Annotated in this window: 47 protein-coding genes and 1 pseudogene (1 of these 48 running past the window's edge); 36 read left to right on the top strand and 12 right to left on the bottom strand. The window is 52.1% G+C overall.

The features are described from left to right. From BM114_RS07255 to mnmA, 17 genes are all read left to right on the top strand, one after another. Positions 1–120, top strand: the end of a protein-coding gene (locus BM114_RS07255; RefSeq protein WP_092111927.1) for an RNA polymerase sigma factor. It extends 426 nt beyond the left edge of the window; only the last 120 of its 546 coding nucleotides appear in the window; its start codon lies off the left edge, out of view; its stop codon occupies positions 118–120. A gap of 30 nt (positions 121–150) precedes the next feature. Beyond that, entirely contained in the window at positions 151–1,074 is a 924-nt protein-coding gene (locus BM114_RS07250) for a FecR family protein (RefSeq protein ID WP_092111925.1), read from the top strand. 67 nt (positions 1,075–1,141) lie between these two features. Continuing rightward, entirely contained in the window at positions 1,142–2,689 is a 1,548-nt protein-coding gene (locus BM114_RS07245; protein WP_143089276.1) for a DUF4832 domain-containing protein, read from the top strand. A 26-nt stretch (positions 2,690–2,715) separates the two neighbouring features. After that, on the top strand, positions 2,716–6,102 hold the full coding sequence (locus BM114_RS07240) for a SusC/RagA family TonB-linked outer membrane protein (protein ID WP_092111918.1): 3,387 nt from the start codon (positions 2,716–2,718) through the stop codon (positions 6,100–6,102). 12 nt (positions 6,103–6,114) lie between these two features. Further along, positions 6,115–7,836, top strand: a complete 1,722-nt coding sequence (locus tag BM114_RS07235) for a RagB/SusD family nutrient uptake outer membrane protein (RefSeq protein WP_092111916.1) — start codon at positions 6,115–6,117, stop codon at positions 7,834–7,836. Positions 7,837–7,853: 17 nt separating this feature from the next. After that, a complete protein-coding gene (locus BM114_RS07230) occupies positions 7,854–9,476 on the top strand; it encodes a SusE domain-containing protein (protein WP_255406458.1) in 1,623 nt (540 codons plus the stop codon). A 12-nt stretch (positions 9,477–9,488) separates the two neighbouring features. Further along, a complete protein-coding gene (locus BM114_RS07225) occupies positions 9,489–11,093 on the top strand; it encodes a DUF4832 domain-containing protein (RefSeq protein ID WP_255406457.1) in 1,605 nt (534 codons plus the stop codon). Positions 11,094–11,259: 166 nt separating this feature from the next. After that, positions 11,260–13,119 carry an FAD-dependent oxidoreductase gene (locus BM114_RS07220; RefSeq protein ID WP_092111914.1) on the top strand — a complete coding sequence of 620 codons (1,860 nt, stop codon included), beginning with the start codon at positions 11,260–11,262 and terminating at the stop codon, positions 13,117–13,119. Between the two features lie 18 nt (positions 13,120–13,137). Beyond that, the gene (locus tag BM114_RS07215; protein ID WP_092111911.1) at positions 13,138–15,198 is read left to right on the top strand and encodes an alpha-galactosidase; all 2,061 of its coding nucleotides are present in this window, start codon (positions 13,138–13,140) and stop codon (positions 15,196–15,198) included. Then, the gene (locus BM114_RS07210) at positions 15,198–16,982 is read left to right on the top strand and encodes a glycoside hydrolase family 2 protein (RefSeq protein ID WP_092111909.1); all 1,785 of its coding nucleotides are present in this window, start codon (positions 15,198–15,200) and stop codon (positions 16,980–16,982) included. Before BM114_RS07215 ends, BM114_RS07210 begins: the two co-directional genes overlap by 1 nt. Before the next feature lie 29 nt (positions 16,983–17,011). Then, on the top strand, positions 17,012–19,987 hold the full coding sequence (locus BM114_RS07205; protein WP_092111907.1) for a DUF4886 domain-containing protein: 2,976 nt from the start codon (positions 17,012–17,014) through the stop codon (positions 19,985–19,987). Positions 19,988–20,006: 19 nt separating this feature from the next. Further along, entirely contained in the window at positions 20,007–22,457 is a 2,451-nt protein-coding gene (locus tag BM114_RS07200) for a beta-glucosidase (protein ID WP_092111905.1), read from the top strand. Positions 22,458–22,823: 366 nt separating this feature from the next. Next, positions 22,824–23,435, top strand: a complete 612-nt coding sequence (gene nrfH / locus BM114_RS07195) for a cytochrome c nitrite reductase small subunit (RefSeq protein ID WP_092111902.1) — start codon at positions 22,824–22,826, stop codon at positions 23,433–23,435. A gap of 75 nt (positions 23,436–23,510) precedes the next feature. Beyond that, complete coding sequence (locus BM114_RS07190) at positions 23,511–25,007, top strand: ammonia-forming cytochrome c nitrite reductase subunit c552 (protein WP_092111900.1); 1,497 nt, start codon at positions 23,511–23,513, stop codon at positions 25,005–25,007. A 124-nt stretch (positions 25,008–25,131) separates the two neighbouring features. Then, the gene (locus BM114_RS07185; protein ID WP_092112062.1) at positions 25,132–26,343 is read left to right on the top strand and encodes a cytochrome c biogenesis ResB family protein; all 1,212 of its coding nucleotides are present in this window, start codon (positions 25,132–25,134) and stop codon (positions 26,341–26,343) included. A 19-nt stretch (positions 26,344–26,362) separates the two neighbouring features. Beyond that, on the top strand, positions 26,363–27,148 hold the full coding sequence (ccsA, locus tag BM114_RS07180) for a cytochrome c biogenesis protein CcsA (RefSeq protein WP_092111898.1): 786 nt from the start codon (positions 26,363–26,365) through the stop codon (positions 27,146–27,148). A gap of 222 nt (positions 27,149–27,370) precedes the next feature. Next, positions 27,371–28,447 (top strand): tRNA 2-thiouridine(34) synthase MnmA, encoded by a 1,077-nt coding sequence (gene mnmA, locus BM114_RS07175; RefSeq protein ID WP_092111896.1) that lies wholly within the window; start codon positions 27,371–27,373, stop codon positions 28,445–28,447. 33 nt (positions 28,448–28,480) lie between these two features. Here the strand turns inward: mnmA and BM114_RS07170 are convergent, their stop codons facing one another. From BM114_RS07170 to lysS, 6 genes are all read right to left on the bottom strand, one after another. After that, entirely contained in the window at positions 28,481–29,029 is a 549-nt protein-coding gene (locus tag BM114_RS07170) for a hypothetical protein (RefSeq protein WP_092111894.1), read from the bottom strand. A 99-nt stretch (positions 29,030–29,128) separates the two neighbouring features. Then, complete coding sequence (locus tag BM114_RS07165) at positions 29,129–30,010, bottom strand: GYF domain-containing protein (RefSeq protein ID WP_092111892.1); 882 nt, start codon at positions 30,008–30,010, stop codon at positions 29,129–29,131. Between the two features lie 10 nt (positions 30,011–30,020). Next, complete coding sequence (locus BM114_RS07160; RefSeq protein ID WP_092112060.1) at positions 30,021–30,743, bottom strand: HAD family hydrolase; 723 nt, start codon at positions 30,741–30,743, stop codon at positions 30,021–30,023. Then, positions 30,743–32,104, bottom strand: a complete 1,362-nt coding sequence (locus BM114_RS07155) for a glucose-6-phosphate isomerase (RefSeq protein ID WP_092111890.1) — start codon at positions 32,102–32,104, stop codon at positions 30,743–30,745. Before BM114_RS07155 ends, BM114_RS07160 begins: the two co-directional genes overlap by 1 nt. A 28-nt stretch (positions 32,105–32,132) precedes the next feature. Further along, positions 32,133–33,128, bottom strand: coding sequence for an NAD(P)H-dependent glycerol-3-phosphate dehydrogenase (locus BM114_RS07150; RefSeq protein ID WP_092111888.1), 996 nt, complete (start codon positions 33,126–33,128; stop codon positions 32,133–32,135). Next, entirely contained in the window at positions 33,129–34,862 is a 1,734-nt protein-coding gene (gene lysS / locus BM114_RS07145) for a lysine--tRNA ligase (protein ID WP_092111886.1), read from the bottom strand. It lies immediately after the preceding gene. A gap of 635 nt (positions 34,863–35,497) precedes the next feature. Here lysS and BM114_RS07135 point away from each other — a divergent pair. The 7 genes from BM114_RS07135 to BM114_RS07105 are packed head-to-tail and all read left to right on the top strand — an operon-like array spanning position 35,498 to position 42,436. Further along, entirely contained in the window at positions 35,498–36,436 is a 939-nt protein-coding gene (locus BM114_RS07135; RefSeq protein WP_092111882.1) for a DMT family transporter, read from the top strand. A 38-nt stretch (positions 36,437–36,474) separates the two neighbouring features. Continuing rightward, on the top strand, positions 36,475–36,891 hold the full coding sequence (locus tag BM114_RS07130; RefSeq protein WP_092111880.1) for a PaaI family thioesterase: 417 nt from the start codon (positions 36,475–36,477) through the stop codon (positions 36,889–36,891). Then, positions 36,888–37,925 carry an isochorismate synthase gene (locus BM114_RS07125; RefSeq protein WP_092111878.1) on the top strand — a complete coding sequence of 346 codons (1,038 nt, stop codon included), beginning with the start codon at positions 36,888–36,890 and terminating at the stop codon, positions 37,923–37,925. Before BM114_RS07130 ends, BM114_RS07125 begins: the two co-directional genes overlap by 4 nt. Positions 37,926–37,934: 9 nt before the next feature. Further along, a complete protein-coding gene (gene menD / locus BM114_RS07120; RefSeq protein ID WP_092111876.1) occupies positions 37,935–39,584 on the top strand; it encodes a 2-succinyl-5-enolpyruvyl-6-hydroxy-3-cyclohexene-1-carboxylic-acid synthase in 1,650 nt (549 codons plus the stop codon). Then, the gene (menB, locus tag BM114_RS07115) at positions 39,581–40,405 is read left to right on the top strand and encodes a 1,4-dihydroxy-2-naphthoyl-CoA synthase (RefSeq protein WP_092111874.1); all 825 of its coding nucleotides are present in this window, start codon (positions 39,581–39,583) and stop codon (positions 40,403–40,405) included. The genes menD and menB overlap by 4 nt, the downstream gene beginning before the upstream one ends. A gap of 1 nt (position 40,406) precedes the next feature. Further along, the gene (menC, locus tag BM114_RS07110; protein WP_092111872.1) at positions 40,407–41,441 is read left to right on the top strand and encodes an o-succinylbenzoate synthase; all 1,035 of its coding nucleotides are present in this window, start codon (positions 40,407–40,409) and stop codon (positions 41,439–41,441) included. An 11-nt stretch (positions 41,442–41,452) separates the two neighbouring features. Beyond that, positions 41,453–42,436, top strand: coding sequence for an AMP-binding protein (locus BM114_RS07105; protein ID WP_092111870.1), 984 nt, complete (start codon positions 41,453–41,455; stop codon positions 42,434–42,436). Here the strand turns inward: BM114_RS07105 and aroB are convergent. Next, on the bottom strand, positions 42,413–43,465 hold the full coding sequence (gene aroB / locus BM114_RS07100) for a 3-dehydroquinate synthase (protein WP_092112058.1): 1,053 nt from the start codon (positions 43,463–43,465) through the stop codon (positions 42,413–42,415). The two genes, BM114_RS07105 and aroB, sit on opposite strands and share 24 nt — an antisense overlap. A 267-nt stretch (positions 43,466–43,732) precedes the next feature. Between aroB and BM114_RS07095 the strand changes: the two genes are divergently transcribed. Continuing rightward, positions 43,733–46,702: a TonB-dependent receptor gene (locus tag BM114_RS07095; protein WP_092111868.1), complete on the top strand. Its 2,970-nt coding sequence runs from the start codon at positions 43,733–43,735 to the stop codon at positions 46,700–46,702. 176 nt (positions 46,703–46,878) lie between these two features. On the opposite strand, the gene BM114_RS07090 is transcribed toward BM114_RS07095, so the two are convergent. The 4 genes from BM114_RS07090 to BM114_RS07075 are packed head-to-tail and all read right to left on the bottom strand — an operon-like array spanning position 46,879 to position 49,127. Further along, positions 46,879–47,472, bottom strand: coding sequence for a phosphoribosylglycinamide formyltransferase (locus tag BM114_RS07090; protein WP_092111866.1), 594 nt, complete (start codon positions 47,470–47,472; stop codon positions 46,879–46,881). Then, the gene (locus tag BM114_RS07085; RefSeq protein ID WP_369808408.1) at positions 47,459–47,935 is read right to left on the bottom strand and encodes an RNA-binding S4 domain-containing protein; all 477 of its coding nucleotides are present in this window, start codon (positions 47,933–47,935) and stop codon (positions 47,459–47,461) included. The genes BM114_RS07090 and BM114_RS07085 overlap by 14 nt, the downstream gene beginning before the upstream one ends. Next, a complete protein-coding gene (gene pth, locus BM114_RS07080) occupies positions 47,932–48,504 on the bottom strand; it encodes an aminoacyl-tRNA hydrolase (RefSeq protein WP_092111864.1) in 573 nt (190 codons plus the stop codon). Before pth ends, BM114_RS07085 begins: the two co-directional genes overlap by 4 nt. Positions 48,505–48,506: 2 nt before the next feature. Further along, on the bottom strand, positions 48,507–49,127 hold the full coding sequence (locus tag BM114_RS07075; RefSeq protein WP_092111862.1) for a 50S ribosomal protein L25/general stress protein Ctc: 621 nt from the start codon (positions 49,125–49,127) through the stop codon (positions 48,507–48,509). A 201-nt stretch (positions 49,128–49,328) separates the two neighbouring features. Between BM114_RS07075 and nusB the strand changes: the two genes are divergently transcribed. From nusB to BM114_RS07045, 7 genes are all read left to right on the top strand, one after another. Beyond that, entirely contained in the window at positions 49,329–50,282 is a 954-nt protein-coding gene (gene nusB / locus BM114_RS07070; protein ID WP_092111860.1) for a transcription antitermination factor NusB, read from the top strand. 35 nt (positions 50,283–50,317) lie between these two features. Continuing rightward, a complete protein-coding gene (gene yajC, locus BM114_RS07065) occupies positions 50,318–50,635 on the top strand; it encodes a preprotein translocase subunit YajC (RefSeq protein ID WP_092111858.1) in 318 nt (105 codons plus the stop codon). Then, the gene (locus BM114_RS07060; protein WP_092111856.1) at positions 50,636–51,616 is read left to right on the top strand and encodes a CdaR family protein; all 981 of its coding nucleotides are present in this window, start codon (positions 50,636–50,638) and stop codon (positions 51,614–51,616) included. It begins immediately after the preceding gene. 6 nt (positions 51,617–51,622) lie between these two features. Further along, a complete protein-coding gene (gene coaE, locus BM114_RS14360; RefSeq protein WP_177207072.1) occupies positions 51,623–52,198 on the top strand; it encodes a dephospho-CoA kinase in 576 nt (191 codons plus the stop codon). Between the two features lie 2 nt (positions 52,199–52,200). Beyond that, positions 52,201–52,653, top strand: coding sequence for a DUF5606 family protein (locus tag BM114_RS14355; protein ID WP_177207071.1), 453 nt, complete (start codon positions 52,201–52,203; stop codon positions 52,651–52,653). Between the two features lie 149 nt (positions 52,654–52,802). Beyond that, entirely contained in the window at positions 52,803–53,207 is a 405-nt protein-coding gene (locus BM114_RS07050) for an Hsp20/alpha crystallin family protein (protein WP_092111854.1), read from the top strand. Between the two features lie 112 nt (positions 53,208–53,319). Beyond that, a complete protein-coding gene (locus tag BM114_RS07045) occupies positions 53,320–54,252 on the top strand; it encodes a calcium/sodium antiporter (RefSeq protein ID WP_092111853.1) in 933 nt (310 codons plus the stop codon). 43 nt (positions 54,253–54,295) lie between these two features. Here the strand turns inward: BM114_RS07045 and BM114_RS07040 are convergent, their stop codons facing one another. Beyond that, on the bottom strand, positions 54,296–55,327 hold the full coding sequence (locus BM114_RS07040; RefSeq protein WP_092111851.1) for a hypothetical protein: 1,032 nt from the start codon (positions 55,325–55,327) through the stop codon (positions 54,296–54,298). 116 nt (positions 55,328–55,443) lie between these two features. Here BM114_RS07040 and BM114_RS07035 point away from each other — a divergent pair, with 116 nt between their 5' ends. The 4 genes and pseudogenes from BM114_RS07035 to BM114_RS07020 all read left to right on the top strand — a co-directional run. Further along, positions 55,444–56,013 carry a flavin reductase family protein gene (locus BM114_RS07035; protein ID WP_092111848.1) on the top strand — a complete coding sequence of 190 codons (570 nt, stop codon included), beginning with the start codon at positions 55,444–55,446 and terminating at the stop codon, positions 56,011–56,013. Positions 56,014–56,060: 47 nt separating this feature from the next. Next, positions 56,061–56,768 carry a DUF6630 family protein gene (locus tag BM114_RS07030; protein WP_092112053.1) on the top strand — a complete coding sequence of 236 codons (708 nt, stop codon included), beginning with the start codon at positions 56,061–56,063 and terminating at the stop codon, positions 56,766–56,768. Positions 56,769–57,044: 276 nt separating this feature from the next. Then, positions 57,045–57,332, top strand: coding sequence for a hypothetical protein (locus BM114_RS07025; RefSeq protein ID WP_092111846.1), 288 nt, complete (start codon positions 57,045–57,047; stop codon positions 57,330–57,332). Between the two features lie 84 nt (positions 57,333–57,416). Continuing rightward, positions 57,417–57,671 (top strand): annotated as a pseudogene (locus BM114_RS07020) (IS982 family transposase); the annotation flags it as partial.

The following is a 57,671-nucleotide window of genomic DNA, read 5'->3' as shown; positions in this document are numbered from 1 at the left end:
ATTGAACAGATGCCTTATTCTGAGATATGCGATATGTTGAAAATCTCTCTTGCAACCGTCAATTATCATATTGGCTATGCAATGAATGCCTTGAGAGCAAAACTTCGTAAGGAAGCCTGACTTTTTTTTAATGTTTAAAAGACGGACATTATGATGAACGAAAATATAACCAATCATATTTATGACAAAACCCTGGAAGACCGGATAATAAAGGACTTCGTAATAAAGAGTATGCCAATGGAAATAGAAATCGGTTCTATAAAGAAAAAAACATATATTAAGATATATAATGAGAAGAAGAGGCTGAAATATCGGCGCATGGTATTGGCGGTATTGGGAGCAGCGGCCTCCCTCCTGCTGCTGGTTACAGTAACCATGCACCTCGTCAAATCCAGCGATGATACTGCCAGCCAGACGGCTTCATACACACTTGACAAGAAAATACAGCAGGTCTCCCTGCATGTCCCTATTGGCGACAAAATGACCATCATGCTTAGTGACGGCACAAAACTCATAGCCAATTCCAACTCCATCGTAAAGTATCCCAAGGTATTCTCCGGGAAGACGCGTGATGTATTCGCGAAAGGAGAGGTCTATTTTGAGGTTGCTCACGACAAAGCCCATCCCTTTATCGTGCATTCCGAGGGCTTTAATCTCAGGGTGCTCGGCACAAGATTCGCCCTCTGCAATTATAATGAAAAGAAATCAAATGTCGTACTTGTACAGGGCTCTGTAGAAATAACCACTAAAAACCGGGACAAGGTGAGAATGCGTCCGAACCAGCTTGCCGACATTATCGACGGCAATATCAGCGGACTTTCCGGAATCGATGTCAGCGAATATATCAGCTGGCTTGACGGTGTCATGGAACTCCATGGCGATAATCTGCAGATGGTGGTTGAGCGGTTAAACAATTACTATGGGACAGACATTAAGGTAAAGGGTAGTTGTCATTCCAAACTATATGGCAAACTGGTCTATCAGAAGAGTGTGGACGATGTCGTGGGAGTCATTAACCAGATTACAGGAACACATACCCATATCAGTAATGGCACCGTCCAGATTTCCGAGTAGAAGTGTATCCGGCAAAGAAATATAACACTATATAAAATCTAACAACCTAAACAAATCAATAACTCTCATGAACAAAGGGGCTTTGCGTTTCATGATCAAGGACTATCATGGTGTCGTTAGTACGAATAAGCACTTCACCATACTATTCTGTCTATTGATGGTATCCAATTTTCTATTTGCCAAAAACATAACTGTAAGTTTCACTCCAGACACCACACGGGTGTTGAGAAATCCGTTGAATGGCTGGGTAATGTACTTGGGAAGAACATGGAACTCTAACTTCTGGGAGGAACAAGGGTATGACAATATGCCGGCCGGCTCTTCTTCTTTCCGTGTTTCTGACTTTGCCAGTACTTGTTATGTGCGTACAAGTTGGAGCTCGATGGAGCCAGAGGAAGGCAAATATTTCTGGAGAGACAAGAGCTCTAGGCTATACAAGCTTTTTCAGAGTGTACGCGCAAGGAAGATGAGGCTTGCATTCCGTATTGTAGTGGATAGCAGGGATCAGGGACAGAACACTCCTTTGTTTGTGAAGGAAGCCGGTGCGAAGGGTTTTCAGGACCCAAACAACAGCAGACTATGGTCGCCTTATCCTGACGACCCAGTCTTCCAGCAGAAATATGCGAATTTCATCCGTGCTCTGGCAGAAGAATATAACGATCCTGATGTCGTCGATTTCATTGATGCCTATGGATTAGGCAAATGGGGTGAAGCACATGGTGTGAAATATCAGGATTATCATCACAAGAAAGCAGTTTTTGACTGGATAACGGATTTGTATTCACAGACCTTTACCCGGATACCACTCATCATCAACTATCATCGCTTGGTAGGAGATACTATTAGCTGGGCTGATCCGCATTCGGAAAGTGCGACGCTATTGGAAAAGGCTATCGACAAGGGATATAGCCTCCGACACGACGCCTTTGGGATGACCGGATACTATCAACAGTGGGAACAGGACTTTGCTAAGAAATGGAACTTCCGCCGTCCTGTGATTATGGAAGGCGGCTGGATTACCGGTGGTCATCATCGTTATTGGATAGATCCATCTGGCGCATATCGACAAGGGTATTCAGTAGATGTACGCCGCGGAGAATACCAAGAGGCTCGGAACGCACATGTTAACATGATGGACTTTAGGATCGGTGACGAAACCCATTCCTGGTTCGCATCAGCTTTCGACTTGGTAAAGTCATTCGTTAAGGAGGGCGGCTATCGCCTTTACCCGTCCAAGGTCATTGTGCCGGATAAGGCCAAGAAGAATCAGCTACTGACATTGAGCAGCGTATGGAATAATCTCGGCTGGGGATATTGTCCTACCAACATTCCCCAGTGGAATCAGAAGTATAAAGTGGCCTATGCCCTGGCTAAAGGGCAAACTATCTGCAAAGTGTTTGTCGATGGCAAGAGCAATCTTTCAGAATGGTTGAAAGGAAAGCCCACAAAGTGTTCCATGACCGTAATGTTACCAAATCTTGCCCCCGGCGAATACCAATGGCTGACGGCATTGGTAGATACCACAAAAGGCAATACGCCGGGACTTGAGGTAGCTGTGCCCATTGAGAGAATATCAAAGGGATGGGTGAAAGTTTCCATATTGAAAATCAGATAACGAATCTAACAATATAAACTAACTTTATGAGAAAAAAAACAATCTTTACCTACGACAGTAAGAGCATGGCAGCGTTATGTCTGCTGGGACTTCTTTCAGTTTCATCGCCTGCTGCTGCCTCAGAAATCACCTTAAACCTTAGAGGAGGCATTTATGTCTTAAATGCTGATCAGACAACTATCAAAGAGGTGCTTGATTACATTGAATCAAAAAGTAAGTATGTCTTTGTGTACGACCAGAATGTGAAAAGGCGTCTTGGCGAAAAGCTCTCTCTATCTTTGAAAGGAAAGGGCGTCGACGACCTGTTGTCAGAGTTGTGCAGCAAGGCAAGGCTCCATTATGCCATTTCCGGCAGACAAGTAACCATAAAAAACTTGGAGCCCCAACAGGAAGGTGGGGCCAAAACCACAAAAAAGGTGTCCGGGACGATTATGGACACCAATGGCGAGCCCCTGATTGGGGCTACCGTCAAGATAAAGGACAGCAACTCCGGCGTTATAACAGACATCGATGGCCATTATTCCATCGAAGTTCCAGAAGGTTCTATGCTTGAAATCAGCTATGTCGGCATGAATCCACAGCAAATAAAGGTTGGCAATCGTAACAACTATGATGTGGAGATGGTTGAAGACAGCAACACTCTGGATGAACTTGTCGTCATTGGTTACGGCTCCGTAAAAAAGAAAGACCTCACGGGTGCAGTAGCAGCCGTAAAGGGGGATGAACTCGTCAATAAACGTACGACTCAACTTTCCAGTGCCTTGCAGGGCTCGCTCTCTGGTGTCATGGTACGCAGAAACAGCTCCGCTCCAGGTTCTGGCGCGAGCAGCATTCATGTTAGAGGCGTAACCACAATCGGAGACTCTTCTCCTCTGGTTATCGTCGACGGGGTTGAAGGCTCGCTCGACTATGTCAATCCAAATGATGTGGAGAGTGTTTCCGTCCTCAAGGATGCCGCTGCTGCGAGCATCTATGGCTCAAAGGCTGCAGCGGGTGTCATCCTTGTTACCACAAAGCGTGGAAATGAAACCGGGAAGATAGACCTTAAATATAACGCCGAGTTCGGATGGGAAATCCCGACCCGACAGCCAAGCATGGTGGGGGTAACCCGTTATTTGGAAATGAACAATGAACTCCAGTATAACGACAATCCCTCCGGCGGCTTCTTCCAGGTATATACTGCGGATCAGACAAAAAACTGGATGAGATATCACGAGACGGATCCAAACAACTATCCGGTGTCTGACTGGAAAGGGCTGATTCTCAAGAGTTCCGCACCGCGCATGACCCATACTTTGAGTGTAAGCGGGGGTAACAAGGTGGTAAGGTCTGTTGCCACGCTGTCGTATGACGATGTAGATGGTCTATATGACGGTAGAAAGTTCCAACGGTATATGTTACGATCCAACAATGATTTCAAGATAAGCGACAAGCTCTCAGCGACAATTGACATCAATATCCGTTATGCGAAAAGTATGAATCAAATCTATGATCCCTTCAGCGATATGCGTAAGATGCCGGCTATCTATCCTGCTCTCTGGTCAGATGGAAGATTAGCCTCTGGCAAGAGCGGTGCCAATCCTTATGGTCTGCTCACCAAAGGCGGTTCTTCCGTGAATCATAGTACCCAAATCGGCGGCAAAGGCTCCTTGGTCTATAAGCCGTTCAAGGGATTCAGTCTCTCGGCCATCATCTCCCCATTTGTCAACTACTCAAAAGGAAAATCCTTTAAAATGGCCTGCGGTTACTATCTGCAGGATGATCCTGAGACCTTTGGAGGATATTTCGACGGGGGCTCTATGTATGCTACCAATAAACTCAGCGAGACCCGAAACGACGGTTGGCATGTAACATCCCAGCTACTTGCCAATTATATGCGTGACTTTGGCCAGAATAGCCTCACGCTGATGGCCGGCTTTGAGAATTATTATTCTAAGTCTGAGAATCTCTCTGCCGCACGCGACCAGTATGAACTAACGAACTACCCTTACCTGAATATCGGGCCGGAAGACTATAAGGACAATAGTGGATCTGGGAGTGAATATACTTCCAACTCCTTCTTCGGCCGCGTGCTTTATTCCTATGCAAATCGTTATCTCTTCCAGGCTAATGTCCGTCATGACGGCTCTTCCCGGTTTGCCAAAAAATATCGTTGGGGCACTTTCCCATCATTCTCTGCAGGATGGGTGATATCCGAGGAGCCCTTTATGAAGGGCATCAGTCCCAGGGCTCTTTCCTATCTGAAGTTTCGCGCCTCTTGGGGAAAGTTGGGCAATGAGCGTATTGGCAGTAACTACTTCCCATATATCGCGTTGATGTCATTTGGCAGTTCCTATTTTTATATGGCGGATGGCAGCGTTACCTCTGGAAAGACAGCCCGCCCTGCAGTCTTGGCTGTCGAGGATATTACATGGGAAACGACCACATCTACAGATCTGGGACTGGATGTCAATTTCTTCAGGAACCGGTTGCACCTTACCTTTGACTATTACTGGAAGAAGACTTCTGACATGCTGCTTGCCATCCAGATACCCTACTCCATGGGATATAATGACCCGAGTACCAATGCGGGCAAGATGTCTACCCATGGCTATGACATCGACTTGGGATGGCAGGATCATATAGGCGATTTCAGTTACAGTATCAGTGCCAATTTCTCTGACTTCCTCTCTAAGATTGACTACCTTAATAATTCGGATATTATCAGTGGAGGTAAGATTAAACGAGCCGGCGTACTCTTCAATGAATACTACGGATACATCTGTGACGGTATTTACCAAACTCAAGAAGAGGTTAATTTTTCTGCCCGCACCAGCACCAGTGTTACCGTAGGAGACTTGAAGTATCGTGATGTCACCGGGCCGGACGGCGTTCCTGACGGAAAGATTTCACCGGAATACGACCGTGTCCCATTAGGCAACTCCTTGCCAAGATACCAGTTCGGCGGTCAAGTGAATGCCTCTTGGAAAGGAATAGACCTGAGCATGGCATTCCAAGGCGTCGCAAAACAAAATTCTTATCTTGATGCAGCGATGGTCCAGCCGTTAAGAGACAACTATGGCAATATACCTTCCATCATAGAAGATAACTATTGGAGTCCGTTTAATACAGCAAAACAAAACGAGGATGTATTCTATCCTCGCCTCTCCAGCGTCTCCAAGAGCAATAACTATGCGACTTCAACCCATTGGATCTTCAATGGAGGCTACTTCCGCATGAAGAATATAACATTAGGCTATACATTACCTTCTATCTGGATTCACAAGATTGGGTTGAACAAACTACGCACTTACATAAGTGTCTCCGATCTATTCTGTATCAGCGATTATCCTAAAGGATGGGACCCCGAGATGGGCACAAGTTCTTATCCCATTACGACATCCCTTGTATTTGGTATTCAAATAAACTTTTAATTAAGACATGCAATGAAAACGAAGATATTATTAGCAGGCCTATGCGTTGCACTTGTTTCGTGTGAAGACATGAATCTGATTCCGAAATCAGAAGGAAATACGGAGTCTTGGTACACCACGGAAACAGAATTGAACCTTGCCAGCAATGAGTTTTATATTCTCGGTTATTGGCAGGAGCCTTTATCCTCCGCAGAGCAATGGTCAGACAACACCACTTACCGACTAGTCAACAGAAATCCGGGTAGTAACGGATCTGTACTCGACGGCACATTAAATGGCCAGCAATATGAAGTCTATGCTCTCTGGCAACAGAGCTACAAGCTTATTGCCAGAGCCAACACCATGTTAGAGAACATTCATAAGGCCGAGGGAAATGTACCTGAAGAAATACTCAACCGCTATGCGGGTGAAGCCTATTTCGCCCGTGCTTGTAAATATGCCGACCTCACCTTCTTCTATGGTGATGTGCCTTATATGGAGAAAACGGAAACCATAACAGAAGCGGAACGCCAGGGCAGACGGCCTGTAGCAGAAGTCAAGGAGCTCACCTATCAGGATTTCGACAAGGCAATTGCATCCTTACCCGTATCTTACGGGCAGTCAAATCAGATTCATGCTACTAAGGGTGTAGCTCTTGCCATGAAAGCAAGATATGCTCTCTACATGCATGATTATGATCAGGCAGAAGAGGCAGCTAAGCAATGCATTGATATTGGGATTTACAGTCTCTATCCTGACTTTTCTGAATTATTCCTGCAGAAGACCAAAAATGTTTCAGAGAAAATCTTCGTCCTTCCTCGTTCCATCGAGAATAGTGTCGTACTGGATTCCTGGATCGTAAAGAACGGGTTGCCGAGAAATGCCGGTGGATATGGCTCCTACAACCCTTCGTGGGATTTGCTGGCATCTTATTTGTGCACCGACGGGCTGCCTATCGATGAGTCTCCCCTCTTTGATCCCCATGACCCATTCAAAAACCGTGATCCACGCTGTGCAAAAACGATTGTTGCCTTTGGCTCCGAGCATTGTGGATATGAGTTCAATCCAAGTCCCGCCGCAAGGAGCATTATGAATTATACTACTGGCAAGATACAGGCCAATCAGGATACAAGAATTGTCAACCAGTATACTTCCTATAACGGCCTACTATGGAAGAAAGGCATAGACGCCTCCTGGCTGGATAACGGCATGCAGGTAGAACAGGACTATACCATTATACGGTATGCTGATGTCTTGCTCATTTATGCAGAAGCATTGATAGAACAAAACAAGAATCTCGCCGCTGCTGCTGACGCCATCAATGAGGTGAGAGCCCGCGCGTATGGAGTCGACAAATCGCAAACCGACTCTTATCCTGCAGTCAGCGCACAAAGTCAGGAGCAGATGCGCAAGGCTGTACGCATTGAGCGACGCATGGAATTCGCAATGGAGAATCAGCGGCTCCAGGACCTCATGAGATGGAAGCTTGCGGAGAAAGCTTTAAATGGCTATAACTATATCATGTTGATGGATCCACAGAAGGAGCTTACCGATGTTGTGAATAAGGGAAACTGGTTCTGGGGAATGACTCCCCAAATAGACGAGGACGGGCTGGCTGATTTCTCTGCTCTTTTTAACGCAAGCTTGTGTACAACAGGGGCTAAGCGGCAATTTCCGTCTCGCGAGATGCTGTGGCCGGTACCTACTCATGACATGGAACTCTGTCCTAATTTGACAAATAATCCAGGTTATTAATTCAAAACCTTACAGTAATGAAAAGTAGAATAAAAGTGAATTATTTCAAGATGCTGTCATTGGTTTTTTTGCCTCTGATGGCGGCCGGATGTAGTGATACGATAGATAATTTCTTCTCACATAATAACTCCGAAATTCAAATATCCGAATCCGGAGACTATGTGAAACTTGATGAGAATGCGCCGGACGAGACCGCATTAACTTTGGACTGGAATGTAGCCCATGATTATGGCAATGAGTATATTACCACCTATAAATATGAGATACAAGTGGATGGGAGCTCAGCCAATGTCATCTCTGAATATGAGGACGACGGCAGATTCCATAGAGAGTATACCCATGCAGAGTTGCAGGATTTATTGGTAAATCATTTTGGTCTCACTACAAGTACAGTTGGTAGTGTCATCTTTACTGTTACGGCTTCATTCCAGGGTCCAACCCTTAAAGTTCCGGATATAGCCACAAAGACCATAAAAATAAAGACCTATGGCCCGAAACAATTCAGGGCAGATCATCTATACATGGCTGGATCTGCCGTTCCAGGCAATAAGATAGAACTCCAACGCAGCGATGCAGATTCATTAGTCTACACTTATACCGGAAGACTTCTTGCGGGTCAGATTAATTTCCCGCTCATTAATTATGATGAGAATAATGCAATAGGTCCTTCATTGGCTGATACTCCTACAACACTTAATGATATGCCGGCTATTGTTACTGAAGAGTCCGTGGCCAATTACTGGACTTTGTCAGAAGAGGATACTTACCGCGTTACGGTGAATCTTAGGAATCATACTGTCAAGATACTGGCAGCAGGTGCCCTGGTAGAGGTAAATCAGATGTATCTTGCTGGTTCTGCGGTAGGAAGCGACCAGATACAGATTAACCAGACACTTGAAAACAGTAATCTCTATGCATGGAAAGGTTCCCTAAACAAAGGCGAGCTGTATCTCCCGCTTACTTTCAATGGAGAACAGCAAATGTCCATAGTTCCTTATTCCGCTTCGAATCACGACATTAATGACGGGCAGAGCCTGACTTTCACACAAGTCCCGACAGCGAACACTTCTACTCGTTATTGGTCCATCCCAGAAGCGGGAGTATATAGAATTGTTGTAAATACAGAGGATAAGTCTATACGCATTTATTCTGCTGCCACGGACATGAAGTCTACGGAAGTTCGATGGAATAATACCACACTACAGATTAACCCTTATACCACAAAAGTCGATACACTTTGGATGTATGGTACTTTTAACGGGTTTGACCATGATACAGGTCTCTTCGTCGGTTACCAAAAGAAGTATACTCTGAAACAGAGCCTGGCCGATCCAAATGTATTTGTTTACTCAGGTGAAGTATTGCCTCGCTCCAGTCAGAAGGATGAGCGTGGTAATACCGTTCAGGCATCCATTAAGTTTACCGTAGATTGCCATAATAATAATGTATATGCTTATGGTTCTACGGCCGATGCCAAGAGAAATGACCATAATGGTTATATTACGGTTACGGACAACACTCCTCAAAAACTTGTTGCGGGACAGGGAGATAATCGATATGCTTATTTCATCATTCCAGAGGGATGCAATCATGTCGTGGTGGATATCAAGAACTTAACAGTAATTTTTGATAAGAAGTAAAAAACTATGAGTATGAAAAAAACATTCAAAAACAAGCATCTGCGTATCGCAGAACAGCTAATGATATTCATGCTATTCATCGGAGCTTCATGCTCCGATGACAAAGATATAGTAAAGACTGACTATAGTTGGGATATAGCGGGCAATGAGATTGTCAATATTAAGCCCGAACGCTATAAATTGCAAAGAAATCCTATGCAAGGATGGGTTATCTATGCAGGTCTTGGCGATGGGATGATGGATAATTTCTGGAATCTATACGATAATTTCGAGTCTTCTGATGGTAGGATCAAGGTCTCTGATTATGGAACTACTTTATACATAAGAGGTGCTTGGAGCGACTTCAACCCAGAGGAAGGCGTATATGTTTGGCAGGACAATTGTAATACGAAACCAGCCCAACGCTTCAGGATGCTCGTCGAGGGTGCAAAGAAGCGTGATCTTAAGCTTGCGTTTACTTTCGTAGTCGATAGTCGCGACAAACATTATAATTTCACCCCTCAGTATGTTCAGGATGCCGGAGCCAAAGGATATGTTACGACGACCGGTAGTGTACAGGTATGGTCGCCTTATCCTGACGATCCGATCTTCCAACAGAAATATGAAAAATTTCTTGCTGACTTTGCTTCTGTTTACAATGATCCTTCCATTACTCAGTTTGTTAGCGGTTTTGGCCTTGGGAAATGGGGAGAGACTCATAGCTTGATATATTCTACTGGAGACGAGACACCGCGACAGAGTGTTTTTGACTGGATATCTGATCTGATGCAGAGGTTATTTACCAAAGTTCCTATTGTTATCAACTATCACCGCTGTATCTTATCAGGAAAGGAGTTTGCGGCAACAGAACTTGATTTGTCAGAGAAGCTTATCGACCAAGCCGTCAATAAGGGATTCTGCCTTCGCCATGACGCTTTTGGCATGAAGAGTTATTATACCACTTGGGAAAGGGGCATAGCCTCCAAGTATCATTATCTGCGCCCCATCCTTATGGAAGGCGGATGGGTTGAATCTTCTCATGGAAATTCAATCAAGGGCGATGGCTATAACAATTTTGCAGAGGTCCGCCAAGGTGAGTATAATGAAGGCAAGGGAGCTAATGTCAATATGATGGACTTCAGATTTTCTACTAATGTCCTGACAGGGGAAACCCATTCGTGGTTCAATTCGGCTTTCAATCTCGTTAAAAAGTTTATAGAAGAAGGCGGCTATCGTCTTTATCCTGACAAGATATCCGCTCCAGTTTCTGCTTCTGCCGGAGGCAAGGTAGTGTTTACTCATCGCTGGTCTAATCTCGGCTGGGGATATTGCCCTACCAATATTCCTCAATGGAATCAGAAGTATAAGGTTTGTTTTGCGCTTCTTAATAAAGAGACGGGAGACCCCTTATATCGCTTCGTGGATGAAGCTCCTAAACTGTCAGATTGGGTAAAGGATTCACCTAAGACATACACTACCTCGTTCACATTGGATGGTGTAGCCCCTGGGAACTATGCTTGGGCAGTTGGTCTTGTGGATACAAGTAACAACAATGAGATTGGAATTCAAATTGCAGCCCGTGATGAATATCTCACTTCTGAAGGCTGGCTCAAGATTTCCGATGTAGTAATTAAGTAAGCTTATTACTTCTGTATGCGAATTATTAATAAGAAGGAAGCTTCAGTAGCTACTGATGCTTCCTTCTTTCTTTCATAGACTCAAATCAGATGTTTTTTCATCCTTGACCTATATAATAATTGATTTTTTTCGTCTAGTTAAATAGACATAAGAACTAAAAACCTAAATGAAACGATTCATAGCAATTATTTCAGTATTCCTTACCCTGCAAATGGTCTGTGCAAAGGATTTGCTTGTAGAATCAGAATCTTTTTCCCATAAAGGTGGTTGGCTTGTTGATCAACAGTTTATGGATCTCATGGGCTCGCCCTACCTTTTGGCACATGGCATGGGGATACCTGTGCAGGATGCATATACGCAGTTGGATATTCCAGAAGATGGTGTCTATCACATCTGGGTGAGAACTTATAATTGGACTTCACCATGGGAAAAGACGGCGGGACCTGGTAAATTCCAATTGATAGTAGGTCATCGGACTTCCAAGATTCTGGGGAGTGATGGTAATGCGTGGTTTTGGCAACCGGCTATGGTTATTCCCCTTCGTAAAGGTTCTACACGAATCACACTTCACGACCTTACAGGATTTGAAGGTAGATGCGATGCTATTTTTCTGACAACAGACACTAAGAATCCGAATACATACTTCTCTCATAAAGACGATTTGCGTCGTAAGTTTCTCCCCGTGCAGAAAGAAGAATCTTACAATTATGATTTCGTAGTTATTGGCGGCGGAATAGCTGGTATGTGCGCTGCTGCAACCGCTGCGAGATTAGGATTGAAGGTGGCTTTAATCAATGACCGACCAGTTTTAGGGGGGAACAATTCCTCAGAGGTGCGTGTCCATCTGGGAGGAATCATAGAAGTAGGTAAATACCCTGCCTTAGGTAGAATGATTCGTGAATTCGGGCACAGCAGAGGTGGTAATGCCCAACCAGGTTATTTCTATGAGGACGAGAAAAAGGACTCATTCATCCATGCGGAATCCAATATCAGCCTGTTTAGGAATTATCGTGCCATTGCTGTTAGGAAGGAAGGTAACAGAATCCATTCTGTAATCATTGAAAACATAGAGAATGCGAAAAGAATGGAAATCGCAGCACAATTGTTTAGTGATTGTACCGGAGATGGAAGTATCGGAGCACTTTCTGGCGCAGATTATCGTATGGGGCGCGAAGGTCAAGACGAGTTTGGTGAAAGTATGGCACCAGTTACTCCGGATTCTCTTGTGATGGGTGCATCTGTCCAGTGGTATAGCAGGGAGGATTCCATTCCTTCCTCCTTTCCAGAGTTCTCCTATGGAATCCGCTTCGACCAATTAAATGTAGAAAGGGTCTTTAAGGGAGAGTGGACATGGGAGACCGGTATGAATAAAAATCAGATTACAGATGCCGAACGAATTAGAGATTATGGCTTGCTGGTAGTTTATTCAAACTGGAGCTATCTCAAAAATCATGATAAGGACAGCCTATACTACAGGAATCGTTCCTTGGACTGGGTGGCTTACATAATGGGCAAACGAGAGTCAAGACGCCTGTTGGGGGACTATGTCCTATCTCAGGATGATATAGACAAGAATGTTTTTCATGAAGATGCATCTTTTACCACCACTTGGGCCATCGACTTACATTCTGCTGATTCTGTAAACTCACTTAGATTTCCGGGAAATGAGTTCAAAACACGCACTGTGCATAATTGGATATTTCCATATGCAGTACCTTATAGATGTTTGTATTCAAGAAATGTAGAAAACCTATTTATGGCTGGCCGCGATATTAGCTGCACCCATGTAGCCCTTGGCACCGTCCGCGTGATGCGTACAACAGGCATGATGGGCGAAGTGGTGGGAATGGCCGCTTCATTATGCAAGTTACACCGAGCACTTCCCCGAGACATCTATCGCCTTTACTTGGACGAACTAAAACAATTGATGAAGATAGGGGCTGGCAAAATCAATGTACCAGACAATCAGAGATTCAATGAGCCCAACGAAACCCTGAGCCTTCCAAAGGCTTTTCTTAAAAAATAATTTTTCCAAATAGAAGAAATGAAACTATTAAAGAGCATTTTCCTTACCATGATAATGGGTTTTATACCTTCTTTCGTGAGGGCGCAAGGCTATGCCCGATTTCAAGGAGATACCTTGAAAATAGGCAATTCTATGATAGAAAGGGTATTTCTCTGGAATGCCGGCAATCTGAAGACCCTTAGGATTGTCAACAAGCAGAATGGCCATATTCTGCATGCCATGGGGAAAGATCCAGATATACTTATTGTAAAAGGAAATGCTAGTGAAGGCACTTTAGAACGAAAAGACATACCGGCAGATGGAATACACCCATCCTACCACCAAGTGATTGTGTCCTATCGAATAGGGAGACTTTGGATTCGCCGCTGTTTTAATATCTATGCCAATACGCCTGCAATATTGTGTAATACATATCTCAAAGGAACCCTCTCCCCATTTGAACAGGAAGAAAAAATATCTGGTGCAGATAGAAAGAATATAGAATTTGCCCCAGATGTGCAGGGTAGTGTAAAAGTTCCTGTGCTTGAAGGTTTTTCTTTGAACGGATTCCATTGGAAAAGTAGGACAGTAGAATTCTATGATTATACTGACTGGAATGACAACTTGGTTATAGAACGCGACTTTATCCCTTTTCGTGAAAACTTCTACCGTGGGAATCTTCTTTTTTGTAATAACCTACTTTCGTCAGATGGCTTCTTCATTCTTAAAGAGGCGCCCTGCTCCAGTACCCAGTTAGAATATCCCGGATATGATTTCAAGGTAGAGTTTTCATCCTTTAAGGTAGCAGGTTTGGGTGTCAGGCCTTCTGATATCACGCCAGACCGTTGGACTCGTGCCTATGGCGTTGTATTAGGAATATATACAGGGAAGGAGCGTGAAGGATTAATGGCACTTCGTTGCTACCAGAAAATGGCAAGGTATCAAAAAAGAGAAGAAGATGAAATGATTATGCTCAACACTTGGGGCGACAGAAGTCAGGATAGCAAAATTACAGAGTCTTTCTGCCTATCGGAACTTGACAAGGCTAACAGGCTTGGCATTACGGTCTTTCAGTTGGATGATGGTTGGCAAATTGGCAAAAGTCCTAATTCTAAAGTAGCAAAAGGGTCATTTAAAGATATCTGGAAAAATCAGAACTACTGGAAACCTGATCCTGTAAAGTTCCCGAATGGGCTTCATCCTCTAGTTAAGAAGGCTAAGAAAATGGGAATCAGGATAGGGCTTTGGTTTAATCCAAGTATCCAGAATGATTTCGCCGATTGGCAGAGGGATGCTGATGCCATTCTTTCATTATGGAAGGAATACGGAATCACGATTTTCAAAATCGACGGACTGCAGATACCAAATAAGCGCGCAGAAGAGAATCTTCGTCATTTATTTAACAAGGTTGTCAATGAGAGCCATCGGGAGATTATTTTTAATTTAGATGCTACGGCAGGGAGAAGGGGTGGTTATCATATGTTTAACGAATATGGAAACATCTTTATGGAAAACCGATATACAGACTGGGGTAACTATTATCCTTTTCGCACCTTGCGTAATCTGTGGCAACTGTCCAAATATGTTCCGGCAGAGCGTATTCAGGTGGAGTTTCTCAATAAATGGAGAAATGCGGACAAGTATCCTTCAGACGATGTGTTTGCTCCTTCCCATTATAGTTTTGAATATCTATTTGCCATTACTATGGCAGGACAGCCACTGGCATGGATGGAGGCTTCTAATCTTCCAGAGGAGGCATTTTCTATAGGCTCATTTATTAAAAAATACCAGAGACTCCAGCCGGATTTCCATCGGGGAGTCATACTTCCCATAGGCGAGGAGCCCTCAGGTAGAAGTTGGACAGGATTCCAGTCCGTCCATGAACGGGAGAATGGCTACCTGCTCATTTTTAGAGAAGATAATGAAAGAAAGTCCGGGCGTATAAAAACATGGCTTACCCCCGGTAGCCAATACTCTTTGTATCCTATTGCCGGTAATGGTGAACAGAGAGAAATCTGGGTTGACGAGGAAGGGTATTCATGTTTTACCCTCCCTGCCAAGAACGAATTTACTTTGTACCAATATAAACTTCAACATTAATGCAAAAGATTATATTTTCCATAATGGTGTTATCCGTCTTGAATTCTCCTGCTTTGGCTGAAACCATGACAAATGTTTACGGAAGACAGGCAGAGAGTTTAAATGGCAAGTGGTCTGCGATTGTCGATCTTTACGATACTGGTACACATATGGAGATTTATAAGAACCGCAAAGCAAAGGAGTCCTCTGAGTTTTATGAGTATTCTTTTGAAAATGGCCTTTGCCTGAATGTCCCCGGAGACTGGAATTCCCAGCACCCTGAATTAAAATATTATGAAGGCACTATATGGTATGGGCGTCATTTTAATTTCACGCAAGACGGGAAACGGCATTTCCTTTACTTTGCAGGTGTTAGCTATCGCTGCAATATTTATTTAAATGGTGAAAAGATATCATCCCATGAAGGGTCTTTCACGCCTTTCCAAATAGATGTAACCAACCAACTTAGAGATGGTGATAACTTTCTGGTAGTAGAGGTGAACAACAGACGACAAAAAGACGCAATACCTGCCATGTCTTTCGACTGGTGGAACTATGGTGGAATTACTCGGGATGTAATGTTGGTTAGTGTTCCGCATACTTACATTAAAGACTATTTTATTCAGTTAGATAAGCATCGGCCTGATTTAATACATGTGAGTGTATCCCTTTCGGAAGCTAAAACAGGAGAAAAAATAAGACTGGAGATACCGGAACTACATAAATCCGCCATCCTTACTACGGATGAAAACGGCAAAGCCATGTTGGATTTAAAAGTCAATCACCTTATAAGATGGTCGCCTGAAAATCCAAAACTATATCAAGTTTCTCTCCATTCAGCTTCAGATAAAGTCTCGGAGTTGATAGGATTTCGTAATATTGAAGTGAGAGGCACTGGGGTATATCTTAATGGCAAACGAGTATTCCTTCGGAGTGTATCCTTCCATGAAGAGATACCACAAAGATTGGGCAGAGCATGCACGGAGAGTGATGCCGTTATGCTTCTTTCCGAGGCTAAGGCACTGGGTGTCAACATGGTAAGACTTGCACACTATCAGCAGAACGAATATATTGTAAGAGGCGCAGAGAAAATGGGCATCATGCTTTGGCAAGAAATCCCTGTTTGGCAAGCTATAGATTTTGATAATCAAGAGACTCTCCATAAGGCATCAGAAATGTTGGCGGAAACAATACAAAGAGATAAAAACCGTTGTGCAGACTGTTTCTGGGGAATTGCCAATGAAACCAAGAATACTCCATCTCGCAATAAGTTTCTATCACATCTTCTCCAGGTTGGTAAAGATATAGACACTACCAGGTTGTTTGTTGCCGCCTTCGACCTGGCATATTTTGACACGAGGGAGAACCGCTTTGTTATGCATGATGACTTTTATCAAAACTTAGATCTGATAGGAATCAATAAATATATGGGCTGGTATGCCAAATGGCCGAAATCACCATCAGATATTCAATGGAATGTTGCCATGGAGAAACCTCTTTTTATTTCTGAATTTGGATGTGAAGCACTATATGGCCAGCGAGGAAATGCGAGTATGACAAGTTCATGGAGCGAGGATTATCAAGCACAGCTTTATCGTGATAACCTCAGGATGTTTGATGCCATTCCTAATCTTTGCGGAGTGTCTCCATGGATTTTGTTTGATTTCCGCAGTCCAACCCGTATGCATCCCACCAATCAGAATGGATGGAACCGCAAAGGCCTGGTGTCTGACCAAGGGCAGCGCAAGAAAGCATGGTATATCATGCATGACTATTATGTGAAGAAGAAAACGGAATATCAATAAATGCAACATTACTACTATTAAATACAGCTATGATGAAAAAAACGAGATTTCTGTTAGTTTTTCTATTCGCTTTTTCATTAGAGACCTTTGCCGATGGGGTACTTCGTGTCTTGGCCATAGGTAACAGTTTCTCTGAAGATGCCGTAGAACAAAACCTGTGGGATTTAGGCCATGCTGACGGCCAGCAGATGATCATTGCAAATATGTATATTGGCGGATGTTCCTTGGAGCGCCATTGGAAAAATGCAAGCAACAATCTTGGAGAATATCGTTATCGGAAGATTGGAGTAGATGGTGTTCGCCGTCAGGAGGATGGCATGACGCTCCTCCGAGCATTGAAAGATGAACAATGGGATGTCGTCAGTCTTCAACAAGCGAGTGGCCTTTCTGGAAAGATAGACTCCTATGAGCCTTTCCTCTCTCATCTTATTGATTATATAAGAAAGATATCCCCGAAGAGTCGCATCGTCTGGCATATGACATGGGCTTATGCTCAGGAATCCAATCATACAGCTTTTCCTGATTATGGCTGTAATCAGCTTACGATGTATCAAGATATTGTTGCAGCCGTCCGTAAGGAAATGAAGAAGCACCGTCTGAAAACCGTCGTGCCCTGTGGTACAGCCATCCAGAATGCACGCACCACTTTCATACATGATAATATGACTCGTGATGGATATCACTTGGATCTTGATTATGGTAGATATACTGCAGCTTGTACATGGTATGAATCTCTTACGGGAAATTCGGTTGTCGGTAATAGATACGCTCCGCAAAATGTATGCTCCGATCTCGTCAGGGCTGCACAGTTATCTGCTCATTCCGCCGTGGAAAAGCCTTGGGAAATCACGGATTTAAGTAATGTCAATGCCACATATCCTCTTTATAAGGATGCAAGTGTTCCCTTGGCCATTCGGGTTCAGGACTTACTTTCACGAATGACCTTAAATGAGAAAGCCATGCAATTGGTACAGTATACTTTGGGAACTAACAACATAGAAAATAATAAAGGTATTGAAGTAAAGAATATACCTGAGTCCACAGGTTCCCTCATCTTTTTGGGTGTGGCTCCCGACTTGAGAAATCGTATGCAGTATCATGCCGTGGAAGACTCGCGTCTTGGTATTCCAATTCTTTTCGGTTATGATGTCATTCATGGTTTCCGTACCATTTTTCCTATCCCCCTGGCTCAAGCTTGCAGCTTCAATCCTCATCTCACGAGATTATCTTGCAGGGCGGCGGCACAGGAAGCAAGGATGTCTGGAGTAGATTGGACTTTTTCTCCTATGATAGATGTTGCACATGATCCGAGATGGGGGAGGGTTGCCGAAGGCTATGGCGAGGATCCTTATCTAAATGGCATCTTTGGTGCCGCTGCTGTCAGGGGGTACCAAGGAAAGAGCTTAGACGATTCTCTTTCCGTTGCCGCCTGCCTGAAGCATTATGTGGCATACGGCGCATCAGAAGCTGGACGGGATTATACTTATACGGAAGTTTCTCGACAGACTCTCTGGGATACATATCTCCCTCCTTATCGTAAGGCCATGGAGGCAAATCCTGCTGCGGTAATGAGTTCTTTTAATAATCTTAGCGGGCTGCCCGTTACTGCCAATCGTTATGTCTTGACAGATGTGCTTCGCGGAAAGCTTGGCTTTAAGGGTTTTGTAGTTTCTGACTGGGCTGCCATCATGCAGCTGCAGAATCAAGGTGCAGCCAAAGACTTGAAAACCGCGGGACAATTAGCGATGAATGCCGGCTTGGATATGGACATGATGTCTCATGCCTATGATGCTTATCTAGAACAATTACTTCATGAGGGGGCTATTGATAGTGCAACTATCGACAGGGCTGTCAGACGAGTCTTGAAGGTGAAATTCGAGCTTGGGCTTTTTGAGCACCCATACACCCCGGATGCCAAAGATGATTCCAGATTCCTCCGACCAGAAAGTCGCCAAATTGAAGAAGAACTGGCAGAAGAGTCTATGGTTCTTTTAAAAAACAATAATAATATTCTCCCGATAAGAAACGAAAAATCAATAGCAGTAATTGGACCGTTGGCTACTTCACAAGAAGATTTGCTGGGCTGCTGGGCTTGGCATGGGCAGAAAGAGGATGTTACCACAATCCTTGACGCCATGCGGCAACAGTTTGCAGGGAAGATTACCATCGGTTATGCCAAAGGTTGTGATTTTGAAGGTTCTGATCAAAGTGGATTTAAAGACGCCCTTTCTCTGGCATCCAAGTCGGATATGCTCGTAGTTTGCTTAGGGGAGAAGCAAAGTTGGAGCGGAGAGAATGCTTCCCGATCCAGCATAGAACTTCCGGAAATCCAGCTTCAATTACTTCAGGCACTAAAGAAAACAGGAAAAAAGATTGTGCTGGTTCTTTCCAATGGCCGGCCGCTTCAACTAAATAAGATAGAGGCTCTTTCAGATGCGATTATTGAAATGTGGCAACCTGGTATAGCAGGGGGCATCCCTTTGGCAAGAATTCTCTCAGGTGAAGTTTGCCCATCGGGCAAACTTGCCATTACTTTCCCATATACTACCGGGCAGATTCCAATTTACTACAATCGGAGACCAAGTGCCCGCCCTAATCAGGGATTTTATCATGACATCCAGAGTGAACCGATGTATCCATTTGGTTATGGCCTAAGCTATACCCGGTTCCAGTATGGGACACCTGTCATCTCTAAGACGGTGCTTCATGCAAATGATAAGTTTACTATCGACATACCTGTTACGAATACGGGTTCACACACCGGGAAGGAAATCGTACTCGGATTTGTTCATTGCCAGTATTCACCAATTACTCGTCCGATGAAAGAGCTCCGATTCTTTGCTAAGGATGAGATTCAACCAGGAAGAACCGTAACCTACCATTTCGATTTACAGACTAAACGCGATTTGGGTTTCGTCGATGAAAATGGCAATATAGTAATTACTCCGGGAAAGTATGAGATTATGGTGGGCGACCATACCATAGAAGTTGAGGTACAACCCTAATAATATGATAATTAGCAATATGAAAAACAAATCATATATCGTATGTCTGTCTCTTTGTATATCAATGGGTATACAAGCACAGCAAATTACACCAAAGGCCGTCGAACGAGCTTCTGCCATAGTAAAAAAGATGACCCTACAGGAGAAATGTAATTTTCTCTCTGGGGCAACATCATTTTCGCTCCATTCCATTTCTCGCCTTGGCATTCCCACCGTACTTTTGGCTGACGGCCCCGTGGGCTTGCGTAACCATGCACCTCACAGTACGCTTTATCCCAGTTCTATTCTCAGCGCCTCTACATGGAACAGGAACCTGATTTATCAGTTAGGGCAAAGCCTCGGTGATGATGCCCGCGCCCGTGGCGTAGGAATCCTGCTCGGTCCCGGGGTTAACATCTATCGTTCCCCGCTTTGTGGAAGAAACTATGAGTATTTCGGCGAGGATCCGTATCTTGTTTCAGAGGTGGCTTCGCAGTATATAGAAGGCGTACAGTCTCGGGGTGTTATCTCCACCATCAAGCATTTTGCCGGAAATAATCAGGAATGGAACCGCCATCATGTCAATTCTGAGATTGACGAACGCACCCTTTTTGAGATTTATTTCCCGGCTTTCCAGAAGGCAGTTCAAAAAGCCCATGTTGGTGCTGTCATGAATAGCTATAATTTGTTGAATGGTGTGCATGCTACTGAAAATGCTTGGCTGAATAAACATGTTCTCCGCAGGCAGTGGGGGTTCGAGGGAATCCTCATGTCTGACTGGACCTCTGTATATTCTACAATAGGGACTGCCAACCACGGACTGGATCTGGAAATGCCAAAGGGAAAACATCTCAACTATGAACTCTTAAAAGAAGCTATAGAGAACGGTACCGTTGACATGCGCACCATTGACGAAAAGGTCCAGCATATCTTGCAGACCCTTATTTCATTTGGAATCTTAGACCGGCAGCAAAAAGACAGTTCTATCCCCCTGGATTACCCTTCCTCGCGGGAAACTGCCCTGAAATTGGCACGCGAGGGAGTTGTCTTGCTGAAGAATAAAGATAACATTTTACCCCTAAAGGGCATCACGGCCTTGGTAGGACCTAATGCGTCCGTTATCCCGACAGGAGGGGGGAGTGGAAATGTGGAGCCGTTTGCCTCCATCGCGTTAGATAAGGGGATGAAGGCCTTGGCCCCTGCCACTATCATGCTGACAGATGATGTAATCTATGAAGATATTAATACCCGCATTTTTGCGGATTCTATTTGTAGCCGGCATGGTTTCACGGGCGAGTATTTCAGGAATAAAGGCTTAAGAGGAGCTCCTTCCCTTACGCGTATAGATTCTGCAGTCGATTTCGACTGGCAGTATGGTACACCTGCTGAGGCCTTCCCTGTAGATACTTTCTCCACGCGATGGACTGGTTATTATAGGCCGGAGGCAGATGAGACCGTAAAACTCTATATTGGCGGAGACGATGGGTATCGTATCAGAATCGATGGAAAACAGGTCGCCGGCGACTGGGGCAACCATTCTTACTCTTATCGTGAGCTTTCTATTCCCATGAAAGGGAATTCACTCCATAAAATAGAAGTTGAATATTTTGAAAACATTTCTTCTGCGAATATCAAGCTTTCCTTGAAGCGGTTAGATCAGACGAAATTGTCAGAAGGCCTTGCCAAAGCCGATAATGTGGTATATTGCTGCGGCTTTAATAGCAGCATAGAGGGTGAAGGTTTCGACCGTCCCTTCCAGCTGCCGGAGTATCAGCGTGAGATGATAGAGAACATCTCGGCTGCCAATCCTCGTACTGTCATTGTTATAAATGCCGGCGGCGGCATAGACATGGATGACTGGATAGACAAGGTTAAAGGCGTGGTCATGGCATGGTATCCAGGACAGGAAGGAGGGCAGGCCTTAGCCGAGATTCTTACAGGCAAACTGTCGCCCAGTGGCAAGCTCCCTATCTCCATTGAAAGGAAATGGGAGGATAATCCTTGCCACGACAGTTACTATGAGAACACCAAAGAGAGGGAAGTGAAGACGGTGGAATATCGCGAGGGGATTTTTATAGGTTATCGCGGATATGACAAGAGCAACATCCAGCCGTTGTTCCCGTTTGGTTACGGGCTTTCCTACAGTAGGTTCCAGTATAGTGATCTTAAACTGGAGAAAGAGGGCAGGAAAGGCGTGCGAGTTACTTTTACCTTAAAGAACATAGGCTCTATGGAGGCAAAGGAGACTGCAGAGGTCTATGTATCCGACCCGCAGTCAACTGTAGTCAGGCCTGCCAAGGAGTTAAAAGGATTTGAGAAGGTCTCGCTGCTTCCAGGCGAGTCCAAGCGAATTAGCATCTGGCTGGATGAAAGCTCTTTTGCCTATTATGATGTTGTCGATAATAAATTCAAGGTGGAGCCCGGCTCTTTCGTCATTTCCGTGGGACCTTCCTCTGCTGAACTTGTATTGAAATCCTCTATAACTTTGTAGGTGTTGGGATACCCTCTCTTTAGAATCGAGGGGCTTTATGCATGCTCCCTGCCTTTATCTGCCTGAAAAAATCGCCGAGATTGTGCAATGAAATCGCCGAATTTGTCTGACGAAATCGGCGATTTTGTCAGACAGGAGACGGCTGAGAGGCAGAGGGGGGCCGCTTCAAGCCGCCAGTCTGGCTTCTCTGTGGCATGCTGGCAGTAAGATTCCCGGATTCCGGATGTTATCGGGACAAAGATGTTAAACCGTGTTAAATATCCTTGCCTGCGATGATTTTTACCCTCATTAATGAGGATGGAATTCGAAAGTTTTACTATATTTGCGATATCGGAAAGCCTAACCTATAATCAACTGACTTAAAATATGCTGAAAGAAAAATGGAAGTCTTTTACCGATTCGCTCTCTTATTGGCAGAAAGTGGCCCTTGTCTGCCTGTGCGGAGTCATCGTGGGACTGGGCATTCTCTTTGCCTACCTGCTCAGGATGCATACTTATCTGGTAGGCGACGACCCCGCCGCCTGCGTCAACTGCCATATCATGAGCCCTTATTATGCCACATGGAGCCGCTCGTCGCACGGCCGCGACGCCACCTGCAACGACTGTCATGTGCCCCATCAGAACATCGCCTCGAAGTATCTCTTCAAGGGAATGGACGGCATGAAGCATGTGGCCTACTTCGTAACCGACGCTGAGCCGCAGGTGATGCGGGCGCAGACCTTGAGTGCGCAGGTGATCATGGACAACTGCATCCGCTGCCATACGCAGCTGAATCAGGAGTTCGTGAAGACCGGGCGCATCAGCTATATGATGGCCAGACGAGGCGAGGGAAAGGCCTGCTGGGACTGCCACAGGCAGGTGCCGCACGGCGGAATGAACTCCCTCAGTTCCACGCCGAATGCCGAGACGCAGGTGCCGCTGCCCGCAAGTCCGGTTCCGGAGTGGCTGCACGGCCTCCTGGGCGGAGGCTCCCGATAGCCGTTGGCGGAAGTCCGGATGATTTCCGGCATGCGAGAACAAGATTCCGAATAAAGACATAAACCGATAATAACTATGGCAAAGCATTTAAAGAACTGGCAAGGATGGATTCTCTTCTTGGGTTCCTTGGCTGTTGTATTCCTGCTGGGACTGCTCTGCTCGTCGCTCCTGGAGCGCAGGGCCGAGGTAGCCAGCGTCTTTAACAACCGCCGCACGCCGATGACGGACTCCATCGTGGCACAGAACGAGAAGTTTGCCCAGGACTTCCCGCTGGAGTATGAGACATGGGCGATGACCGAGGACACCACTTTTGAGAGCAAATGGAACGGCTCGCAGGAGCGGGATGTGCTGGAAGACAACCCCGCCATCGTCATCAACTGGGCTGGCTACGCCTTCTCGCGGGAGTACAATACGCCGCGCGGACACCGGCATTGCAACGAGGATCTGAGGAAGATTCTGCGGACGGGAAACCCGGGAATAGACGGTGCCGGCGACCTGCAGCCAGGCACCTGCTGGACCTGCAAGGGGCCGGATGTGCCGCGGCTGATGCGCGAGAAAGGGCTCGAGAACTTCTATGGTGCCAAGTGGAGCGACTGGGGAGCGGAAGTGATGAACAGCATCGGCTGCTCCGACTGCCACGATGCGCGCACCATGGAGCTGAAGCCGGCCCGCCCGGCACTGTATGAAGCCTGGGCCCGGGCAGGCAAGGATGTCCGCAAGGCCTCCCATCAGGAGATGCGCTCGCTGGTCTGCGCACAGTGCCACACGGAGTATTACTTCGAGAAAGAGAACCATCAGTATCTGAAGTTCCCGCAAGACAGGGGACTCACCTGCGAGGACGCGGAGGCTTACTACGACTCCCTCGGCTTCTATGACTATGTGCACCCGCTGTCGAAGGCCAAAATCCTGAAGGCCCAGCACCCGGGTTACGAGATATTCAAGCAGGGCATCCACGGCAAGCGGGGCCTGAGCTGCGCCGACTGCCACATGCCTTACATGCAGAAGGGCGGCATCAAGTATACCGATCATCATATTATGAGTCCGCTGGCAAACATCGACCGCACCTGCCAGACCTGCCATCGCGAGACCGAGAAGACGCTCCGCAAGAATGTGGAGGAGTTTGAAGACAAGGTGTTCCTCTATGCCAAGAAGCTGGATGTGGAGCTTGCCAACGCCCATCTGATGGCTGAGTTCGCATGGAAGCACGGTGCGCGGGAGGATGAGATGAAGCGTTGCCTCGACGACATACGCAAGAGCCAGTGGCGCTGGGACTACGGGATGGCCTCCCACGGGGCGGCTTTCCATGCCCCGGAAGAGGTGCTCCGCCTGCTCGGCGACGCCATGATGTATGCCAAGGATGCCCAGCTGGAAGCCCAGAAGGTGGCCGGCGTGCATGGCTGGAAGGGCGCGATACCGCTCCCCGACATATCGACGAAGGCCAAGGCGCAGAAGTATATCGGCCTCGACATGCCTAAGCTGCAGGCCGACAAGAAGGCTTTCCTCGGCACGGTGGTACCGCAATGGATCGAGAAAGCCAAGAAGAACGGCCGCTTCATCACGCGCCCCATGTAGCCTCAAATTACTGTCTGGGATGAAATAACAGGAATATAGCGTGGGAATGGAGGATTATGCGGGCAATAATCCTCCATTCCCTGCGTTTGGAACACATGTCCTGCAAAGGCAAGATAATATGAATATGTGGAAGAAACCTTGGACTCTTAGGGAAGGATTCGTCATCGGCCTGGGGCTCGTCCTGGTCGGCCTGATGTTGCAATGGGCGGTCGGACCGCTCTATTGGGACATATTTGCATGGCCGGCCAACATCATCCTGCTGGCCCTCTATGTGCTGCTGTTAGCGGCGGCCTACATCCTGCGCGGGCAGGTCTATGCCGTCCGGTTCCTGATGTCGTGGCGTTCGGCCGTGCCGGCGATAGCCTATGCCGTCGTGCTGACGGTCGTCATGGGCGTAACCCGCCAGGTCTCGGACGGCTCCGAGCCGCTGGAGCCGATTGGAATCAGCAAGATGCTCAACTTCTGGCCTTTCATTCTGACCTATGTCTGGATGTCGGCCATCGTGGGCCTGGTGGCCCTCCGCCAGCTCTGCCACTTCCGGCTGGAAGGCTTGCCGTCGTTGGCCAGCCACCTCGGACTGTTCATCGTCGTCGTGGCGGGTACGCTCGGGTCGGCCGATATGCGGCGGATGAAGATGTATTGCGAGGTCGGAAGGCCGGAGTGGAGGGTGCTCGACGAGCGGCAGAATGCGGTGGAACTGCCTGTCGCCGTCCAGCTCAACAAGTTCATTATGGAGGAATATCCCCCACGGTTAATCGTGATTGACAACCGGAGCCAGCAGCCCGTGATGGCGCAGGGGAAGCCCCTCGGTCTTACGCTCGACGACAATTTCAGGAGCGGGCAGGCGGGTAACTGGCTGATAACGCTGAAGAATCGCAGGGGCGAGGACATCGTGGAGGTGGCGGCCGACTGGCATCCGCAGTGGAAGGCCAAGGTGCCCAGAGAGACTCATGTAGAGGGGCTGGTGGGCTGTGGCAACTATCGGATGCCGCCGCAGATGATGGCCCTGGGGCACGACCGCACGCTCGCCATGGCCGAGCGGGAGCCTAAGCGCTATGCATCGGAGGTGGAAATCATGACCCGGGAGGGCGACCACTTCGCCGCGACCATAGATGTGAACAAGCCCGTAACCGTGGACGGCTGGAAGATCTATCAGTATAGCTACAACACGCAGATGGGAAAATACAGCAACTACAGCGTGCTGGAGTTTGTCGCCGACCCCTGGCTGCCCGTGGTCTATGTAGGCATCGGTCTGCTGGCAGCCGGTGCCGTCGGCATGTTCTTTATCGCCGGGCGGCGGAAAAAGCAGCCTGTAGCCAGTCAGCCCCTTGTGTAATTCAAAACGGAAAGAAACCATGATCTGGACTTATTTCATATATTTCGCGGCGGTGGCAGTACTCTTCTGGGTGGCCGGAGCCGCTGTTGCCTGGAAGGGCAGAAAATCTCTTGCCACGGCCCTGACCCTCGTGGGGCTGGCCGTATTCCTCGCCTATATCGTCAGGACATGGCTGATCTTGGAGCGTCCGCCCCTCCGCACGATGGGCGAGACCCGTCTCTGGTACAGCTTCTTCCTGCCGCTGGCGGGCCTGATAGTCTACGCCCGCTACCGCTATCGCTGGATTCTCTCGTTCACCACGGTGATGGCTGTCGTCTTCGTCTGCATTAATCTTTTCCGGCCGGAGATACACAGCAAGACGCTGATGCCCGCCTTGCAGAGCCCTTGGTTCGCCCCCCATGTCATCCTCTACATGCTGGCCTACGCCCTGCTGGGAGCTGCCACCTTGATAGCCCTCTATCAGTTGCTGTCCCCGAGGGGGAAGATGCTCTCCCAGGATTCGGCCGACGACCTTGTCTATGTCGGCTATGCCTTCCTCACGATAGCGATGCTGATGGGAGCCCTCTGGGCCAAGGAGGCGTGGGGGCACTACTGGTCGTGGGACCCGAAGGAGACCTGGGCCGCCATCACCTGGTTCGCCTACCTCGGCTATATCCATTTCACGCGTTACGATCAGGCGCATAGGCGCCTGGCCAACGGGATACTTATCGTCGCCTTCTGCCTCCTGCAGATGTGCTGGTGGGGCATCAACTATCTGCCTTCGGCGCAGAACGGGGCCAGCATCCACACCTATTCGCAGCAGTAGACACATCTGGGTGTTTTCCCTGTTGCCGCAAAACACGGAGGCGCAAGCCGTTGCAAGCTTGACAAAATCGGCGAGATTGTCGAACAAAATCGCCGATTTTGCCCCATCTTTTCGCCGATTTTGTCAGCCTGTTTGTGGCTCATGCCTTGAAGGGCGACGGATGCTGCCAACTCTTTTGGCGGTTTTGGCGGGAGTATAGAGATTTTTTCGTAACTTTGCGGCATGATTCTTGAGGAATTGAAAGACAAGCGAATCGCCGTCTTGCTCTCGGGTGGAGTAGACAGTTCGGTGGTGGTCTACGAGCTCGCGAGGCTCGGCCTGCACCCCGACTGCTTCTATATCAAGATAGGGCCGGAGGAGGAAGAGGAGTGGGACTGCAGTTCGGAGGAGGACCTGGAGATGGCCACGGCCGTGGCGGCAAGGTATGGCTGCCGGCTGGAGGTGATTGACTGCCACCGGGAATACTGGTCGCAGGTAACGCGATACACCATGGAGAAGGTGCGTGCGGGCTTCACTCCCAACCCCGATGTGATGTGCAACCGGCTCATCAAGTTCGGTGCCTTCGACGAGAAAAGGGGGCACGACTACGACCTGATAGCCACCGGCCACTATGCCCAGACCGAGTGGATAGACGGTCGGAAGTGGCTCACCACGAGTCCCGACCCCGTGAAAGACCAGACCGACTTCCTCGCCCAGATCTACGACTGGCAGCTGCGTAAGGCGCTCTTCCCGATAGGCCACTATGTGAAAGACGAGGTGCGGGAGATTGCTGAGCGTGAACATCTGGTGAACGCACGGCGCAAAGACTCGCAGGGCATCTGCTTTCTGGGTCAGATAGACTATAATGAGTATATCCGCCGCTATCTCGGAGAACAGCCCGGAGACATCGTCGAGCTCGAGACGGGCCACCGCATCGGGGAGCACAAGGGGCTCTGGTTCCATACCATCGGCCAGCGCAAGGGGCTCGGTTTGGGGGGCGGACCGTGGTTCGTGGTCAAGAAAGATGTGGAGAAAAACATCCTCTATGTGAGCCACGGGTATGACCCGGAGACGGCTTACAAGACCGACTTCAAGATTCACGACTTCCACTTCCTGACCACGGAGGTGGACGCGCCGCGCGTAACCTTCAAGATTCGCCATACGCCGGAGTATCACCCGGCCACGGTGGAGCCGCTGGGCGGCGGAGCGTATATCATTCATTCCGACGAGAAAATCCACGGCGTGGCTCCCGGGCAGTTCTGCGTGGTGTACGACGAGGCCCATCACCGTTGCTTCGGGAGCGGCGAGATTACCTTATAGCGAATAAATCTTGATTTACTTTTTGTAGTCGGGCTATTTCCGACCCTGCGCCTTGAGCTCTTCCTGCGTGTCCTTATAGGCTTTGAGTATAGGGTCTTCCGTGATGGCTGCGGGTGCTTTTCTGTGCTTGTGGAGAAACAGTTTGCTGGCTTTCTGGACAAGAAAAAAGGCAAGTCCGAAGGGGTTGAAGCCCTGCACGGGATGCTGCAAGGCGTATTCCGTGGGGTCCTGATAGGTCCAGCCCTTGATGTCCTCGTTCAGTTTCTTCGACTTGTCCTCACCGTAAACCACCACTTCGTCGAGTCGGTTGTAGTTAGAGAGCAGGGGAATGGTGTCTGTTACCTTATTATAAGGTATGCGCGAGGGCAGGTATCCGGGCTTGCTCACGACGAGGGTGTCGAACTTCTGGGGTATCAGGCAGTGCCCCAGATAGTCGGTGGTGTCGCTGTAGTTCGTGTTCGTCCATACCCTTACCGCCCGCAGCGGCTTCTTCGAGTCGAGGTCGTAGACAGTAATCTGTCGCTGGGCGGCAAGCGGTTGCGCGAGCAGGAGTATCAGGCAGGAAGACAGGAGTCTGCGCATTTTGATAGGTTTTGGCGCAAAGATAGGCAATAAAGGGATATGCGTGCCTGCCTGTTAGGATTTTTTAGTTTATAAATTCTTTAAGAAAACTAATGCTGCTTAATTTTCTTTTCCCTTGATGAAGTCGACGATTCCGTCGATAATCCTGCCTAATCCTTCTCCTGTTGCACTGTCGGTCTGTTCCTTCACCTTGTCTTTCACCAGGTTGCCAACGCCGTCTATGATCCGCGCGTCAAGCGAATTGTCGTCCGACGGACGGCTGCCGCAGGTGTCGCCTTGCGGCGTGGAGTTCTGCGCATAGGTGTCGCCCCCCTCGCTGCCGGTTCCCTCCTCATCCCCGTCTTGCGGGTCGTTCCATTTCTTATCCAGGATTTTCGTGATGTCGTCTTCGTCTACGGTGAAGATATGACCTAAGATTCCGTAGGATGACTTGTAGCTTTTTTTGCCCCAGCGGATCGTCGTGGTGGAGAAAATTCCGTAGTTGTGATACTCCAGTGCGGTGTCGAGCATGGGGGCGGAGATTTCCCGCGCGAGCATCTTTCCCAGCATTTCAAACCCTTGGGAGATTGGGTCTTCGTCGCTATCCTCATCTTCGACGGCGGCTGCAATCCGGTCCAGGATAACCCTCTTGTGGTCTTCCTTGTCTGGATTGGTGAGGAACAGGACGATCAGGAGCGCGGCAACGATGCCGCCGACGATGAGCCATGTGTGCCGCTTTCTCGGTTCCTGCTCCTCCTCCCGGTCGTCTTGCGGCGTATTGTCCGCGGCTGGTTGCGCGGCTGTCGGCGGCACGGGAGGGGGCGTAGAGCTGCCCGTGGTGTTATAGAGGAAGTTCTTCAGTTCGTCCACCTGCCAGGCCGGCGTCCAGTCTTTCATGCCTTCCGCCCACACGAGGGTGTCGGAGGCGAGGCCTTTGTCCTTCAGTTCGTAAATGGAGAAGGGGCCTGCCTGCTGATTGTTCTCGATGATAAAATACTTCATAATGTGCTTGTTATTTCAATAAATCCTTCCAATGGTTGCTGAATTCGCGGATGCTCGGGAAGATGATGTCGGCTCCCTCCCGTGCCAGAACCGAGTCGGGGAGCGGTCCGCTGTTGATGCCGACGGTGAAGATGCCGGCCGCCACGCCGGCACGCACGCCCATCGGGGCGTTCTCTACCACGATACCCTCCCAGGGGTTCAGGCCTCCCGCTTGTTCCAGTCCTTTCAGATAGGGGTCGGGGGCGGGCTTGCCGTGCTCAATGTCGTAGGCCGTTACGATGTGCGCGGGCTCCACGAAATTGTGGAAATCGTCGGTAAGCCGTTTGATGAGGGGCTTCTGTCCGCTTCCCGTAACTATCCCGATCTGCAGTCCGGCGGCCTTGATCTGCCGCATCAGGTCGATGACCCCGTCGAAGATCTGTGTCTGCGGCATCAGGTGGAAGAGGCGCGTCTTCTCGTCATACATCCGTTGCGCCTCGGCTTCCGAGAGTTCCTTGCCCAGCTGCTTGCGGGCGTAGATGCGGATGGTGTCGACGCCCCGCATGCCTTCCGTGGCATAGGAGTCTCCGGCCGTGAAGCGGATGCCGAACTCCGCCATGGCCTCCTGCCAGGCTCGGGCATGGTTGGGCATGGAGTCGTAGAGCACGCCGTCCATATCGAAAAGCACGACCTTGGGAGCAAAACTCCCAAAGCCGTGGTCTTTTAGGTATTTCTGGATTTCTCTCTGAAACATCATTTCCCGTTGGCGAGGCGCTCCTTGATGGCCTTGCTCTCGGCTTCGTAGCCGGGCTTGTCGAGCAAGGCGAACATATTCTTCTTGTAAGCCTCCACGCCGGGCTGGTTGAACGGGTTGACTTCCTCCATCAAGCCGCTGACGCCACAGGCCACTTCAAAGAAGTAAATGAGCTGTCCGATGTAGTATTCATCCAGCTTCGGGAGACAGATGCGGATGTTGGGCACGCCGCCGTCGACATGTGCGAGGCGGGTTCCGAGCTCCGCCATCTTGTTCACTTCGTCGACGCGCTTGCCGGCGAGGAAGTTCAGTCCGTCGAGGTTTTCCTCGTCGAAGGGGAAGTCGAGCTCCCTGTTCGGCGTCTCCACGGAGATGACCGTCTCGAAGATCGACCGCTCGCCCTCCTGAATCCACTGCCCCATGGAGTGCAGGTCGGTGGTGAAGTCGCAGGCGGCGGGGAAGATGCCCTTGTGCTCCTTACCCTCGCTCTCGCCGTAGAGCTGCTTCCACCATTCGGCGATATAGTGCAGCTTGGGCTGGAAGTTGGCGATGATTTCAATCTTCCTGCCGGCCTGGGTGTAGAGAGCCTGCCGCACGGCGGCATACTGCGAGGCGATGTTCCCGGCGAAGGGAACATCCAGGGCGGTGGCTTTCTCCATGTCGCGGGCACCCTCAACGAACTTGCGGATGTCGAAGCCGGCACATGCGATGGGCAGCAGTCCTACCGGTGTGAGCACCGAGAAGCGGCCTCCTACATTGTCGGGGATGACGAAGCTCTTGTATCCTTCCTTGTCTGCGCAGGTGCGAGCGGCACCTTTCCTGGCATCGGTGATGGCTACGATGACCTCGCGGGCTTCTTCCTTGCCTCGCTGAGCCTCGCATTGCTTCTTCAGAAGGCGGAAGGTGAGAGCGGTCTCGGTGGTCGTTCCCGACTTTGAGATATTGATAACGCCGAACTTCTTGCCCTTCAGATAGTCGGTAAGCTCGGCCAGATAGTCCTCTCCGATATTGTTTCCGGCGAACAGGATGTTAGGATTCTTCCTGTCGTCGTTGACGAGCCATGCGAAGGCATTGCCCAAGGCGTCGATCACGGCACGGGCTCCGAGATAGGAACCGCCGATTCCCGCCACCACGATTACTTCGCATTTGGCACGCAGGGTGTCGGCGCAAGCCTGCACCTCGGCGAGGAACCCAGGCGTGATGGACGACGGCAGGTGGAGCCATCCGAGGAAGTCGTTACCTGCGCAAGTGGCATTCTCCAGGGCCTCCCGTGCTGCCTTGGCCTTCGGCTCAAAAGCCTCTACTGCCCCGGCGTTGAGGAACTGGGCAGCTTTCGTAATGTCTAATGAGATATTCTTCATTCTTTTTATGGTTTTTATTGTGTTCTTTTTATCTGAAGCTGTCGGTGAGCAGCTTGATTTCTATCTGCGGGTTGATGCGCTCGTAGATGATGTTGTAGACGGCGTCGAGGATGGGCATGTTGACATGCATGTGCCGGTTGATTTCCTTCATGCACTTGGTGCCGAAGTAGCCCTCGGCAATCATTTCCATCTCTATCTGCGCGCTTTTTACCGAGTATCCCTTGCCGATCATGGTTCCGAAGGTGCGGTTGCGGCTGAAGTTGGAGTAGCAGGTAACGAGCAGGTCGCCCAGGTAGACGCTGTCGTATACATTCCGCTCGATGGGATGCACGGCCGTGAGGAAGCGTTTCATCTCCTGGATGGCGTTGGAAATCAACACCGCCTGGAAGTTATCCCCGTATTTGAGGCCCGAGCAGATGCCCGCCGCGATGGCGTATACATTCTTCAGCACCGAGGAATACTCGATGCCGATGACATCGTCGGACACTTTCGTCTTGATGAAGTCCGACGAGAGCACCTCGGTGAACGCCTGTGCTTTTTCCAGATCCTTGCAGCCCACGGTGAGATAGCTCAGCCGCTGCATGGCCACTTCTTCCGCATGGGAGGGTCCGCCGATGCAGGCGAGGTTGTCGTAGGGGATGTCGTACACCTGATGGAAGTATTCCGAGCAGATGAGGTTCTCGTCGGGCACGACGCCTTTGATGGCCGTGATGATGAACTTATCCTTGATGCGGGTCTTGAGTTTCTTAAGATGGTTCTTCAGATAGGGCGACGGCGTTACGAACACGAGCGTGTCGTAGGCCTCCGCGATCTTGTTGATGTCCGTCGAGAAACTGATTTCGCTCACATCGAAGTGCACGCTCGTGAGGTAGGCGGGGTTGTGCCCCATGCGGCGGAAGTCCTCTATGCGGTCGTCGCGGCGCATGTACCACCCGATGTGGTGGGTCTTGTCCACCACAATCTTGGCTATGGCCGTTGCCCACGAACCTCCGCCGATGATTGCTATCTTGCCAACTCCGAACATTTACTGAGCCTTATCTATCCACGACTGAATCTCGTCCAGGCCGGGCTTCTGGTAGTCCAGCTTGTATTTCTTGTTGATTTCCCCGAGCTTCTGCTGCAGTCCCTGTGCCTTCTCGCCCTTGATGTCGGAGATGAGGTTGAAGCCTGCCTTGCGGAGCACATACACCCAGTCTTCGGGCACGCCGAGCTCCGCCCATTCGCCGACGGTGCTCTGCGGCATCTTCTTCTCGGGCTTGAGCTGCGGGAAGAGCATCACTTCCTGTATGTTGGGCTGCCCCGTCATGAGCATGGTGAGCCGGTCGATGCCGATGCCGATGCCCGAGGTGGGGGGCATGCCGTACTGCAACGCGCGCAGGAAATCCTGGTCGATGACCATCGCCTCGTCGTCGCCCTTGTCGGCAAGTTTCATCTGCTCAATGAACCGCTGCTCCTGGTCGAGGGGGTCGTTGAGCTCCGAATAGGCGTTGGCGAGTTCCTTTCCGTTCACCATCAGCTCAAAGCGCTCGGTGAGCCCGGGCTTGGAGCGGTGCATCTTGGTGAGCGGCGACATCTCCACGGGATAGTCGATGATGAAGGTGGGCTGGATGAAAGTGCCCTCGCAGAACTCTCCGAAGATCTCGTCGATGAGCTTGCCCTTGCCGAAGGTCTTGTCCACGGTCTCCATCTTCAGGTCTTCCGTGGCAATGCGGTATATCTCCTCCTCGGTCTTGTCGCTGAGGTCGAAGCCCGTTTTCTCCTTGATGGCCTCGAGGATGGGCAGCCGGCGATAGGGTGCCTTGAAGTTGATGACGGTGTCGCCGGTCTTCACCTCGGTGGTTCCGTTTACCTCGAGGCAGATGGTTTCGAGCAGTTTCTCGGTGAAGCCCATCATCCAGTTGTAGTCTTTATACTGCACATAGAGCTCCACGCAGGTGAACTCGGGGTTGTGGAACTTGTCCATGCCCTCGTTGCGGAAGTTCTTCCCGATCTCGTACACGCCCTCGAAGCCGCCCACGATGAGGCGCTTGAGGTAGAGCTCGGTGGCGATGCGCATGTACATGTCGATGTTGAGCGCGTTGAAATGGGTGATGAACGGGCGTGCGCTGGCTCCCCCGGCGATGCTCTGCAGCGTCGGCGTCTCCACCTCGGTGTAGCCCGCCTCGTCGAAGAAGCGGCGCATGGTGCGCAGCACCGTTGCCCTTTTCCGGAAGGTCTCCTTTACGCCGTCGTTCACGATGAGGTCTACATACCGCTGGCGGGCGCGCAGCTCGGGGTCGTCGAACTTGTCGTAGGCCACGCCGTCCTTGTACTTCACGATGGGCAGCGGCTTCAGGCTCTTGCTCAGGAGGGTGATTTCTTTGGCGTGAACCGATACCTCGCCCGTCTGTGTGCGGAACACGAAGCCCTTCACGCCGATGATGTCGCCGATGTCGAGCAGTTTCTTGAATACGGTGTTATATAGCTCTTTGTCCTCGCCCGGGCAGATTTCGTCGCGGGCCACATATACCTGAATCCTTCCCTTGGAGTCCTGCAGCTCGGCGAAGGAGGCCTTGCCCATGATGCGCTTGGTCATCACCCGACCCGCGATAACCACATTGCGGGGCTCGTCTTCATCCTTGAATTCCGTTTTGATGTCGGTGCTGAATGCATTGGTGGGGAACTCGGCCGCGGGGTAGGGGTCGATGCCCATATCACGCAGGGCCTGCAGGCTTTGTCTGCGAACTATCTCCTGTTCGCTCAATTCTAAGATGTTCATATCCTTGATGGTAACTTTTCTTTTTACAAGATGCAAAGTTACGAATTAATTTTGATATTGCTATGCCATTTCATCTTTTTTATATTATTAATGAGGTGGCGGCTGGAGATGCTGCTTCCGGCGGCTGGGATATTCCGAAAAAGAACACCGTTTTTCGTGCGAAAATAGCAGGCTTTCAGGCCTCTTGTGGCCTCTGAAAACGGAAGAAACGGCCGCCTCGGGAGTAATTGGCCGCCTTTTACCTTCCTTCTAACGGCCTTTTACATTGCTTCTGACGGCTAAAAGCTTTCCTTTCAGCGGCTTTTTACAGGCCTTTCAGCGGCCAAAAGCGGTCTTTTCAGCCTGATTTTCCCCTCTTTCTTTTTGTCTTTTTGTCTTAACCCGTTGATTCCCAAAGATTTGTCAAACTGCAAAATCCAGCCCCGTTTTGCGTCCGAGAGACTGCTTGCTGCCGAAAACGCCCCGGATTTCGGTTTTTGAGTGTTCTGAAAGTCGGTATTCCAAGTTCCTTCATGGGGCGTGTGTATCCTTTCAAAAGGTTCTTGTGAACGATGAAAAAAATGCCGTAAATTTTCTTGCTGGCTGCCCGAAATCCACCAGAAATCAGTATCTTTGCATCTTGTAAACCATAGGTTATGCAATACTTAGGAGAATTCATATCACTCTTCGTGGCCTTCTCGTGGACCGTTGCGGCCCTGTCCTGCGAGATAGGGAGCAAGCATATGGGGGTCGTAGTGCTCAATGTGTGGCGCATGGGGCTGGCTCTCTTCTTCTCATGCTGCATCAGCGCATGGCTGATGGGCGACTTCTTGCCCGTGCATGCGGGGTCCGGGGCCTGGATGTGGCTGCTCCTGTCGGGGGTGGTGGGCTATTTCTTCGGCGACTGGTGCCTGTTCAATGCCTATCTTGTTATCGGTTCCCGCTACGGTCAGCTCTTCATGACGCTGGCCCCGATGTTTGCCGCTTTCTCTGCCTGGGCACTCCTCGGGCAGACGCTCTCGGGCTCGGCTCTCCTCGCCATGCTGGTTACGCTCTCGGGCATCGCCGTCAGCGTGTTCGGCCGCGGCGGCAAGAACCATGTACTCTCGCTCCAGCTGCCTCTGCGGGGCGTGCTCTTCGGCATCGGGGCGGGTCTCGGACAGGGTCTCGGACTGGTGCTCTCCAAGATTGGGCTGGACGCTTACACGGCCGACCTCATGGCTTCTGGTTTCAGCGGGAATGCCGACTATATCTCGTTCTCGGCCAACTCCATCCGCTGCATGGCCGGCCTGGTGTGCTTCACGGCCTGGCTCGGCGTGCGCCACGGCATGCCCGCCTTCAGGCAGAGCCTGCACGACCGTGCCGGCTTGCTGGCCATGGTTGTGGCCGTATTCTCGGGTCCCGTCATCGGCGTGGCCTGTTCGCTCATGGCCGTGCAGTATGTGGAGGCGGGTATCGCGTCCACCCTCATGGCCATCTCGCCCATCCTCATCCTGCTCCCGTCATACTGGCTCTTCAAGCAGAAGATTACCCTGCAGAGCATTGTCGGCGCCGTGGTGTCGGTCGTCGGTGTGAGCCTGTTCTTCCTGCTGTAGGCCGCTTGTGGAAAAAGACGCTACTAAAATAGAAGACTATGGATATAGAACACCTTAAAGACACCCTCACCCGGCTCGACGGACTGTCGAACCTCCTCGGCATGGAGTTCATTTCCACGCCCGAGGACGACACCTGCATGGCCCGCATGCAGGTAGACGAGCGCAACAAGCAGCCCTTCGGCTTCCTTGCCGGAGGAGCCTCGCTGGCCCTTGCCGAGAACCTTGCGGGCGTGGCCTCCATGGCTCTCTGCCCGGGCAAGATATGCGTGGGCATCAATGTGAGCGGGTCGCATGTGAGGTCGGCGTTGGAAGGCGACACCGTAACGGCCTATGCCCGTCTGCAATACAAGGGGCGGACGCTGCACGAATGGCATATCGACATCAAGAATTCCAACGACGACCTGATCTCCACCGTGCAGGTTACGAACTATGTAATGGATGCCCCGAAGAAATGACGACACGGGTCAGATACAGGCTTCCGTACGGAGACAGCTACACGATGCTCGTCCAGCGCGAGGGCTCTCCCGAGGTGCTGGCGTCGCCGGCAGCGTTGAACGGGCGGCAGGGATTCGTCTTTGCGCCCTTTGCTCCCTCGCCGGAATGCCCCCTGTTGCTGATGCAGCCCGACGAGATAGCGGTCAGGAGGGTGGAGGAGGTTCCCCTCCCGGCATCTTCCTCACCGCTGCAAACCGGAGACATTGCCGGGCGAAAGGTCTATGCCGCCGATTTCCGCCGTTTCTTTTCGCAGCTGCGGTCAGGGGCGTTCGACAAGATTGTGCTGGCCCGCTGCGTCTGTCAGCCTGTGGTACAGCCGAGGTCGGCGGAGCAGTTGTTCCTCATGGCTTGCAGGCTTTACCCCCGCGTGTTCGTCGCCTTGATAGAGATGCCGCAGAGCGGGACATGGCTCATGGGCACTCCCGAGGTGCTGTTGAACGGCGAGGGAGGCCTGTGGAGCACGATGGCACTGGCCGGTACGCAGCCCGTAGGCCATGAGGACGAGGACATGGAGCGCGTGGCGTGGTCGCAGAAAAACCAGGAGGAACAGCAGTATGTGGCTTCCTACATCGCCGATGTCCTGCACGGTCATGCCGACCAGGTGCGGATGTCGGAACCTTACACCGTGCGGGCGGCCCGGCTCTATCACCTGCGCACCGACTTCCACTTCCGCCTGCACGATGAGGAGCGCGTCGGCGACCTGCTCAACGACCTGCATCCCACGCCCGCCGTGTGCGGCATCCCGAAGGAGGAAGCCCGCCGCTTCATCCTCGAAAACGAGCATGCCGGTCGCAGATACTATAGTGGATTCTGCGGGCCGCTAAGGCTCGGAGGCGCCACCCACCTCTTCGTCTCGCTCCGCTGCATGCAGATACTGGCGGCGGAATACCGCCTCTATGCGGGCGGAGGACTGCTGCGCGAAAGCCGCGAGGAGCAGGAATGGAAGGAGACGGAGGGCAAGCTCCAGGCAATGAAGAGACTGATAACCCCATAACTTGACGCGATGTACTCAGACAAGGAAAATGTAAACATCCTGACGGCGTTGCTCGTCGGACACGGAGTGAGGCATGCCGTGGTGTGTCCGGGCAGCCGCAACTCCGCCATCGTGCACAACCTGAACGAGTGCCCGGCCATCAATTGCCATCCCGTTACCGACGAGCGTTCGGCCGCCTTCTGTGCCCTCGGCATGTGCCAGGCGACGGGCGAGCCGGTGGTGGTCTGCGTAACCTCCGGCACGGCCCTGCTCAATGTGCTGCCGGCCGTGGCCGAGGCTTGTTATCAGCACCAGCCTTTGGTGGTGGTGAGTGCGGATCGGCCTGCGCAATGGATCGATCAGTTGGACGGTCAGACGCTCCCGCAGCCTGGTACCTTGGGGCGTTTCGTGCGCAAGGCCGTCAGTCTGCCCGAGCCGCGCGACGGCGAGGAGCGGTGGTATTGCAACCGGTTGGTGAACGAGGCGCTCATGGCCTGTCGCAGGGAGGACGGCGGTCCTGTGCACATCAATGTGCCCCTGTCGGAGCCGCTGTTCGACTATACCGTCGAATCCCTGCCCCGTGAGCGCGTCATCTCGCTGTATGCGCCCAAGGCAGCACCCGTCGACGAGGCCGTCATCCGGGATTTCGAGCATGCCGAGCGGTCGATGGTCGTGGTCGGGCAGATGGCGGAGAGCCCTGTGCTGGATGCCGCCTTGGAACAACTCTCGGCAGCTGGCTATGCGGTTCTCCGGGAGCCCTTGAGTGGCAATGGGCGGACGGCGCGTTGTCTGGACGAGGCCGTCGCCCTGGTAGAGGACGACGACCGCTACCTGCCCGACTGCATTCTCTATGTGGGCGATACCCTCGTGAGCAAGCGTGCCCGTAAGTATCTTCGCAAGGCGAGGCATGCCCGCTGCTGGGAAGTGAGCCCCGGGGGTGAGCCCCACGATGTGCTGATGAACCTCACGGGGGTGATTCAGGCGCGCCCGGAGGATGTCTTGACGCAGCTTCGCGAGCGGTCCTCGCATGCTTTCCGAGACCTCTGGGAAGCGGCACGGACTATGGGCGAGGAACATCAGAGTCGCTTCGAGCCGCCCTATTCGCAGTTCCTGGCCGTGAAACGGCTGGAAGAGATGAGCACGGAGGACGACCCTCGGGCTGTCTTCCACTATGCCAACAGCACCGCCGTGCGGCTGGGCTGTCTCTATGCCCGCCACTACATCCATTGCAACCGGGGCGTGAACGGCATCGAGGGGTCGCTCTCCACGGCGGCGGGATACTCGCTTGTGAACGACGGGAGGGTGTATTGCGTGATAGGCGACCTAAGCTTTTTCTACGACCAGAACGCCCTCTGGAACCGCAACCTGCGGGGAAACCTCCGCATCCTGCTCCTGAACAACGGCGGCGGAGGCATCTTCTATCAGTTGGACGGACTGCAGGCATCGGGGGCTTGCGACGACCTCGTGGCGGGTCGGCACCGGACGACGGCCGAAGGAATCTGCGCCGGAAACGATATCACCTATTACCCCGCCCATGATGCCACGACACTTGAAGTCGGGCTCGGGGCGTTGACCCGTGGGCATTCCGACCGCCCCGTGGTGCTGGAAGTGTTTACCCGTGCGGAGCAGGACGCGGCCCTCTACCGGAAGTATTACGAACTATTGAAAGGAAAGATATGAAAAGAGAATGGAAGAAAATAGAGGGTTTCGACTTCAAGGAAATCCTCTTCGAGGAGTATCACCATATCGCGAAGATTACCATCAACCGCGAGCGTTACCGCAATGCCTTCACCCCGCTCACCACTTGGGAGATGTCGCAGGCCTTCAGTTACTGCCGTGAGGCGCGGGATGTGCGGGTGGTCATCCTCACGGGAGCGGGCGACAAGGCTTTCTGCTCCGGCGGCGACATGCATGTGAAGGGGCGTGGCGGCTATGTGGGCACCGACGGCGTGCCCCGTCTGAATGTGCTCGATGTGCAGATGCAGATTCGCCGGCTGCCCAAGCCGGTCATCGCCATGGTGAACGGCTATGCCATCGGGGGCGGTCATGTGCTGCATGTGATGTGCGACCTGACCATCGCCTCGGAGAATGCCAGGTTCGGCCAGACGGGTCCGAAGGTGGGCTCGTTCGACGCGGGCTTCGGTGCTTCCTACCTCGCAAGGATGGTGGGACAGAAGAAAGCGCGTGAGATATGGTTCCTCTGCAGGCAATATACGGCGCAGGAGGCCGCCGATATGGGCATGGTGAACAAGGTGGTGCCTTTGGAAAGGCTGGAGGACACCTGCGTGGAATGGGCTGAAACCATGATGGAACGGTCGCCCCTTGCCCTGCGGATGATCAAGGCGGGGCTGAACGCGGAGCTCGACGGACAGGCCGGGATACAGGAGTTGGCGGGCGACGCGACCATGCTCTACTATACCATGGACGAGGCGCAGGAGGGCGGCAAGGCGTTTCTGGAAAAGCGAAAGCCCGACTTCGACAAGTATCCCCAGTTCCCCTGACATGCTGAAGGTGGATATATCCGAGAGGGTGCTGCACTTCCGACAGCCCGCGGGAACCTCGCGCGGCGTCTATCATACCCGTCGTTGCCACTTCGTGAGCATCCGAAGAGACGGCGTGGAAGGCGTGGGGGAATGTGCTCCGCTGCCCGACCTGTCGTGCGACAGCCTGTCGTCTCCGGCGGAATATGTTTCCGTGCTCCGTGGCTTCTGCGACGAGGTGGAGCATACGGGGCAGATACCCTATGAGCGGCTGCGCCCCTATCCCTCGATGCTCTTCGGCCTGGAGACCGCTATGGCACAGCTGGAAGCCGGAGGGAGCACGGCGTTGTCCGACACTCCTTTTGCCCGCGGCGAGGAGGGAATACCCATCAACGGCCTTGTGTGGATGGGTAGTTTTGAGGAAATGTATGCCCGTCTGGAAGAAAAACTGCGGCAGGGATTCCGCTGCGTGAAGCTGAAAATCGGTGCCATAGACTTCCATCGGGAACTCGATTTGATACGACATATCCGTGAGGCGTTTACCAAGGAGCAGATAGAACTCCGCGTGGATGCCAACGGAGGGTTTACTCCGCAAGACGCCATAGCAAGGCTCGAGGCGTTGGCACGCTACGACATCCACTCCATCGAGCAGCCCATCCGGCAGCATCAATGGACTGAGATGGCAGTCCTCTGCCGTCGCTCACCGTTGCCCATTGCACTCGACGAGGAGCTGATCGGGGTGAACGAACCTGATCGTAAGGCAGAGCTGCTCGACACGATACGCCCGGCCTACATCGTCCTGAAGCCCACCCTGCACGGTGGAATGCACGGTTGCGAGGAGTGGATGGGGCTGGCTCGGGAACGGGGCATCGTTTCGTGGATAACCTCTGCCTTGGAAAGCAATGTCGGACTGAATGCCGTCGCCCACTTTGCCGCCAAGGCCTATGGCCCCGCCATCACTTTTCCGCAGGGCTTGGGGACAGGGCAGCTCTTCACGGACAACATCCCGATGCCGCTCGAAATCAAGGGCGATAAGTTGTGGTACACGCAAATCTAAAAGAAACGGGAATGACACAGGAGGAATTCTTACGGGAGTGGAACGATGGTTCGGACAAGGTCTTGGTGTATACCAGCGGCTCTACGGGGCGGCCGAAGCCCCTGTGGGTGGAGAAACGGCGTATGCGGAACTCTGCCCGCATCACTTGTGATTTCCTCGGTTTGAAGCCGGGCGACACGGCATTGCTCTGCATGTCGACGGACTACATCGGCGGTAAGATGATGGTGGTGAGGTCGGTGGAGCGGCGGCTGCGCCTTGTCAGCGTCCCGCCGAGCGGTCATCCCCTGCACGACTTGCCCTGTGCGGAGCCGATTACCTTTGCCGCCATGGTGCCGATGCAAGTCTATAATTCCCTGCAAGTGCCGGAGGAAAGGGAACGGTTGATGCAGATACGCCATCTGATTATCGGCGGCGGAGCCGTGGACGACAAGCTCGCACGGGCTTTGCAAGGCTTTCCCCATGCGGTGTGGAGCACCTATGGCATGACGGAAACCCTCTCGCACATAGCCTTGCGGCGGTTGAACGGGGCGGAGGCCACGGCGTGGTATACTCCCTTTGAGTCTGTCAAGGTGAGCCTGGACGCAGAAGGCTGCCTCGTGATAGATGCCCCGCTGGTGCACGAAGGCCGCCTCGTAACAAACGACAGGGCGGAACTCTCGTCTGCGGGAGGGCAGGTGAGGTTCAGAATCTTAGGCCGGAGGGACAATGTCATCAATTCCGGAGGCATCAAGATACAGATAGAAGAGGTGGAAGCGGCCCTGCGCCCGTTTTTGCGCAAGCCTTTCCTGATTACCAAGCGGCCGGATGAAAAGTTCGGCGAGGCCGTGGTCATCCTCACCGAGGATACCGATCTTGCCGGGGTTTCGGAAGTGTGCGTCGGGGCATTGCCCAGGTATTGGTGTCCCCGCAAGTATGTGCATGTAGACCGGATTCCGCTCACGGAGACCGGGAAGCCCGCCCGTGCCGAGGCTCTATCCCTCGCGCAGGAAGTCTAACGCTTCCTTGATGTCATCCTCGGAGGCGGTCTGGTTGATGCGGATGTCGCCGATTTCCCCGAGAAGAGTCAGGTTGATGTTGTTCCCGAAGTTCTTCTTGTCGTGGCGCATCAGTTCTATCAAGGTGTAATAATCGTTGCAGGTTATGTCCGGAAATCCGTAGTGCTCGCGGATGAAGCTCACGGTCTGGCGCAGCTTCTCTGTCGGGAACCCCGCCTTGACGCTGCTCAGATAGAGTTCCGGAATCAGTCCGAAGGCCACGGCATATCCGTGTTCTATGGGCGTGCGGCCCCCCGTGAAGCTCCATGCCTCGATGGCATGGCCGAAGGTGTGCCCCAGGTTCAGGGCCTTGCGGATGCCTTTTTCCGTAGGGTCTTTCCTCACGATGGCCTCTTTCACCTTGATGGAGTCCGCCAATAGCTGCTGCAGCAGCCCGAAGTCGGGAGCCTCCAGGTCGAAGTTGAGCAGCTCGGCCCACATCTTCTCGTTGGCGATGAGACCGTGCTTGAGCATTTCGGCATAGCCGGAACGGAGTTCCCGGGCAGGCAAGGTCTTGAGAAATTCGGTGCAGAGAATCACGAACCGGGCCTCGTTGAATACCCCGATTTCGTTTTTCAGCCCGTTGAAGTTGATGCCCGTCTTGCCTCCCACCGAAGCGTCTACCATGGCGAGCAGGGTAGTAGGGATGTTGATGAAGTCGATGCCGCGCTTGAAGGTCGAGGCGGCAAATCCCCCAAGGTCGGTAATCATGCCTCCCCCGAGGTTGATGAGCAGCGAGTGGCGGGTGGCTTTGCCGTCGCTCAGCTCCTGCCATACCCGCGACAGCGAGTCGAGATTCTTGTTGGCATCAGCAGGAGGGATGGTGATGAGATGGGCTTTGCGCAGGCTGAAGAAGCCGTCGACGACCGGCCAGCAATGCCGGATGGTGTTCTCGTCGGTCAGGACGAATACCTTGTCGTGTTCACACTCGGATATCGCAAGGGCAATATCCTGCTTCAGATTTCTCGAAATAAAAACTCTCTGCTCCATAATCATACCATTTATATTCTCTCGCTTGCAAATATAATCAAAAGTTATCCTTGCCTCCGCAGATTGTTTTTGAAAATTAAGAGTTTTTATGAATTCGGCTTCCATAATTGCGCATACAGCCCTTCGAGTGCGCAGTTTTTGCGATTGCTGCATGTTGCTGCATGGAATTGCCGCACCGGTGGGCGGAAATATTAAATGTCAGGGGCGCATTAAACCTTCTGTATACTGGCTCGTCTAAACTTATAATGTTGATTTGAACCATAGAGAATGAAGATAAGATACATCTTTTTCGGCATATTTGCCTTGCTCTCCGTTTCGGGATTTGCCCAGGAACGCAGGATTTCAGGAATACTTTTAGACCGTGAAAACACAGAGCCTGTCATCCAGGCGACCGTTCAGTTGCTGAAAACCGACAGTACATTTGTCGTCGGCGCGTTGAGCGATGATGCCGGGGCGTTCTCCGTGGAGGCACCGTCAAACGGGAAATACCTGCTCAAAGTGTCGAGCGTAGGCTACAAACCGCAGATAAGGCAGGTGCAGATAGCCGAGGACAAGAACCTGGAAGTGGGCAAGATAGCCATGACTGCCGATGCCATCATGCTCAAGGAGGCAAAGGTTACGGCGCAGGCCTTGAAGGTGGTGGTAAAGGCCGACACCTTTATTTATAACAGCGCGGCCTACCGCACGCCCGAGGGTTCCACGATAGAGGAACTCGTGAAGCGGCTGCCCGGTGCGTCGATTGACGACAACGGCAAGATTACCATCAACGGCAAGCAGGTGAAGAAGATTCTCGTAGACGGCAAGGAGTTCATGACCGGCGACACGAAGGTGGCCATGAAGAACCTCCCCACGAGCATCGTAGAGCGTGTGAAGGCCTACGACCAGCAGAGCGACCTGGCCCGGGTTACGGGTATCGACGACGGAGAGGAGAGCACGGTGCTCGATTTCGGGCTGAAGAAAGGCATGAACAAAGGCATGTTCTCCAACCTCGACCTGTCCTACGGCACCCATCGCCGCTACTCCGAGAAGCTCATGGGGGCCTGGTTCAACGACCGCCATCGGTTCATGCTCTTTGCCAATGCCAACAATGTGAACGACATGGGCTTCCCCGGCAGGGGAGGAGGGCGCTTCGGCGCAGGGCGGCAGGGACTGAACTCGGCGAAGATGATAGGCCTGAACTACAACTACGAGCTGCGCAAGAAACTCACCATAGACCTCAGTGGATTCTGGAACTACAACGACGGCGACGCCTATACGAAGCGTTCGTCGGAGAATTTCGTGAGCAGGACGGGGAGTTTCTCCAACAGCACAGGCCAGAACTACACGCGCGGCAACAGCCTTAACCTGCAAGGACGAATAGAATGGCAGCCCGACACGATGACCAACATCATGTTCCGCCCCACCTTCTCGTGGTCGCAGAACGACGGGCTGACGGCCTCCCATTCCGCTTCCTATAATGCAGACCCTTACTCCTATGTAGACGACCCGCTCGACCCGGGCTCGCTCGACAGGCTCTCCCTCGACAGCCTGGTCGTAAACTCGCAGCGCGGCGACGGCATCTCGTTCAGCAGCAGCCGCAACCTGAACGGCTACCTGCAGCTCAACCGGCGGCTTAACGCACGGGGGCGCAACCTCACGCTCAGCATGGAAGGCGGATACGGGAGGAGCGACAGCAAGAGCCTGTCGGCCAATGCCACGCGTCTCTATCTGATGCGGACGGCGGCCGGACTCGACTCCACCTATCAGACCAATCGCTACAACCTAATGCCGACCGACAATTACAACTATCGCATCCAGGCCTCCTACAGCGAGCCTCTCTTCAAGGGAGCATTCCTGCAGTTCCGTTACAGCTTCCGTTACAACTACAGCAAGAGCGACCGCTCTACCTATGACTTCAGTAACCTGGGCGAGGAGTTCTTCGCGGACATCCATCCCGCTTACCGCGGATGGGGCGATTATCTGACTCGGCTGGCTCATCCGATAGACAGTTATCTGAACGACGACCTGAGCCGCTACTCCGAATACCGGAACTATATCCACCAGCTGGATGCCACCTTCCGCCTCGTGCGCCCGAAATTCCGACTGAACGCGGGCTTCATGGTGCAGCCCCAGCGGTCGAAGTATGTGCAGGACTATCAGGGACTGCATGTGGATACCACCCGCACGGTGGTCAATTTCTCGCCGACCTTCGACTTCCGCTATAGCTTCAGCCGGCAGCATCAGCTGCGCATCAACTATCGCGGGACGACCTCACAGCCGAGCATGAGCCAGTTGCTCGACATCACGGACGACAGCAACCCGCTCGACATATCGAGGGGAAACCCGGGGCTGAAGCCCTCGTTCACCAACAGCTTCCGCCTGGACTACAACAATTTCATCCATGCGCATACCCGGTTCATCGGCGCGAACCTGAACTTCTCCAGCACCCGCAACTCCATCAGCAATAAAGTATCCTATGACGAGACTACGGGCGGAAGAACCACGCAGCCCGAGAACATCAACGGCAACTGGAACCTCGACGGGCAGTTTATGTTCAACACCTCGATAGACACGCTTGGCCGCTGGAATGTGAATACCGAGACGGGAGCCTCGTTTGCCAACAATGTGGGCTACCTGAGCCTCGACCGCATGAGCGACTCGCAGAAAAACCGCACGCGCACGCTGAACTTGCGGGAGACGCTCGGCGGCAGCTATCGCAACGAGTGGCTGGAGGTGGGGCTGGACGCGTCGGTCAACTACATGCACGCCCGCAACAAACTCCAGAGCCAGAGTAACCTTGACACCTGGCAGTTCTCGTATGGAGCCACCGTAACGGCCACCGCCCCCTGGGGCATGGGACTGTCTACGAGCATCCACCAGAACAGCCGGAGAGGCTACAACGACAACTCGATGAACACCAACGAGCTCATCTGGAACGCGCAGCTCTCGCAGGGAATCCTCAAGGGAAACGCCCTCACGGTGATGCTCCAGTTCTACGATATCCTCCACCGGCAGAGCAATTTCTCGCGCACGGTCAATGCCATGCAGCGCAGCGACACCTGGTATAACAGTATCAACAGCTATGCCATGCTGCATGTGGTCTACCGCTTCAATCTCTTCGGCGGCAAGAGCGTATGGAATGGGGCGCGTGGGCGGCGTGGTCCCGGCGGCGACCGGCCGGGCTTCGGCGGTCCGACTTCCGGCGGCAGGAGGCCTGCCGGAACGGGCATGGGCGGCGGTCGTCGCGACCGTTTCTGATGGATGGAAAAGCCGGCGAGGGTTATGCCTTTTCCGGCCAATGTCAGCCAGAAAAGTAAAAGGCGGCTAAAAGCTCGCCTTTTAGCCGTTAGAAGGAAAGCTTTTAGCCGTTAAAAGGAGAGTAAAAGGCCGTTAAAAGGAATACCGTTTGTGGCATTCCTTTATTTGTTTGATAATCAGCGGGTTGTAAATTCGTCGATTCCCCGGATAATCTTCTCTATGTCTTGCGGGAAAAACTTCATTTCCAGTTCATGTTCCTTGCGGGCGATGTCGTCTGCGGTATCGTCGGTCGAGAGGGGCGTGCGGTGCTGCGCGATGATTTCGCCGCCGTCTACCTCGCGGCTCACCCAGTGTACGGTCATGCCCGTCTCCGTCTCTTGGTTGGCTTTCACGGCCTCGTGCACATGGTGGCCGTACATGCCCTTGCCGCCGTATTTGGGCAGCAGGGCGGGGTGGAGGTTTATCATGCGGCGGTGGAAGGCCTGCACCATGCCGTCGGGTATGCGCTGGAGGAATCCGGCGAGGACGATGAAGTTGATGCCGTAGACCGACTTCAGCTGCAGGGGGAATGCGGGATCGTTCAGCATCTGCCTGTCGGCGACGAGGGTTTCCACGCCGCATCGGGCGGCGTGCGTGAGCGCATAGGCCTCGGGGCTGCTGCTTACCACGAGGCTCACCTGGATGTCGTCGCGTCCCTGGAAGTGGCGGATGATGTTCTCGCAGTTGCTTCCGTTGCCGGAAACGAAGACGGCCAGCCTACAAGTCTGCATCTCGGTCCTCCTCTTTTTCCTGCCAGTCGTCGTCCTCGTCGAAGCCGTAGAGGGCCGGTTCCACGAAGGCGTCCATGGCACGGCGGTCTTTCTTGGTGGGGCGACCCGTGCCCCGTGCGCGGTCTACGAATCCGCTGATGCGGCTCATCTCGAGCAGTTCATACTGCCTAGGGTCGGTAACATTCTCGTAGACCTGCGGGATGAGCCTGGCTCCCACGCGCTGCTCGATGCAGTTGAGCACCTTGAACGAATAGGTAACGGGCGGCTTCTTGACGCTGACGGTGTCGCCGATCTTGATGACGCGCGACGGCTTCACATTGACTCCGCCGATGGTTACGCGGCCGTTCCTGATGCCGTCGATGGCCACGGAGCGGGTCTTGTAGATGCGGGCGGCCCACAGCCACTTGTCTATGCGCGCCTCTTGCTGTATTTTGAGGGTGGGTGTCTCTGCGTCTTTGGTCATTTCTTGCCGAGTTTGTTATACTGGTTCATGGTGATGTCGATGCCGGCGAGCACGAAGCTCTTGATGATGTCCACGGCCGTGTCGATGCCGGGCTGCAGGGTCTTGAGCTCTTCCTCGTCGTATCGGCCGAGCACCCAGTCTACCTGTGCGCCGCGGGGGAAGTCGTTGCCCACGCCCATGCGCAGCCGGGCATAGTCCTGTCCGATGAGCTGCTGGATGTGGCCCAGTCCGTTGTGCCCGCCGTTGCTGCCGCCGGCTTTCAGCCGGAAGGCTCCGAGGGGCAGGGCTACATCGTCGGAGACGACGAGCAGCCGCTTCTGGTCGATGTTCTCCTTGCCGAGCCAGTAGCGCACGGCGTTTCCGCTGAGGTTCATGAAGGTGGTGGGCTTCAGCAGGAATACCTTGCGCCCTTTGAGGCTGGTCTCCGCCACGAATCCGTAGCGCTTGTCCTCAAAAACAATATTGGACGCCTTAGCAAAAGCGTCCAATACCATGAATCCTGTGTTGTGGCGGGTGCCCCGGTATTCATCCCCGGGGTTTCCCAGCCCACATATTAAGTATTTGTCCATTCTTATTCTTTGGTCTCAGGCTCAGCCTCGGTTTCCTCGGAAGCGGCAGCGGCGCTTACGGCAGCACGCGTCATCTTGATGGAGCATACCACTACATCCTTCGGGGTAGCGATCTCGAGACCGTCGAAGCTCAGCTCGCCCACCTTGATGCTCTTGCCGAGCTGGAGGCCGGTAACATCGATGTCGAGGTGCTCGGGAATGTTCTGGTAGGGAGCCGTAACATCAATCTTGCGGATGGAGAGGTTCATGCGTCCGCCGTCGCGTACGCCCTGTGCCAGTCCGTTGAGCTTGACGGGGATGCCGATGGTGATGGGCTTCTGGTCGTTTACCTCGAGGAAGTCGACATGCAGCAGCGCGTCGGTTACCGGGTGGAACTGGAGCTCCTTCAGGATAGCCGTGTGGCTCTCTCCCTCGATCTGCAGGTTGATGACATAGATGTGGGGCGTGTAGACCAGTTTGCGGAGCTCTGTCATCTTGCAGGCAAAGGCCAGTGCCACCGGCTTGCCGTCTTCCATGGCGTGGCCATAGAGGTTACACGGAACCAAACCCTCCTTGCGGAGCAACTTTGAAGCTTTCTTTCCAAGGTCTGTACGCTTCTGACCTGATACATTAATCTCTTTCATAATGTGTTACTCTAAATTAAAATTGATCGTTAATTCGCCATCACACGAGCTGCGAAAAGCGATGCAAAGGTAAGATTTTTATTTCTATTATGCAAAGTTTCCCTAAAAAAACATGCAATTCCCTTTCTTTTTCTTGCATATCAGGCGATTTTTCCTTAAATTTGCAGCACATATATGATAACCCCACATTATTATTAGAGAATGATAAACAGAGAATTGATTAGGATTAAGGTAGTTCAGTTAACCTACGCATACTATCAGAATGGCAACAAAAACATGGATAATGCCGAGAAAGAACTACTGTTCAGTCTTTCGAAGGCTTATGATCTCTATAATTATCTCCTGTTGCTGATTGTCGAAGTGAGCCGTGAAGAGCGCCGCCGGCTGGAGATACTCACCACCCGTGCGGAGCGTGAGGGCACGGAGGCCCCGTCTCAGAAGTTCGCCTTCAACAGGTTTGCGGTGCAGCTTGAGGAAAACAAGGCGCTCAACCAGTTCGTGGCCGACAAGAAGATTTCATGGATCAATGACGGGGAATTCGTGCGCAGTCTGTGCAATCAGATAGAGCAGAGCGCGACCTACAATGAGTATATGGCAAGCGAGGACGACTCCTATGAGGCCGACCGCGAGGTGTGGCGCAAGCTCTACAAGCAGCTCGTGCAGGAAAACGAGGAGCTCGACGCCCTGCTCGAGGAGAAGAGTCTCTACTGGAACGACGACAAGGAAATCATCGATACCTTCGTGATGAAGACCATACGCAGGTTCGATCCCGCCAACAAGGCTGACCAGGACCTGCTTCCGGAATACAAGGACGAGGAAGACCGGGACTTCGCCCGCAAGCTCTTCCGGGCTACCATCATGAACGCCGACACCTATCAGCGCTATATGAGCGAGACTTCCCGCAACTGGGACTTCTCCCGGCTGGCCTACATGGATGTCGTGATCATGCAGATCGCGATAGCGGAAATGATGACATTCCCTAACATTCCCATCAGCGTTACCATCAACGAGTATGTGGACCTGGCCAAGCTTTACAGCACGGCGAAGAGCGGGGGCTATATCAACGGCATGCTCGACACCATCGCCCGCTACCTGATAGATACCGGAAAGATGATGAAGCCGATACAGCCTCCTCGTAACAACCGCCATCAATAGAGCCTGATAATAAACTTTAAAAAGATAAACTGATTATGACAACATTGATTTTGGCTGCCCAGGCAGCGCAGGGTGGAGGCGGCATGGGTCTTCTCATTATGATGATCGCCGTTTTCGCGATTATGTGGTTCTTCATGATTCGCCCCCAGCAGAAGCAGCAGAAGAAAATCCGTGAGTTTCAGAATTCGCTTGCCGAAGGCACTTCCGTTGTTACGGGCGGTGGCATCTACGGCACGGTGAAGCATATCGACATTGCCGCTAACAAGGTGGAGATAGAGATTGCGCGCGGCGTGGTGATCACCGTGAACCGCAGCTCCGTGTACGCTGATGCCAATCAGCAGCCCCGCACCTAAATGAGAAGGCTGTTGCCGATATGGAAATCAGTCAGCAGATTCCTCTTCAGCATATTGAATAAGGAATTCCTGATTTTTCTGTTCTTCCTCGTGTTGAGCGGAGTCTTCTGGTTATTGATGACGCTCAACGAGACATTCGAGAAGGAAATCCCCGTGAGAGTGCACCTTGTGAATGTGCCGCAGAATGCAGTGATGACCACGGAGATGGCCGACACGGTGGTTATCACCGTGCGCGACAAAGGCTTCGTGCTGAGCTCCTATTTCACGACCCGCAGGCTGCAGCCCGTCGCCGTGAACTTCCAGAGCTACGCCAATCAGTCCACGGGGCGCGGAGTGGTGCCTGCCGCCGATGTGCAGAAGTTCATCTATCAGCAGCTCTCCAGCTCCACACGCATCTCGCAGATAAAGCCCGACAAACTCGAATTCTATTTCAACTACGGTCGATCCAAGAAGGTGCCGGTGCGCCTGACGGGCGTTGTGGTCCCGGCAAAGAACTATTCGCTCGTGCAGCAGCTCATCTCGCCGCAGAAGGTTACGGTCTATGCAAATAAAAAGGTACTGGACAGCATCCAGTATGTGAACACCGACAGGCTAAGCCTCCTGAACTTCAATGATACAGTGAGGCAGGTAGTGCGTCTGAAGAAGGTGAAAGGCGTGAAGTTCGTGCCGTCTTCCATCACCCTCACGCTGGTGCCTGATATACTTACGGACGAGAGCCTGGAAGTGCCGGTTACGGCGATCAACATGCCGGCAGGCAAGGTGTTGCGCACCTTTCCCTCGAAGGTGAAGGTGCGCTTCACGGTGTGCACCTCAATGTTCCGCTCCATCAAGCCGGACCAGTTCACCGTCGTGGCCGACTATAAAGAGTTGTCGGCATCTTCTTCCGACAAATGCAGTCTCTATCTGCGCGCTTATCCGCACAGCATTTCCAAGCCTCGTCTGGAAGTGGACAGGGTGGACTATCTCATCGAGCAGCAGTAGTCGGAGATGAAGAAGCGGGTCTGCGTGGCCGTTACGGGCGGCATCGGGAGCGGCAAGTCGTATGTCTGCCAGTTGTTGCACAAGAGCGGAATCAAGGTCTACGACTGCGATGCGGCGGCCAAGCGGCTCATGCGCTCAGACAAGGCTTTGCTTCGGGAGCTTAGGCACCTTGTCGGCGACGAGGTCTATCAGGGCGAGGTGCTTCAGAAGGGAATCCTGGCAAAGTTCATCTTAGCCAGCGAGGCCAACAAGCAGGCTGTGAACGAGGTGGTGCATCCTGCCGTGACTCGCGACTTCATCCGTTCGGACTACGACTGGCTCGAGAGCGCCATTCTCTTCGAGAGCGGTTTCTACAGGCGCGTAAATCCCGACTATGTGGTCTGCGTCTCGGCTCCGCTCGAAGAGCGCATTGCCCGCATCATGCGGCGCGACGGTCTCTCTCGCCGCGAGTCGGTGGAGTGGATTCAGCGCCAGATGCCGCAGGAGGAGATCATCAGGCGCAGCGACTTCAACATCGTGAACGACGGGCGGCACGACCTGGAAAACCAAATCGAACAAATCATTCATAAAATCTATCAATAAAAATGGAAACAATACTTTCTATTGCGGGTAAACCGGGACTTTACAGATTGGTCTCCCGTGGAAAAGCAAACCTCATTGTCGAGGCATTGGACGACACCCATAAGCGTATGCCGGCCTTTGCCTCCGATCGTGTAACCAGTCTGGCCGATATAGCAATGTATACCGATGCAGACGATGTCCCGCTCTGGCAGGTGCTGAAAAACCTGGGCGAAAAGGAGCAGGGAAAGGCTTCCTCCCTTGACTATAAGAAGTGCTCGGGCAAGGAGCTCCGTGCTTATTTTGCGGAAGTCCTGCCCAATTACGACGAAGACCGCGTTCACGACAGCGACATCAAGAAGCTGTTGCAGTGGTATAATCTGCTCGTGAAGAATGATATCACCGACTTTGAGGCGACATTGGCTCCCACCGAGGGCGACAATGTAGAGGACCGGGAAGAGGAACAAGGCTCTGATTGACAGGCTCTTTCTTAAAGGAAGGAAACTTATATGCATGACAGGATGTCGGCTTTGGCTGACATCCTGTCGTCTTTTTCTCGTCTGGTATGAATCTTGCTTTTCTCCTGATGTAAACATTGAGTATTAATTAAAGTATAGGAGATAAGATTATGTACGGAAATGAATGGTTACCGGAAGTGTTCAACAACTTTTTCAGCAACAATATGCCACGCGTAAACGCAACGGCACCTGCAATCAATGTAGCGGAGTCGAAAGACGACTATATCGTAGAGCTTGCGGCCCCGGGGCTGGCAAAGAAAGACTTCGATGTTACCATCGATGCCAATGGCGACCTTCACATCAAGATGGAGAACCATCGTGAGAAGGAGGAGACCCACGCCCATTATCTGCGCCGCGAGTTCGCGTTCGGCAAGTATGAGCAGACTTTGATTCTGCCGGATGATGTAGACAAGGCTGGGATAGCGGCTTCCGTAGCCGACGGCGTGCTCACGGTGCGCTTGCCCAAGCTCGTGAAGCCCGAGGCTCAGGTGGCTCGCCAGATAGAGATAGGGTAAAAGTGTTTTCCATAAATAGATTCATAGATTTTTAGTTAAGTGATTGTTATTTTTTCCCCGAGTGCGTGAGCATTCGGGGATTTTTAGTATCTTTGCGCCAAATTATTTGCTAATGATACTCAATATTGTATTTATCTTGGCCGGCATCGTCCTCGTGCTGTGGGGTGCCGACCGCCTTACCGACGGAGCCGTGGGGCTTGCCGAGCGGATGCATGTCTCACAGCTGGTCATAGGACTTACCATCGTGGCCTTCGGAACCTCGGCTCCCGAGTTCTGCGTCAGTCTGGTTTCAGCCCTGAAGGGGACGGCCGACCTCGCCGTGGGAAACATCGTGGGCAGCAATGTCTTCAACACCCTGCTTATCGTGGGGGTTACCGCCCTGGTGGCTCCGATGACAATTCTGAAGACCACGGTCAATCGCGACCTGCCCTTTGCGTTCCTCGCTTCCACGGTGCTCATCGTGCTGTGCTATTTCGGCCGCGATGTCTCGCGTCTGGACGCGTTGGTGCTGCTCGGGCTGTTTGCCGTTTTCATGTATCTCGCCGTCCGCGGGGCCAAGTCGGGGGAGGAAGATGCCGCCCGTCCGAAGAACATGCCCGTGTGGAAGGGAGTGATGTGGGTGATTGTCGGTCTGGCGTGTCTCGTTGGTGGGAGTAATGTTTTTGTGGAGGGTGCCACAGCCGTTGCCCGCTATCTGGGCGTGTCGGATGCCGTGATCGGGCTCACCATCGTGGCGGGAGGAACCTCCCTGCCCGAGCTTGCCACGAGCGTGGTGGCAGCCCGCAGGGGCAACAGCGGGATAGCCATCGGCAATGTACTGGGCAGTAATGTGTTCAATATCTGCTTCATTCTCGGTGCTACGGGGCTCATCACTCCGCTTGCCATCAGCGGCATCACCTATCTTGACATGACGATGCTGGTGCTCTCGAGCGGCCTGCTCTGGCTGTTCTCGTTTACGAAATACACCATTGCCCGGTGGGAGGGAGGTGTGCTCATGCTCATCTATCTGGCCTATCTGAGCTGGCTCGTGGTGAATGCGCTTTAGAAAAAGGCCCCGTCCGGAATCTTTCAGGACGGGACCTTTCTTGTTACAGGCTTTGCCGGCTGTCTTCAGGCTCCTGTGCCGATGCCTTCCACGCCCGGTATGTCCATGTGGCGTTCGTGGCCTTTACCTTTTGGTATCCGGGATAGCCGGCGATTCTCGACTGCGTCATGCTACATGGCCAGCCGTTGAAGAAGTAGTAGAACTCAGATTCGTCGGTAACCGTGAGGTTTTCCTTCATGTTCTCGTGTAAGGCTTTTTCCACCTCCTGCCCGATGTCTTCCTTGGTCAGCATGCCCACCGTGGCACCCACCAGTGGCTTTAGGTCTTCGAGGGTGAGCACGGTTTGAATCGTGGAGAAGAGCCGGATGTCATCGTCCCAGCCGTCTTCTTTCTCATAGGCGCCGTATCCGGCGGTGAGACTTCCTTTGGAGTTGTATCCGTTGAGTCCGTCGATGGGGGTGTTGCCCAGTTTGTATTGGCGGCCGTGCATGTCGAAGAGCAGCGAGAGCACCTTGAGCCCCTTGCGGATGTTCTCTTCCGTGGAGGTGGTCAGCAGCAGGAGGCTCTCCAGGTTCTTGCGCGGGACGATGTCCTGCATGCCTGGTGTATTTGCATAGATGGAGTCGAGCAGGGGCTTCATCTTCTTGTGGAAGTCGTCGCGAATCTCCCGCCAGTTCTCTATATTCTGCACCTCGCCCACATCGCTGGTCGTGAAGATTACCTTCGCGGGATGGAACAGCGTGGCAAACCACTCATGGGCATCACCGCCCTTCAAGAATCCCTTGCTATCTCCCAGGGTTGCCTTTCTTGGCATCGAGGTGAGCTCTATGCGGTAGCCTTTTGAGGTGGAGTCGAGCACGGTCAGCAGTATGTCTTCCTCCACATGGCTCTGGACCGTGGTGTCCTTGCCGTCGACTTTATAGCTTACCGACTCTACGGCATACCGCATGCTGTCGCCCTTGCAGAACCATGCCACGAGGTTTACGAGCGAGTCTTCCTGCTGATTGACGAGCTGGGACTGCGCGCGGCATTGCAGGGAAGCCAGGAGCGCAATGAGGAGTAACAGTCTTTTCATAGGTTGGATGTTTTTCCAGCAAAGATAGCAAGTTTTTTCAATAAAACGCCTTTTCTCCTTGCTTTTTTTCCAGAATCTTCGTAGATTTGCCGTAAACTTAATCAGGAGGAGAATCAATGAAAAGTTTAGGTGTGCATCCTTATCTGTTTCCGATGCCGTGTTACATGATCGGAACTTACAATGAAGACGGAAGTGTAGACGAGATGATGATGGCCTGGGGCGGCATCTGCGACAACAACATGGTGGCGCTCAATCTGGCTGCCAACCACAAGACCGTGGCCAACATCCGCCGCCGGAAGGCCTTCACGCTGGCCATTCCTTCCATTGATGTGCTGAAGGAGGCCGACTATCTCGGGATAGTGTCTGCCAACAAGGTGCCCGACAAGTTCAGTCGCTGCGGCCTGCATGCCGTGAAGAGCGAGCTCGTGGACGCTCCCGTCGTAACCGAGTTTCCCGTTACCCTCGAGTGCCGTCTGGCCGAGGAGCATCAGATGAGCTACGGCCTGCTGATACTGGGCGAGATCGTGGATGTCAAGGCCGCCGAGGGCGTGCTCGACGAGCGGGGCAAGATAGACGCTGCCAAGCTCAACACCTTCCTCTTCGACCAGATGCGCAACGGATACTATGCCGTGGGTGAGAAGGTGGGCGATGCCTGGAAGTCGGGCCGCGAGTTCATGAAAGATTAGCCGTCGATTTATCAGCAGAAAGCCATTGCCTCATCAGCATGCGCAATATGAAGGAAAAACTAACCAGTCTGTTCGGCACGCTGCTCCTCGTCGCCTTTGCCGTCGGGTGCGGATGGATGGCCGTGGAAATGTTCCGACAAGGGGCGTGGGTGAAGGGCATCTTCGGCGTGCTGGGCGTGTTGCTGTTCGGTTCCCCGTTGCTGATACCGCTCTTCTCCAGCCCCGCAAAGCCGGAGATTGTGCCGCGGCTGGTTCCGCAAGTAGACCTGCCCGAGGACAAAGAGGCGTTGCTGGCGCTGGCGCGGCGGGTGGCGGGCGACGACGAGACCACGATGCAGGCCGTCATGGAGAGTATGGAAAATCCGGAAGACTTCTATCTCGCCCGCGTCTATGCCGATGTGGAGGACAGGTATGGCTATGACTATGTGTGGGATACCTACCACGACAACCCGGAAGCGCTGCGCGCCCAGGGACTGCTCTGCGTGCTGACCGAGGCTAAGGCCATCGCCATGTTCGACTGGAAAGAGTTCTCGGATAACTTTGTAGACGAAATGGTGGAGCTGCGGCGGGTGCAGCTCCACCATCTACCCATATCGGAAGGTTTGCTTGACACGGCTGCCGATGTTCCTCATTGGTGCTATGCGCTCAACGAGCTTTGGCAGCTGCTGGGCTACGAGACAATGTTCATCGACATCAATGTCGACGAATATCTCGTGGCCGTCGTGCCTTATCCACCCAACCCGTATCCACGATGATTTTGATAAGGGAGACGGATTTATCATGACCGCCGTCAGGGAGGGGCAGATAAAGGGGTGAGGATACTCCCGAGAGGAAGAGCCCTGCCGCAAGGGAGTTATGGGGGCTTTTCCTTTTAGCCGTTAAAAGGAGAGTAAAAGGCGGCTAAAAGGAAAGCTTTTTGCCGCTTAAAGCAATGCTTTTAGCGGCCTTTTACTTGCCCCCCTGTCCCCCCTCCTGCAGAGCGGGGGCAGACAGAATAAGAACATAGAGGAATGAGAGGATAAAGGCCAATCATGATGATACTCACAGGGGGCATTTGGTACATTTTCCAATGGTGGTTCATCCTTGTCGTCGTCGCGGCAGCTCTGCTCGGGCACACCCTGACATGGCTCGCGAGGAACTGGTGGTGCAGGCACAAGGGGCGGAAGTGGCGTTTCAAGTGGGCGAACGGCCCTGTGAGTAACGCTTGGAGCAACATCTACTGGATAGAGCCGCCGACGCGGAAAGACCTGACGGAATTCAGCGAGTGGTACTGGAGGAAGAAAGCCATAGACTTCAAGAACTACGCGAGTTCGGGATAAGAAAAGCATTATAAAAGTTGGTAATCTCGCCAATATTTTGTACCTTTATAGGTGAAAATCAACAAGTTACAAAACAACCAAGCGATGATTACCAAGGACAAAGTTACAGAAATTTTCTGTATTATCGATGAGTTTGACAAGAATTTGAATGCAGAACTGGCCCAAAACCTCCCATTGCCCTCTCATGATGGCGATGGGAAGCGCTACCGTAACCGCAAGGGCAGGCTATCCGAGAGTGAGATTATGACAATCTTGGTATGCTACCATTTCGGTACTTACAGAAACTTCAAGGAGTACTACCTCTGCTGTATCCGTGGACAATTCAGGCGGGAATTTCCG

The organism is Prevotella sp. KH2C16, assembly GCF_900113305.1.
Classification (GTDB): Bacteria; Bacteroidota; Bacteroidia; order Bacteroidales; family Bacteroidaceae; genus Prevotella.
This window is presented reverse-complemented; position numbering and strand designations above follow the sequence as displayed.

What these genes read in the sequence shown, in the direction of transcription:
- BM114_RS07125 (WP_092111878.1), top strand. Translation starts at nt 36,888, where the DNA reads ATGACGACACGGGTCAGATACAGGCTTCCGTACGGAGACAGCTACACG.
- BM114_RS07150 (WP_092111888.1), bottom strand. Translation starts at nt 33,128, where the DNA reads ATGTTCGGAGTTGGCAAGATAGCAATCATCGGCGGAGGTTCGTGGGCA.
- BM114_RS07190 (WP_092111900.1), top strand. Translation starts at nt 23,511, where the DNA reads ATGGCAAAGCATTTAAAGAACTGGCAAGGATGGATTCTCTTCTTGGGT.
- BM114_RS07050 (WP_092111854.1), top strand. Translation starts at nt 52,803, where the DNA reads ATGTACGGAAATGAATGGTTACCGGAAGTGTTCAACAACTTTTTCAGC.
- BM114_RS07225 (WP_255406457.1), top strand. Translation starts at nt 9,489, where the DNA reads ATGAAAAAAACATTCAAAAACAAGCATCTGCGTATCGCAGAACAGCTA.
- BM114_RS07170 (WP_092111894.1), bottom strand. Translation starts at nt 29,029, where the DNA reads ATGCGCAGACTCCTGTCTTCCTGCCTGATACTCCTGCTCGCGCAACCG.
- nrfH (WP_092111902.1), top strand. Translation starts at nt 22,824, where the DNA reads ATGCTGAAAGAAAAATGGAAGTCTTTTACCGATTCGCTCTCTTATTGG.
- BM114_RS07210 (WP_092111909.1), top strand. Translation starts at nt 15,198, where the DNA reads ATGCAAAAGATTATATTTTCCATAATGGTGTTATCCGTCTTGAATTCT.
- BM114_RS07105 (WP_092111870.1), top strand. Translation starts at nt 41,453, where the DNA reads ATGACACAGGAGGAATTCTTACGGGAGTGGAACGATGGTTCGGACAAG.
- BM114_RS07160 (WP_092112060.1), bottom strand. Translation starts at nt 30,743, where the DNA reads ATGTTTCAGAGAGAAATCCAGAAATACCTAAAAGACCACGGCTTTGGG.
- BM114_RS07130 (WP_092111880.1), top strand. Translation starts at nt 36,475, where the DNA reads ATGGATATAGAACACCTTAAAGACACCCTCACCCGGCTCGACGGACTG.
- BM114_RS07025 (WP_092111846.1), top strand. Translation starts at nt 57,045, where the DNA reads ATGATGATACTCACAGGGGGCATTTGGTACATTTTCCAATGGTGGTTC.
- BM114_RS07040 (WP_092111851.1), bottom strand. Translation starts at nt 55,327, where the DNA reads ATGAAAAGACTGTTACTCCTCATTGCGCTCCTGGCTTCCCTGCAATGC.
- BM114_RS07235 (WP_092111916.1), top strand. Translation starts at nt 6,115, where the DNA reads ATGAAAACGAAGATATTATTAGCAGGCCTATGCGTTGCACTTGTTTCG.
- aroB (WP_092112058.1), bottom strand. Translation starts at nt 43,465, where the DNA reads ATGGAGCAGAGAGTTTTTATTTCGAGAAATCTGAAGCAGGATATTGCC.
- BM114_RS07085 (WP_369808408.1), bottom strand. Translation starts at nt 47,935, where the DNA reads ATGACCAAAGACGCAGAGACACCCACCCTCAAAATACAGCAAGAGGCG.
- BM114_RS07205 (WP_092111907.1), top strand. Translation starts at nt 17,012, where the DNA reads ATGATGAAAAAAACGAGATTTCTGTTAGTTTTTCTATTCGCTTTTTCA.
- BM114_RS07035 (WP_092111848.1), top strand. Translation starts at nt 55,444, where the DNA reads ATGAAAAGTTTAGGTGTGCATCCTTATCTGTTTCCGATGCCGTGTTAC.
- menD (WP_092111876.1), top strand. Translation starts at nt 37,935, where the DNA reads ATGTACTCAGACAAGGAAAATGTAAACATCCTGACGGCGTTGCTCGTC.
- ccsA (WP_092111898.1), top strand. Translation starts at nt 26,363, where the DNA reads ATGATCTGGACTTATTTCATATATTTCGCGGCGGTGGCAGTACTCTTC.
- BM114_RS07230 (WP_255406458.1), top strand. Translation starts at nt 7,854, where the DNA reads ATGAAAAGTAGAATAAAAGTGAATTATTTCAAGATGCTGTCATTGGTT.
- BM114_RS07075 (WP_092111862.1), bottom strand. Translation starts at nt 49,127, where the DNA reads ATGAAAGAGATTAATGTATCAGGTCAGAAGCGTACAGACCTTGGAAAG.
- menB (WP_092111874.1), top strand. Translation starts at nt 39,581, where the DNA reads ATGAAAAGAGAATGGAAGAAAATAGAGGGTTTCGACTTCAAGGAAATC.
- nusB (WP_092111860.1), top strand. Translation starts at nt 49,329, where the DNA reads ATGATAAACAGAGAATTGATTAGGATTAAGGTAGTTCAGTTAACCTAC.
- lysS (WP_092111886.1), bottom strand. Translation starts at nt 34,862, where the DNA reads ATGAACATCTTAGAATTGAGCGAACAGGAGATAGTTCGCAGACAAAGC.
- BM114_RS07155 (WP_092111890.1), bottom strand. Translation starts at nt 32,104, where the DNA reads ATGAAGAATATCTCATTAGACATTACGAAAGCTGCCCAGTTCCTCAAC.
- BM114_RS07250 (WP_092111925.1), top strand. Translation starts at nt 151, where the DNA reads ATGATGAACGAAAATATAACCAATCATATTTATGACAAAACCCTGGAA.
- yajC (WP_092111858.1), top strand. Translation starts at nt 50,318, where the DNA reads ATGACAACATTGATTTTGGCTGCCCAGGCAGCGCAGGGTGGAGGCGGC.
- BM114_RS14355 (WP_177207071.1), top strand. Translation starts at nt 52,201, where the DNA reads ATGGAAACAATACTTTCTATTGCGGGTAAACCGGGACTTTACAGATTG.
- BM114_RS07215 (WP_092111911.1), top strand. Translation starts at nt 13,138, where the DNA reads ATGAAACTATTAAAGAGCATTTTCCTTACCATGATAATGGGTTTTATA.
- BM114_RS07185 (WP_092112062.1), top strand. Translation starts at nt 25,132, where the DNA reads ATGTGGAAGAAACCTTGGACTCTTAGGGAAGGATTCGTCATCGGCCTG.
- BM114_RS07220 (WP_092111914.1), top strand. Translation starts at nt 11,260, where the DNA reads ATGAAACGATTCATAGCAATTATTTCAGTATTCCTTACCCTGCAAATG.
- BM114_RS07165 (WP_092111892.1), bottom strand. Translation starts at nt 30,010, where the DNA reads ATGAAGTATTTTATCATCGAGAACAATCAGCAGGCAGGCCCCTTCTCC.
- BM114_RS07095 (WP_092111868.1), top strand. Translation starts at nt 43,733, where the DNA reads ATGAAGATAAGATACATCTTTTTCGGCATATTTGCCTTGCTCTCCGTT.
- BM114_RS07200 (WP_092111905.1), top strand. Translation starts at nt 20,007, where the DNA reads ATGAAAAACAAATCATATATCGTATGTCTGTCTCTTTGTATATCAATG.
- BM114_RS07060 (WP_092111856.1), top strand. Translation starts at nt 50,636, where the DNA reads ATGAGAAGGCTGTTGCCGATATGGAAATCAGTCAGCAGATTCCTCTTC.
- BM114_RS07240 (WP_092111918.1), top strand. Translation starts at nt 2,716, where the DNA reads ATGAGAAAAAAAACAATCTTTACCTACGACAGTAAGAGCATGGCAGCG.
- BM114_RS07135 (WP_092111882.1), top strand. Translation starts at nt 35,498, where the DNA reads ATGCAATACTTAGGAGAATTCATATCACTCTTCGTGGCCTTCTCGTGG.
- menC (WP_092111872.1), top strand. Translation starts at nt 40,407, where the DNA reads ATGCTGAAGGTGGATATATCCGAGAGGGTGCTGCACTTCCGACAGCCC.
- mnmA (WP_092111896.1), top strand. Translation starts at nt 27,371, where the DNA reads ATGATTCTTGAGGAATTGAAAGACAAGCGAATCGCCGTCTTGCTCTCG.
- BM114_RS07090 (WP_092111866.1), bottom strand. Translation starts at nt 47,472, where the DNA reads ATGCAGACTTGTAGGCTGGCCGTCTTCGTTTCCGGCAACGGAAGCAAC.
- pth (WP_092111864.1), bottom strand. Translation starts at nt 48,504, where the DNA reads ATGGACAAATACTTAATATGTGGGCTGGGAAACCCCGGGGATGAATAC.
- BM114_RS07245 (WP_143089276.1), top strand. Translation starts at nt 1,142, where the DNA reads ATGAACAAAGGGGCTTTGCGTTTCATGATCAAGGACTATCATGGTGTC.
- coaE (WP_177207072.1), top strand. Translation starts at nt 51,623, where the DNA reads ATGAAGAAGCGGGTCTGCGTGGCCGTTACGGGCGGCATCGGGAGCGGC.
- BM114_RS07045 (WP_092111853.1), top strand. Translation starts at nt 53,320, where the DNA reads ATGATACTCAATATTGTATTTATCTTGGCCGGCATCGTCCTCGTGCTG.
- BM114_RS07030 (WP_092112053.1), top strand. Translation starts at nt 56,061, where the DNA reads ATGAAGGAAAAACTAACCAGTCTGTTCGGCACGCTGCTCCTCGTCGCC.